The following is a 57671-nucleotide window of genomic DNA, read 5'->3' as shown; positions in this document are numbered from 1 at the left end:
CGCTTTTTCTGATCAATTCTACGCCTGTTCCGGGTGTGGAGGATGTAAGCTGGAATATTCCCAGCTGGTCCATCAGCGCAGAGATGATGGCTTACCTCGTTTTCGGCTCATTGGTTTTATGGATACATACAGCCAATCAGGTGAAAGTGCGCAATGTGTATTATGTTTTGGTCGCCGGCATTTCGCTCGCCGGTTTGTGGCTCGTCTCGCGCAGTTTTCAGATCAATTACAGCTTTGACTACGGTTTTCTGCGTGGTATTCTCGGGTTTTTCACCGGAGTTTTGTGTTTTAATTTATTCAACAAAACGCATACACAAGTGAGAACCTGGCCGCCAGCTCTATTTAGCGCCGCCGAACTCGTCACATTACTGCTTATCGTTTTATGTATTTACAATGGCGAAGTCATGAAACCCTGGGGAGCCATTTTTGAAATTCTGTTTTTCCTCTGCATTTACACATTTTCGTTTGAAAAAGGCGTCATATCCCATGGACTCAAAAGTGTAAGACTTTTGTACAAACTCGGTCAGTACTCTTACTCGATCTACATGACCCACGCGCTGATTATCAGTGTTTTCAATGTACTTTTTATACGCATTCTCAAATTTCCGCCCAGCGCGTACTCGTACCTTTTCATTCTCAATTTCATTGTAATCTATTTTGTTTCCGTGTGGACTTACAAAAACATTGAAATGCGGTTTCAGTATAAGTCCGCCACCCGACCGGCGATCAAGGAGAAAATTTCATAAACCGCTCTACCTCATTAATGTGAACTGACATGATCATTAGCAAAATTTCGCATGGCCTCGGCAACCAGTTGTTTCAGTATGCCATTGCACGCAAGCTTTCCATACAAGCCAAAACCTCACTTTATTTCGACTTACGTTATTACAATCACCATTACGCCACAGACACGTTCAGAAGTTTCAGGCTGAATAATTTTAAAATTGATTACCAGCTTCTGGACACTTCGCCTGTACTGATCTATCTGTCCAAAGCCACAAAACTGTTTCCACAGCGTAGCTTACCTCCATTATTCGAGCTGGTCCGGGAAGGGAATGACGGTTTCAATGCCAGGGCTTTAACTGCAAAATCCATGTTTGTGTACCTGAGCGGATTCTGGCAGACCGAACAATATTTTAAAGACATTCAGGATGTTCTGCAGAAGGAAATCACATTAAAAATCGCTGCTACTCCTCAATTTCAGAAGTTTGAAGCATTAATTAAGAAAGAAGAAAATCCCATTTCGTTGCATATCCGCCGGGGCGATTATGTCAACAACAGCCAGTTCAGTAATCAGTTTGGCTTCATTGGCCTCGACTATTACAAACGTGCGACGGACATGTTCCAAGAAAAAATGCCTTCTTGCAAATTCTTTGTCTTCTCTGATGATTTTCAGTGGGTTAAGGAAAATTTCCCGCAAGATTCAAATACCGTTTATGTCGAAAGTGCGGGAGACAATAGTGATCTGGAAGATCTGATGCTCATGCGGACGTGCAAACACCACATTATTGCAAACAGCTCGTTCAGCTGGTGGGGCGCCTGGCTGAATTCTTACCCGGGCAAAATGGTAGTGGCACCGCAGAAGTGGTACAACAACATGCCGGACCTGAACACAAATGACCTCATTCCGGCAGACTGGCTGCGAATGTGACGGCCAATTACATTTCTTTTATTTAGGAAAAAGCGTGAGCCAATACGTCTGCACCAGCTGGCGGATTTGAAAATAACCTTCTTTATAAATATCCACAAACCTGAAATGATAGTACCGGTTCAGTGCCCATTTGGATATCCCGATGCCAATCACGATGGGAACAACACCACCAACCGCGACGCCATAGATATTGCCGGTGATATAGATCCCGGCGAATGAAGCCATGACACTCCCCGCCAGCATAATGAGTACTTTCACGAAGTTGATCTGCGGCTGATGGATCACATCCAGCGTTAATGCGAAAAAGCGGTCTAGCGGATAAAGAAGCGCAAAAATCATTAAGATTCGCATGATATTGGCTGCTTCGCTGTGAACGTATTTCGGGCCACCGATAATCCCGATAGCGACATCGGAGAGTACAACCGCCGAGAGACAAACCGGAAGCAATGCGAGGGTGATCATTCCCACGTATTTTTTCAATGTAAATATCACATGCTGCTTGTCTTCCGCATTATACGCCGCTGAAAGTTCGGGCATACCCGTTGCCGCAAAACTGCGTAAAGGGATTTCGATAATTTCCATTAAACGCTGGCCGAGACTATAAACAGCTAGCGCCGCCGGCCCGAGCATGAAGTTGATTATCATGGTATTGGAAGTCCCGAAAAGGTTGGAACTGAGCGTCGTGAGCACGGTGAACTTTCCAAAATGAAACAGTTCTTTCACACAAGCGGTGCTTCTGCTTTTAATAGAAGAAATCCTGGACCAGCCCATTGCCATCGTGAAAATGCTGGTAATCGCAGCGCCCGCGAGGTAGGCGTAAATAATGTTGCTCAAACTGGCCGTATTGGTGACCACCATCCCGAATACCAGCAAAATAAATATCCCCTGATTCCAGAAACGAATGTAAAGCAACTGGTCGAACCGCTGCTCGGCCTGGACTACGCACGTCGCAATGAACGTAGGCAATGAAGCTACATAAATGATCCCAAACCATTCGACGAAGAATGCCAGCGAAGGGTTTTTAATGTAAGATAAAAACAGGTATGCCGGAACATTGAGGATGAGCAGGATACCCGTAATAATGGCGGCCAGAAACCAGGCAGAACCGAGCACCTCGGCACTCCGTTCCTTCCCCGCGCCAGCGTAAAATTTAATAAATGCAGTCGTTAAGAAACCCGAACGGAAGGTGTCAACCAGAAGCAGAATGGAAAGAAAGAAAACCCACATTCCAATGTCCGTCACAGAAAGTGCGCGATACAGGATGATCATGTTGAGCATCCCTAAAACAGACATAACGCCGTTGCCGGCAAAGGAGAGAAAATGCTTATTTTGAAGTTTTTGTAAAAGTTTGTAATTCATGCAAGATCAAAATTGACGTTTCCATTTCCTGCTGACAAGCCGCCCCGGAGTAATGCAAATATGTTTCTTTTTAAGAAATATTTACCACAAGGAATCAAAAAAATGATCCGCAAACTTCGAAATAATTCTATAAATTCCTTATGTTTAATCGCTGGATTTGTTTCTCTTTTTGAATAAAGATATATGAGTATATTTGGTTTACCTGCCTGGATTAAACCCCACCTATTTCCAAAAAAACAATTCAGGGATCTTTCAGAAGAAGATCTTGCTCGTTTGAAAACCAGCATCAGTCATTTCAATCCCGAGAACCCCGACATTTCGGTGGTGATCCCCGCGTGGAATGAAGAAAACAACATTTACCGGACCCTTTCCTCACTCTCGGCCAGCCGCACAAAGTATAAGGTGGAGATCGTCGTCATTAATAATAATTCGACAGACGGTACGCAGCATGTGCTGGACAGCCTGGGTGTGCGGAACTTCCTTCAACCCGTTCAGGGAACTCCGTTTGCGCGTCAAATGGGACTTGATCTCGCTCGCGGTAAATACCACCTTTGCGCCGATTCCGATACGTTTTACCCACCCGACTGGATTGACCTCATGGTGGCCCCCATGGTGAAAGATCCGGGAATTACGGGTGTATATGGAAACTATGCGTTCATACCGCCTGAAAATCAGGGCCGTTTCGGACTCTGGCTTTACGAGAAGTCGGCCGGCGTGATGATCCGCATCCGGAAAAAGAACCGGGAGTATCTCAATGTGTATGGGTTCAATATGGGTTTCATTACAGAAGTAGGTCGTACCACGGGCGGATTCAAAGTAAGCGGCTCGCGGGTATATGCCAATATTGTCGGAAGTGATTATGCAAACGAGGCGGAAGATGGAAGAATGGCGCTGAACCTTAAAAAAGCGGGAAGGTTAAAAATGGTTACCGATTCCAAAGCAACGGTATTTACCTCTCCGAGACGCCTGCTCGACGATGGCAGCATCACCAAAGCTTTCGTGAACCGCGCAAAGCGACAATTGAACGGAATGCGTGATTTCCTGTCTTTCTTTTAACCAAATGATGCAGCATTTTTTCCCCGACACAACCTTACTCATTACACATTATAACCGAAGCGAATCTCTCGAGCGCCTGCTCACTTCATTTCAGGAGCTGCATTGCCGGTTTGCGGGTATTGTTGTGTCCGATGATGGCAGCCGGCCGGAACATCTTGAGAAAGTAAAAGACCTCAGAAACCGGTTTACGTTTGATCTGATAACCACACCTGTGAATCGCGGGCTTGGCAATAATATCAACAAAGGACAGGATGCTGTGAAAACGGCTTATACGCTTTATGTGCAGGAAGATTTTCAACCCTCAGCGATTTTCCCCACGCATTTCGAAGATGCACTGACGTTCATGCGGGAAGATAAAAACCTGGATATTGTTCGTTTTTACGCGTATTTCGCCTACCCTACTTTGAAACCCTTCAAAAAAGGATTTTCCGAAATGATCTATTCGTTCTGGGATATGAACCATTTGAAATTTTACTATTACAGTGACCATCCGCATTTGAGGAGAAGTGATTTTTTCACAAAATTCGGAAGATACCCCGAGGGCATTAAAGGTGATCTGACTGAATATAAAATGGCAGTCAGCTTTTTACAGAAAAAAGGCAAAGGATTGTTTTTCAATAACTTCACCGCTTTATTTTATCAAAAAAACTCTTCTGACGAACCAAGTACCATGGTGCGCGCAGACTGGCGTCTCAGCGAAAATCCATTGATCAAATTATCCCGCCTCATTTATCTTCGTTACCGCTGGCTAAAAAACACGCTGGACCTCGTGTTCATGAAGTAACCCGGCTGATTATCGTACTATGACAAACGACTACTTTTTTAAGGATGTAACGCTTCTGATTACGCATTACAACCGCAGCCAATCCCTTGAACAGCTTTTGCAATCTTTTCAGCAGCTGCATTGCCGGTTCGGGGACGTTGTCGTTTCGGATGACGGCAGCAAGCCGGAGCACATTTCCTATCTGCGCAAATTGCAGGAGAACTTTGACTTCCGGCTCATTACTACACCGCAAAACCGCGGGCTCGGAAACAACATCAACAAAGGCCAGGATGCCGTACAAACTCCATTGACTTTGTATGTGCAGGAAGACTTTACACCCACAGCCATTTTCCCGGACAGCTTTTCAAATGCACTCGCGATCATGCAGAAAAAGCCCGGAATCGATGTCGTGCGTTTCTATGCCTATTTTGAATATCCTTATTTGAAAAACCCGGAAAATGGATTTTACGAAATGGATTTTAGAGTCTGGAAGCCGGGATATCAGAAATTTTACGCGTACAGCGACCATCCGCATTTACGACGCAGTAACTTTTTCGAAAAGTTCGGAAGGTATGTGGAAGGTAAAAAAGGCGATGTGACGGAATATAGCATGATGATGTCATTCCTTAAAAAGAATGGAAAAGCTTTTTTCTATAAAGATTTTCAGGGTTTATTTATTCAAAAAAATTCAGAAGCTGAGCCCAGCACCATGAAACGCAACATGTGGCGCGAGAGTAATAACTTTCTGCTCGAACAATTGAGACACTTCTACCGTCACCTGAAATTTAACTTCGACTATCTGTCTTAACTGCGGCCCTGATCTGTTATCTTAACAAAATTGAATACACGACTTAATACTACATCGCCGAGTTTATGCCGACCACCCAAATCAATAAATCCTTCGGATGGTTTTATGTAAGCATTTACCTGGGGCTCGGATTGATTTTCGGCTCTCAGTATTTCACCTATAAGAATGTACGTAATCTTTCTCTGAACAATAACCGGCTGAACACCACCATCGGAGTTCTGAACCAGGCCGCGAATTTCGGGCTGGTTACCAAGGATTTCCAGTCAAACATGCGCGGTTACCTGATCACAAACAACGAGGAGCTGCTGACCAACAATTATAATATAAAAGTTAAGCTGGTCGGAATTACCGACACACTCTTCAATCTGGTGAAAACCGACAGCATTCAGAAAGATCGGGTAAAGGAACTACTGGCCATTTCGGGAAGTATCGTGGCTTACTCACAGGGAATTATCGATCTGTATCGCACCAGTGGCCGGGATTCCGCATTCAACAAATTGAAAAAAGGCCAGGGAATCACATTAAATAATCAGCTGAACTGGAAGATCAGAGAAATTGAGGACTACGAAAACCGCCATCTGAACCTCCGCCGCGAACAAGTTGCCTCTACGCAAAGAAGCTCCATTTTTTTTATCATCATCACCAGCACCGTGGGTTTCGTACTGACGATCCTGTCATTCATTTTTTTAAATCGTGACAAGAGAAAACAGCGCCAGCTCCAGAATGAAATCCTGGCTAAGGAACGGATTGTAACCCAGTACCTTGAAGCGATTCCGGACGGTGTTATGGTTGTAAATCAACAGCAGGAAATCGTTTTGCTCAATCAGTCGGGCCGGGAAATCCTGGGGCTGAAAGGTGGGAAACTGGACACACTTACTGATCAAACGAACCAGCTGAAACTGCTGGATCCGATGCGCTATCACGTGCGTTTTACGGCGGATCTGCTACCGGTTGCCCGTGCTCTTCAGGGAGAAAAGTTGATCGCAAACAAAATCGACCTGATCAAAAACGATAAGATCTATCATCTGGAAACAAATGTGCAGCCCGTAATCGGCCTGGACGGTGAAATCACCAGCGCAATTACGGTTTTCAGGGACATTACCGAACGCGCTAATTATGAAGCAACGCTGGAAAAAGCGCGGACACTTGCCGAAAAGTCCGTTCGGGTGAAAGATATTTTTCTTTCCAATGTGAGTCACGAGATCCGGACGCCGCTAAATGCGATCATTGGATTTACGAACTTACTCGTCGGTGAAGTAAAGGATCCGAAAAGCGTTGAATATGTTGGATACATTCAATATGCAAGCAAAAATCTGCTTGAACTGATCAATGACATTCTCGATTTTTCCAAGATTGAGGCAGGCCAGATACATCTCGAGAATACGGATATTTCCATGAAGGAACTGGTGGATTCCATATCCGCCATTATAAATCAGCGCGCAACTGAAAAAGGCATCGGATACCGGTCGTACCTGCAGGAAGGAGTTCCGGGATTTGTGGAAAGTGATAAGCTGCGTTTGACGCAGATCTTGCTGAATGTGTGTGGTAATGCAGTCAAATTCACCGAAAAAGGCGAGGTTACCCTCAGTGTTACCCCCGTTTCAGAAGTTGTAAACGGAATTCAGCTCATACGGTTTGAGGTGCGGGATACCGGGATCGGAATTCCGAAAGAAAAGATCACCGATGTTTTTGATCGTTTCGTGCAGGCGACAGAAAGTACAACCCGGATCTTTGGCGGCACCGGACTTGGGCTCAGCATTGTCAAGTCGCTCGTACAGCTGTTCGACGGGACACTACAACTTGAAAGTGAGATCGGCAAGGGAAGTATTTTTACAATAGATCTTCCATTAAAGGTCGTAGAACATATAGTACCGGAGGAAGATTTGGAAAAACCAATCGATCTGATTGCCTCTGTTCAATCCCTGCGGGTGCTGGCTGCCGAAGACAATCTGTTAAACCAGAAACTTCTGCAGGCTATATTTGAACGATTTAACGTATCTCTCAAAATCGTCAATAATGGCCAGGAAGCAATCAATGAGCTGAAAAGCGGCACTTACGATCTGATCTTAATGGATATACAAATGCCGATTATGGATGGGTATACGGCGATCAGGGAAATCCGGAGCTCAGTTTCGAAAACGATCCCCATTATCACCATGACGGCGCACGCGATGGTGGGGGAAAAGGAAGAATGCCTCAGTATCGGGGCCAATAGTTACATTTCAAAACCATTTAAGGAAAGTGAATTGCTTTATACCATCGCACATCTTGGAAATAATAAAGAACTTGACCTGCCATCACCTCAACCAACCAATCCACAACCTCCAAACAGCATGAACGAGTCCATTTTGAATCTAAGTTACCTCACAGAAATCACAGGCGGCGATATAGAACTTCGCGACGAGCTGATCGCTTTATTTGAAAGCGATAGTCAGATCCAGCTTAAAACGATCGAAGACTCGTCTGCCTCCGGGGACCTGGATAAGCTGTGTCAGGCAATTCATAAATTCAGATCATCGCTGTTTTCCGTGGGATTATTAGCTACCGCCAGCCAATATAAAGAGCTGGAAACGACCTTGAAGCAAGGAAACTGGACGAATACACTGAATGAAAAACTCGTTCAGTTAAAAGCTGAGTCGGAAATGGGTATTTCGGAGCTAAAACAATTACAGAAAGATCAGCCTTTATAACGGCACACCCGCCGCGCGAACCGCATTGTAAATTGCCTCCACACTGTTTTCCCAGGTATGGGCACTGGCAAATTGCCTGCGGGCCGCGATTTTTGTCTGAGTATTTTCGGCCAATGCGCGTTCAATCAGGGAAACATAATCCTCCTTTGTTTTACCCAGATACACGTGATCTGCAAAAACACTCATCGCATCGGTTTGCGTAGCGACCGTGGGTTTGCCCACAGCCAGGTATTCATCGATCTTGCGCGGGTAATTGCCAATCGTCACTTCATTTAAAAGCTGGGGGTTCAGGCACACGTCGAACGAGTTGATGTATGCGGGGAGTTGGTCCACGTTTCTGGATCCGGTAAAGATCACGTTCGGTAATGCATGCAAACTGCTCTGCAAAAATTCATTATCCTCCGGGCCGACCAGCACCAGGCTCCATTCCGGACGGTTTTGCGCGATGTAATGCAGCAATTCCATATCAAGACGCAGACTTTGCAATGCACCCACATACCCGATCCTCGGCCTCCCGATTTCTTTCATATCTACCGGTTCCGCCGAATGGATACCATCCATGAAAATGTCAAGGTCGCAACCCTGGCCCACATAATGCGAATGCTTGTTGTACCGCTTGCAGTAATCCGCCAGATACGTGGAATTGGCGACACATAAGTCACTTTTTGCGATCAGTTGAGGTTCCAGCGATGCACCGTGCTTTTTCCAATAATCGACGGCCAGCATGTAATCTCTTGAATAATAAATGGAGAGGCGCGGTTTGAGAATGTCTTTCAGATAAAAGCTCCGGAACATATCATTGTCATTGAAATGAATGTACGGCCCGAAACCGAGGTTCTTAACCGCATTACCGATGCTTTTGGCAAAAATCCGGTTGTTCCTTTTATTTAAAACATTAAAAATAGCCTGCGACGGGATCCAGTTAATGGATTCGATCATCCGGTCGGGATAGAGTACCCAAAGATTTTCTTTGATCTCCTCAATCCCGCTTTGCTTCTTCCTGATCACTTCCCGACGCTTCATAACCTTCGGATCGTCGCCGTTTTTGAGCGCGCTAATGCGGTCGAGAGGCGAATTCACATATAACACGCGGTGCTTTCTACTGAATTCCAGCGCGATGTTTTTACAATTACTACCAATTTCCACATCCCACGCCTGCTGTCCGGTAATGACAATGTCCATAGTCGAGTCCGCTAATAAATGTTATAATGTTTCGTCAAGCAGATCCATTACTTCTGGTTCTTTTGACATATCGAATTTTCGGGCAAAAAGGGCCCCGGAAGCAAGCATCCGATCCAGGTCTGCCTTGGTTAATGTCTTTGGACTGGCTTGTCCGGCAGACCAGTCGGTGTATCGCAAGTTGTTGTTTACCAGTGTATTTCTAAATTCCGAGTTGTATAAAATAGTCTGGAAAATGATCTCGTCCGGCGCCCATGTGAACTTGAAGAAACGGATCACTTCCCGGTGGCTGTCGAGGTAATGTAAGATGTAGCGGACAGCGTCCGGTGTAATCGTCATCCATTGCGACCGGCCCACAGGTACCAGGTTATCGGGCATTTTGCGTTTCGGCATCCACTTTTTAGCCAGATTTTGAAGTACATATTTACCCGGAAAATTATAATTGGTAAAATGGTATTCTGTTAAACGGCCAATGGCTTCCTCCCATTCTCCATATACCAACTGATACTGCATAAAATTCCTTCCCCCGCTGGCTTCCAGAAAAGAGTGAATGGCATCTGTACTTTTTAACGGATAATCAGAACCGCTGAGCAAATTCACATAGTCGATTTTCAGCCCGGATGAGGCGATATCCTGGAATCCGTTTATCGTAGCCTGCACAATGCTGTAAGCTCCCCAGCTCACCTTCACGCGGTCACGGACTAAGAAGCAGTTTGGTTTTCCATAAAGAAACCGGAACGGTCCCGAGTCGCATTTGTCGTCGAGATGGATGAAAAAGAATGCGTCCGGATGATCGAGCCTGCCAATTAGCCTCTCCAACTGGAGTGGCTGCGAATGGGCTAATATCAGGTGGGCGATTTTCATATAAGCGCCTTTTCATTTAAAGCCAACTCACGGTTGTCTATCCTCTTGGTTACATTAATCAGCGCAATGGCGAGATAAAAATAAATGTTCGAGGGGAGCTGGACCAATGCCTCTTGCGGATAATTACCTATGTTATAAGCAAATACAATCAGCAACATGGCCAGACAATAGGTTTTCAATTCGGGATTGCGAATGGTGAAGTAATTGTTGATTCCTTCGCGCAAAATAAAAAACATCAGGAAGCAAAAAATGAGCAGCCCCACCCACCCCAGTTCCACGGCAGTCCGGACATAGCCGCTATCCGGCGGAAAGCTGGCCAGGTAAGATTGTGGGGCAAAACGCTGGCCCCAGGCACCGGTCGCCCCGAGCCCCCCGCCAATCGGATGCGTCCATATATAAGGTTGGATCCGCTTTTGGTTCGCACTTCTGAGCTTGTAAGAGTCGTCGTCTGACGGTGTAAAAGCCGTCTGGAACCGGACAATGTTAGGATTGGAAGTCGGGACAAAAATTAAGAATAAAATAAAAACACCTGCAATCGCCGAGCCGACCAGCACGCTTTTATTAAACCGGAGTATCACAAACAATACCATCGCCGCAGGAAGCAGCACATATGCGCCACGGGTCCCCGAAAACAGCATGGCGGAAAAGAATAGCGCAACGAGCAATGCCAGGACAACTTTTTGCCAGTACTTGCGGACGTAAGTCAGCAGCGCAATGCACAGAATGGAGCTTACCACCATATTGTAAGAAAAGGCCACCGGGTCGGAAAAGATCGAGAATTTTCGCCACCGCCCGGCGATAAACAGGAGATCTGCCACAGTTGGATCTGAGTACAGCCAGGCCTCCTCCGCTGCTGAAAAACCAATATATTCCTGCTTATATGCGTACAAGGCCGCAAAAACGGAAAGTGCAAGCCAAATTTTCAGGAATAGCCGAATGGTATTTACAGTTTTTATCTGATACATAAAAACAAAGTACATCAGCATCACCACCGCCACCGACCGGATCGTATAAACCCACGCAAGCCGCGATGCAGCCGCCGGATTTGCCACCTGCAGGATATTATAAGTGATCCAGATCAGGATCATAATACTGATCGGACCTTTAAAAACCGACCAGTCAGGATGCTTTTTCTGATAAACAAAGAAGCCTAAAATCAGCAGTGCCTCAATGCCGTCCATCAGGGTGCCCATCGGGAAATTGATCCCGAAACGCATGATGTAAAACAGCAGATAAGCCATAATCATCAGGACTGCAATGCCAAATGTCGGGTGAGCGACGATGCCGTACACAACGGGCGGAACGAATAAAATCACCAGTACAAGTGCTGCACCCAGCATTCCGTAGCTTGCAATCACAACTCCAAATACCAGCGAAACGCAAAGCAGAATGGATAGTCCAACCGTATTGCTAAGTCTCTCAATCCAAAATACCTGTTTAACACGATCCCAAAAGCTTTCGCCGGAGCCGCCCTGATCATGCCCGAAAATTTGCAAGTCGTTGATCACTTTAAAAAAACAGGATTTTGAAAAAAAATATAAAAACCGAGACTAAAACCAGCAACACCGCAATCTGACGCATCTTTTTTTGAAGAGGTGTCAAATGATCAAAGCGGGACTGTTTTTTCGCGGAGACTTTTGCCGGATAGATTTTCATAAAACGGCTATCATTGAGTTTGATCTATTTGCCCGTGACGCGTAGCAACCGAAATCTTGTTCGCCTTTCTTGCATTCATAAGAGCCAGTAACTGGAGTGATATGAATTTGGGAATATTTACCAGCGACCGGTATATCCGTGGGTCTGTCCTTGACGATTTCAGTGAAATGTAAAAGCCTGTCACAAAAACACATAATGCCAGAAACCATACACCCGCCAGCTGTATCGACACAAACAAATTGATGAAAAGGAACAGCAACGAGAGCAGGAGAAAAATGAACAAAGGCGGCCTCAAAAGGACCAGCCCAAACAAAAACTGATTGATATTCAGGTTAATAACTCCTTTCCGGAAGATTCCGAAACCCAATGAGAAATACTTAAACCAGGTGTTGATCCAGCGCGCCCGTTGCTTCACCAACTGATCGGAGCCCGTTGTTTTTTCGTCATAAACAATTGCCTTTTCCGCAAAAGCAATCCGGTGTTTTCTGCTCACGATCTCATTTTGAAGTACCTTATCGAACCCCGCGCCCGTGACATCCAAATGCCCCAGACATTCCTTGTAGAGCGAAGTCGTAAAAGCCATTCCCGAGCCGGCAAGCGTTGCCGACGAACCGGCTCCAAAAAGCATTTTCCCATCGTAGAAATGATAGTAAATGTCCCTCGCTGCATCCAGGCATGCATAAGTTGTATCAAGATTCTTAGCTTCCCGCACGCCCTGAACCGCCTGAAAACCCGCATTGAAATATACATTCAGCTGCGTGAGATAATCCGGTTCCGTCAGATTATCGCTGTCAATGATGGTGAGGTGAGAATGTGGGCGTATAAAATGATTTATGGCATAAAAGTGTGATCTGGTATTGCTGCCCAGAACCTGCTCCGGTCTCAGAAGTGACACGTTTCGAGAGGGAAAATGCAAGTTGGAGATATCACATTTGTCTGCCACAACATAAATATGATACTGCGCATAATCCAGTTTTAGCAGTGAGCTTACTACCGCCGGCAGCTGGGATGTTTGTTCGTAGGCTGTTACGATAATCCCATAATCGGGCAATTGAAACAAGCCAGATGCAGTAGTTGGAACATCGGTTTTCCCACGCAATGATTTGATTAACAATAACAAAAGCGGAAATAACAGGTTGAATCCAATCACAATCTGAATCAACCACCAGGCCCATTCGATGATTTTCATACTTCTACCGGTTTTCCGATTTTCCCCGCCTGCTCGGGAATGTCATCCGTGTTGGTCAGTACCCAGCCCGAGAACTTGTCTTCCAGATGGTTCAGGTACTGAATTTTAGACTGATCTTCCTCCGAAATCGATCGGCCCGCCGAGAAAACCGCAACGACCCGGTCGGCAAAAGTGACCCATTCCTTTGCTTTGTTCATGGCAGTAAGCGAGTCTGTTTCGATCAGGATGATGTCAAATGCGGTTTTTAAAACCTGCAACCTTTCCCTGATCAACTTTTCATCGGCGAGTTCCAGCAATGAAACATCTCCACCCTTGTTTCCGAGAATGCTGATTTGGCCCGGAGCAGCTTCCAGAACATTGCTTTTAGTAATATAACTTTCCAAAAGCTCCGATCCCGGGTTTAGTGCAGTAATATCCGACTGCCCAAAATTACCGTCAATAATGAGCACGGTTTTGTTGATCTTGGAAAATGCCCAGGCCAGCGCGACTACAAACGATGTTTTCTCGGCCGCATGCGTCAAGCTGGTAATTGCAATGATCTTGGGATCATCCAGCTCATTATCAAGCTCATACCGGATCGACCTGACCAAATTCTTATAAAGTCGGATGGATTTATCATTCGAACTGTTCATCCCCGACAAGCTCATTCCCGATTGTTTATCGACTGCATTAAGGTAGCCCAAAACCGGCCGCTCGGTAGCATTTGCAAGCTGCAATGGATAGCGGATGGACTTGTCCAGATAAAAGAGCACGAAAAATATCAGCAGGCAGAATGTAAAACTGATTACGCCCGAAAGGATCACCAAAACCATTTTTTTGGATGCCTGTACTTCGCCCGGCATCGCGCGTTCGATCAGCCGCAGGTATACCGGAAAGCTGAATTCAAGACTGGCTTCATTATAGCGTTGCAATGCCTCGATGTACTCTTTGCTCGCAATATCGATACCCGTTTCATACTCCTGAATTTTTGCCTCGTTTGGAACCAGACCATCAAATTTCCGATTTAACCGGTTCAATTCCCCCTGAATGGACGCAACGCTGTTTTTCGCCAGTTCCAATGAAATTTCCATTGTCATTTTCTGAGTTACCAGATCTTGCTTCACGGCCATCGGGCTATATATGTAGCGGTCGGAAGCGTCGTCGATCTGTTCGGTAAGCTTATTTTTGAGTGAATCCAGGCTGAATTTCAATCTTGGATTGAAGTTGCTGAGGATGTAGCGTTCGTTGAGATTACGAAGATCACGTTTGCTCGAGATGATGCTCTGGTTAATTTCGGTTAATGCACTTTCAAAATACTTCCGGTCTGCGGGATTAAATTTGTTGTCAATGTTGTGAATGGCTGCCCCGAATGCGATAATGTCTTTCTGGGCCATTTCTCTTTTGGTCTCATAATCAGCCATTTGTCCATAAATACTTTTTGCCTGCTCGTTGAGGTTCAAAACCCGGTTCTGGATCTTGTAATTTTTGAGCGTATTCATCCTTTCATTGAGCGCCTGCATTTTCGAAAGCATGAAATTCTGAAGAAAGTCAATCGTCTTCTTGTTGTTTCCTACGATTCTCGACGAATTGTCCGCGATGAATTCCTGGCTCAGCGTATTGATTACATATGCAGCCAGATCAGGGTCTTCGGCCTCGAACTGAATGTCGATGTAATCACTCCCACCGGTACGATAAATGGCCAGCTTTTCCCGGAGCGACTCTGAGCCATAGCCCATATCCTTGATAATCTTGTTCCATTTTGCCTCCTCCGGTTTCCACAGCGATAGCTCCTCTCTGGCTTTATGTTTCCTGGTAATCAGCGCGATACCTTTATTCTTTTCGGCTGCGCTCAGGCTTTGCAATTCTTTTGAAGGTTCTCGCCAGGAAGAATCTTTGACCGCTTTCAAATCGTTCAGGATCAGGCGATAGGAAATCTGGTCCAGGGTACGTTTCAGCAACATGCGCTGGATAAGACTTTCGAACTTGCGGGCAATCTGCCCATCCTGCTCATCCTTCGCCCGGGTCACAACCTGGTCCGTCTTGTCAACGAGGCCGGTCGCAATTCGCGCACGCGACTCATAGGTATCCGGCAATCTTTTAACCAGGAAATAGCTGAATATCACTGTAATGAGCGGCACCAGGATTAAAGTAATCTTGTTCCGTCTGAGCAGTCTAAGAAATTGTAAAAATTCGGTCATTTTATATCTTCAAGTTTCTGTCCTATCAATTCTTCCAGGTTGCTTTTAGCCATCAAAACTTCACTTTCGGCATTTACAATGTTCTGAGAATGATCGGATTGCATTAGTAATGCTTTGTTGTAGTTTTCCAGCGATTCTTCGCCGCGCTCAAACCGATGTTTGACGGTGCTGAGCATACTTTCCACATCGAGCAAGGCGCCGGACCGGAGTCTCAGGATAACGATCTTCTGGATGTAGCTGAAATACCGTTTCTTGACTTCCGACTCCATGTTCAGATCGAATGCATCTTTGTCGTACCTGGCCGCATCCACTTCCCATTTGGCTTGTTTTACCGTGTTTGGCTTCTGTAAGATCGATCCGATGTTGGCAAAAAAACCGAATTGATAACCGCCAAAAGTCGGAGAAATGGTGTTTACGTTATTATTGGGGCTGAACAGATACGAGAATGAGAAGATGTCGAAATAAGAGAGTTTTGCTTTTTTAAGACCATTCTCGGCCACATGCACCCGGGCCTCGTACATTTTAACCCGTGGATAATTGGCTTTACAAACTGCGACCAATTTGTCCAGATACTCGTAAGAAATGTCTTTACTTAAAGATTCCTGGGCTTGTGTGGTATGTATAATGAAAAATAAGGGAATCAAAAACACTGCGTGTCTCATTTGCATTCTTTGAAATAAATTTTTAAAAACCATTTTTTTGCTTGATTTTGTAGCGATACAAAATACATTTGACTAAAATTATTACTACAAAACTCCCTAGTCCCTCCCAGAATGGCTGTAGCTGATCAAATCCGTTCTAATCCACGATTGAAGAAATTTTTCCACTGGCTTCTTATTCCTACCAATCAGGCCCGACCAAGATTATGGGTGAGAATTGGCTTGAACCGGTTATATCATAAACGCGGTAAAGGTGTGATTATCAGGCATTGGGTAAGAATGGACGTTGTTCCTTTCAATCAGTTCTCAATCGGAAACGATTCGATGATTGAAGATTTTACGACAATTAATAATGGTGTGGGGGATGTAATAATCGGAGAAAACTCGCTGATCGGGTTGGGTAACGTCATTATAGGGCCTGTTAAAATCGGCAACAATGTGATCCTTGCCCAAAATATTGTTGCGAGCGGCCTCAACCACAATTACGACGACATTACGCAACCAATTCACAAACAGGGGGTTAAAATGGCACAGATCACGATTGAAGATGACTGTTGGATCGGTGCGAACACCGTTATCACTGCTGGGGTTACCATCGGAAAGCACTCTGTGGTGGCTGCCGGGGCTGTCGTCACCAAGGATATTCCTCCCTACACGGTTGCTGTGGGAAACCCGTCCCGCGTGATCAAGAAATTTGACGAAACACTGAAAGAATGGATCAAAGTTTCTTAGCATGTTGTAAAGTATTGTCGATATCTCAAATGATTTAAGAGCTGAGGATCAGCGTGCATCAGACATTTTCGGATTGCAGCAGTGCTGGGAATGTTTTCAGAATAATCTGCATATCCATTTTGAATGAAAATTCCTTTGCGTAGGTGATATCAAGCTGCGTCCTTTCTTCTTCTGACATATCCGCCTTTCCCTTTCCGCGTTTGGTGACCTGCCACAAACCGGTCAAGCCAGCCGGACCCGCGAATCTGAAAATTTTGTCATCTGTGGTCATTTTTTCGGCCTCATAAAGAGGTAATGGCCTGTTGCCCACCAGCGACATATCGCCTTTGAGAATGTTGATCAATTGAGGAAGTTCGTCCAGGCTTGAATTTCTGAGGAACTGACCGAACCGGGTAATGCGGGGATCGTTCTGAAACTTCATGAATGCCGCCTTTTGATCCTTCTGGAAGTGATAGAGCTTCTCGCAAATCTCTTTTCCATCGTGGAAAAGCAAGCTTTTGCATTTGTTACCGGCCTGGCATTCTGCACACAAGCCATTGTTTTCGATTTGCTGAACCGGCTCCGTCGTTTTATTATACATGCTCAGCGCCGCCATTTTACGGATCAGCTGGTCGGCATCCGTGCGCATCGTACGGAATTTATACAAATCAAAAATCTTATAGCCGCTCCCTACCCTTCTCGATCTGTAAAAAACAGGTCCTTTTGAGTCAAGGCGAATGAGCAGCGCAACAAGAAGAAAAACCGGGAGCAACAAAAGCACCGCCGTACCGGTGGTAACGACATCTATTGTTCTTTTCCAAAGTGGCGTGCGGTTGGCCTGCGCACCTATTTTCTGAGAAGCTTTATTGGCCACATACCATTGCCTTTTTTTGAAATACTTGATCCTGGTAAGCAGATCGCCTTCATCAAATGTCACCGAAAAAACATCGTCTGCATGCTTTGCACGCGCAGTCTCAACGGATTCACGGGTAAGACGGTCCACCATCAGCACAAAAGGAATGTTCCCGAAACCCGCGGTGCTGCGGATCATATCCAGCAGCTCCAAACCTCCGCTTCCCGCATGGGCGACGATCACGTCGGCGGGGTAATTTTCTTCCAGAGCTTCCAGCACTCCTTCTTTAGATCCAAAGTATTCCACCTGAAGTGAATCCGCGAACTTTTGGGAAAATTGAAGGTAATGGTCAAGATCCTTGTTCAGATAAATGACCCGGAATTGGGCAGCATAGCTTTTTGTCTCAACGGTCGTCGCGGGAGGCGTCATTGTCAGTTCCATTTCGTCGGCTGATTAGGAATATCTTCTGCTTCGGCGCAGGATCGCATTGATCTTTGCGTGAACTTCCATCGGATTAAACGGCTTGACCATAAAATCATCTGCGCCAAGGTTGAGGCACTGAATGCGTTCTGAGCTTTCGTCGGATCCGGAAAGAATGATAATTGGGATTTCAGAATAGAGATTGCTGGCTTTTGCAACCTTCAAAAAGTCTTTTCCGCTAAGATTGGGCATGTGCAAATCCGCAATAATGAGATCTGCCTGGTTTCCTTCTTCCAGCCACAGCATTCCCTCTGAGCCGTCACTCTTTATGATTACATTAAAATCTTTCTTGAGGAAATGTTCCAGGATCTTGGTGATACTGGGCTCATCGTCTATAATCAATAGACTTCTTTTACTATCCATGGGAAGCGTATAAAATATTCAAATATGAGATTTAGGATAAAATCTGCTGGTTGCCTGGTATTGAAGTCTTTCCGATCCGCCCGCAATCCAGTTTAAGCTTAGCAAATTAATTGTAGATTTAGTAATAATACTTACTATAACAAAATCAGCGCTTTAAAAATAAAATTACTGGTCAGAATCAAATGAAACGTCGATCTAAACTTAGTTTCATACCATAAAGTACACATTTAACCCCAAACTAGTAAAAGAAATGGTAATAATGCACAAGTAACCAGTGATAGTAAAATTAAATACTGGAAACTACATCACAAAAAATCCAGAACTTAAATTAGTGATTTTTAGAAATTAATTCTACAAGAAGTAAGTAATGTCTTGATAACAGACTAGTTAGTTCGGAGAACGGAACTCGATTTGGACTTTTACGGGAGCAGTAGCGGGTGCGCCATTACGGAACACAGGTTTCCAGCCGGGACCTTTTTTTACAATTTCAATTGCCTGATCCAGAAGCACTTTCTCCCCATGACCCGTAAATCCGGACAAAGAGCTGTCCGAATTCACGACAAATGAAACGGTCACGTTTCCTTTTGAGAACGAAGATTGCGTGTTTCGGTTGAGGTAGGAACGATAGGATCGCCATCCTATTTGCGGGACGGGCATGGTTCCCCCGGCAGTATCTTTAGAAGCAGCGGGCGCCGCTGCTGCCGTAGGAATGGAAGTACTGTCATTGAGCTTTCTGGCCCTGCTAACGGACTGCTTATCAGCCGCCAGCGGTTCAGAAAAAGCGGCTTGCGGGGCAGAAATAGCAGGCGGCGCTGCCTGAAACGCGGACTGACCCGGTTCGGCGACTGCAAGTGCTTCTTCTACCTCGTCAGCCTCGGCAAGTCTGCTAAAACTCTTACTTTCAGGCAGTTCTTTTACAGGTGCCGCCGCCGGAAAGCTTTTCTTTCCGGGAACATTTGCAGCTATTTGATCCGCATGAATAGAAGGAGCTGGTTTTGCAAGAGGTTGCGTTTCTTCCCCCTTTTCTTCGGCCGGGCGAATTGTCGGAGACTCAGCTTGAATCGCTGCGCTTATTTCTCTGTTATCGATATTTGTATTATCGGTTTTCAAAATCATCCAGGAAACGCCCAGGCCAACGATTACAGATGCCGCTGCGGCGTACGTCCAAAGTGGGATTATCCTTTTGCGCGAGGATGCGACTTTTGCATTTAAACCGATTTTCAATTCTGTACGGATTCTTTCGGCATCCGTAGCGCCCATCGCCAGGAACCCCTCGTACGCTTCCGCCGCCATCGGATCGGCCAGCAGTCGCTTTTCCAGGTCATATTGCTCCCGGAGTGACATTTCTCCTCGCGCATAGCGCCTAAACTCCTCGAAGCCAATAGGTTGATCTGAATCAGTGGTTGCCATTTTTATCCATGCAAATTTTCAAATTCCGCTTTCCGTTCTGGATATAGCTTTTTACTTTGTTAATGTCGAATCCTGTTTCTCCGGAAATCTCTTTATAGCATTTTTCCTGTTTGTAAAACAGCTCAATGGAAATCCGCTGCTCACTTGCCAGCGATTCCATGCATTTCGATAGTGACGTCAACTGCGTATCTAGCACCGTTGCGTCTTCAAATTCCGTGTCGGCAGCTGCCGGCGATTCGCCGTTTTCAATGAATTCACTTACGTCAACGAAAACGTGCCGCGTGCGGATCTGCATCAGGCAATGGTTTCGTACCACGCTGTGCAGCCAGCTTTTGAAGTTTTCAACCTGATGGCTTTTTAAATCCCCAATCAGTTTCTCGAAGATCTGCATCACCGCATCTTTACTTTCATCCTCCTCTTTCAGATACTTCAGACTGATCATGTAAACCATTTCCATGTAAGGTTCATATAAGCTGCCAAGGATCGCCACATCGCCAGTGCGTCGGTATTCCGCCAACCTCTCACCTTCCGAAACGGGTTCCTTTTTCTTATCCTGAAAAACTTTTAAAAACTTCACAAGCGAGCTCTTACAGACGAAATCGCACAACTAACTACCTATTAGATGTGATCCGATCAAAATTCCACAAAAAATCCGGAAAAGTTTATGGAATTTTTGCTGTGTTTGAATCCAGTCAATAAACTAAAACTTTATTGACCATGAAAGGAAAGCTTCTAATACTACTCGCGCTGTTTTTGAGCGCATTTGCCCTCGTCCCAAACCGCACAGTCAAAGGGATTGTTGAAGATATCAATCACGCTCCTTTGGCAAATGTGGTGGTGTCGGTTAAAGGAAGCACAGCCACGACACGAACCGATTTAGCAGGTAAATTCTCGATCCAGGTTCCCGCCTACTCGAAAACCCTGGTTTTCACGCACCCGTCTTACAAAAAGAATGAAATGGAGTTTGGGTCATTAACATTCGTTTATGCAGTGCTCTCGCCATCCGATCGGCCGGAGCCGCTTGTTTTGCAGGAAGAATCTGAGCGCCTGAAGGATTTCGCCCCGGCAAGAAGTGAATCAATGTCTTCATTCGCAAAAGCGACCACTGCACCATTCACAGGCCAGCCAATGACCCTGAGAAGGCCGCAGGCAAATACTGAAAATTACAGCACTATCAAGGAAAACAGTTTCCAGTTTGTTGGGTCTGATCCGGTTACTACCTTTTCGGTTGATGTCGACCGCGCCGCTTACAGCAATGTCAGACGTTTTTTGAATAACGGTCAATTACCTCCCATTGACGCCGTTCGCATTGAAGAAATGATCAATTATTTTGATTATAATTATCCGCAACCAACTGGAAACCAACCTATATCCATCACCAGCGAATACACGGATTCTCCCTGGAACCCCGGACTGAAACTGTTTCACATTGGTTTGCAGGCCAAAACCGTTTCCACCAAAAACCTGCCCGCGTCCAATCTTGTGTTTCTGGTAGACGTTTCGGGTTCGATGATGGAGCAAAATAAGCTTCCACTTTTGAAACAGGCATTTAAGCTGCTTGCGGATCAACTCAGGCCTGAAGATAGAATCTCCATTGTGACTTATGCCGGTGCGGCCGGGCTTATCCTGCCTCCTACCCCTGGAAATGAGAAAATGAAGATCAAGGAAGCATTGGATAACCTGGAAGCTGGCGGCTCGACAGCCGGCGGAGAGGGAATTGAACTGGCTTATGATACGGCTAAGGAAAACTTTCTGCCCAAAGGAAATAACCGGGTGATCCTCGCAACGGACGGCGATTTCAATGTAGGGATTTCAAGTGAAAGTGAGTTACAGCATCTGATAGAAGAAAAACGAAAAGGCGGCATTTTCCTGAGTGTAATGGGTTTTGGAATGGGGAATTATAAAGACAGCCAGATTGAAACATTGGCCGACAAAGGAAATGGCAACTATGCATATATTGACAACATGCAGGAAGCCAGGAAGGTATTTGTGCAGGAATTTGGCGGAACATTGTTCACCATTGCAAAAGATGTGAAAATCCAGATCGAGTTTAACCCTGAACATGTACAAGCTTATCGCTTAATTGGTTATGAAAACCGTGCATTAAGCAATGAGGAATTTAATGACGATAAAAAAGACGCAGGTGATATGGGTTCCGGCCACACTGTGACCGCGCTTTATGAGATCGTGCCCAAGGGAGTAAACAGCAGTTATCTGCGGCAAGCCGACGCATTGAAATATCAAAAAAACACGGCATCCCATTCCGGGAATTCCGATGAAATGCTTACTGTAAAAGTGCGCTACAAAAATCCCGGTAGTGAAAAAAGTGTACTTTTCGATCTGCCTGTCAAAAACTCCTCAGTCGCATTATCTGCCTGCTCCGAAAACCTTCGTTTCGCCTCGGCTGTGGCGGAGTTTGGACTATTGTTGCGGAATTCTGAGTTCAAAGGAAATGCTTCTTACCCAAATTCAGTTGCGAGGGCAAAAGGCGCGTTCGGAAAAGACGAAGAGGGATACCGTTCCGAATTTGTAAGATTAATAAAAACCGCGCAGTCGCTGGATGGTACCAGGCATACGGCGCGGAAGGAATAATTTAAACGAGTGGCCAATCCAAAATAGATTTTGGCCACTCGTTTTATTTCAAAACCTTAAATCTCAAAGCAATACTGGTCATCCTCGGATAATCGTAGGCAGTGCTTTTTGTTTTCATTGTAAATGAATCTTTCAGCACATCTTTTGGATCAATGGTCCAGTCAGTTGGTTTTGGGCCGCTATCTGCGGATCCTACGGTGATGTTCTTTTCATTTGCTACCCATTTCAGGACGAAAGGTTTGGTTTCACCTTTGAAAATACCTGAGAAAGTACCGTCGCTTCTAAGCTCGACTGTCTCCATATACCGCTCGAAATTAACACCACCAAACTGCTGGGTCATCTTACCATCCTTGAATGTGACTGCGTCATTGACAACAATCTCATCGATCTGCCATTTCGAAGCAGCGGTGAGCAATCCCGCTGCTTCCTTAGGGTCACCTGCGGACTGTGTACAGGAATATCCGAGCAGCGCCAGAAAAATCAGCGCAAACGTGTTCATTATTATTCTGGACATGATGAATTGCCTTGATACCATGCAAATATAATGCTTCTGATGAAAGCATAATTCCACTAATCCCGGTTGTACATCATCGTCAAATCTGCCAGAAACGTTTCATGATCTTTCGTAATCTGGCCTGGCAATAACCTCCATGCCCAGTTGTTTTCATTAGAACCCGGCATATTCATTTTCGCAGATTCATCCAGATTAAGCACATCCTGCATCGGCATCATCGCCACCTTAGCTACCGAACCATAAATCAGCCGGGCCATTTCTATATGTGCATTCTCTTCGGTGATTTCCCTGCCGGTATATCTCTCCAATTGTGCCGCTGCACCATCCTGCGCCACCTGCCGGAACCACCCTCTCACGGTATTGTTATCGTGGGTGCCCGTGTAGGCAATGAAATTCGCTGTGTAGTTATGTGGGATGTGATCCGATTGCGGCATGTTTTCATCAAATGCAAATTGCAACACCTTCATTCCGGGCAATCCGAACTTATCTCTCAGCTTATAGACTTCCGGGCTAATTTCTCCCAGATCTTCGGCAATAAAAGGCAGATCGCCCAGAGCGGCCTTGATCTTGTTAAAAAAGTCTTCGTCCGGACCAATCCTCCATTCTCCATTTACCGCAGTTTCTTCCCCGCCAGGGACTTCCCAATAATCTGCAAATGCGCGGAAATGGTCTAGCCTCACCAAATCGAACAACTCGATATTTTTGGCAAGACGGTCGATCCACCATTGATATTCCTGTTGCTTCAGAACCTCCCAGTTAAACACCGGCATTCCCCATAATTGTCCGTCGTCAGAAAACGCATCCGGGGGAACTCCGGCGATACCCGAAATTTTTCCATCCTCATCCACGCAGAACAGTTCTTTGTTTGCCCAAACATCAGCAGAATCGTAGCTTACATAGAAAGGAATGTCCCCCAAAAGCTTGATATCCCGGTTGTTGCAATGCGATTTCAAGCTTTTCCATTGTTTGTCAAAAACAAACTGTTGCCATTTCACGAACTCTACCTGTCCTCCTTCAGAATCCCGGATTTGATGTAATGCATCCGAATCACGTAACCTATATGTTTCCGGCCATTCGTACCAGGGACTGCCGTCGTGTTTTTTCTTCAAAATAATATAGAGTGAAAAGTCGTCGAGCCATTCTGCATTCTTTGTACAAAATGCCTCGAAAGCTTCACGTTCCTCCGCATTCTCCGACTCCTGAAACTGTTGAAATGCTTTTTCAAGAAGTTCCGACTTGGTCTTGTCCGCCAGGTCATAATCCGTTTTATCCGACGCATCCTTCAGATATTCTGCTATGGTTTCGTTTGAAAGCAATCCATCTTCCACCAGCACTTCCGGGCTGATCAGCAATGGGTTCCCCGCCCGGCTCGACAGTGCGCTATATGGAGAATTAGCCTGCGACGGTTCAGTGGGATTGAGCGGTAATATCTGCCAGATGCGTTGATTGCTTTTTTGCAAGAAATCCGCGAATGCAAATGCTTCCGGGCCCATATCGCCGATCCCAAATGGTGAAGCCAGTGACGAAATATGAAGAAGCAAACCCGCTTTTCGTTCGTTGTCCGGCTTTGAACCTTTAAGGATTGCGATTGGAAGACCTTTGAAAATATCCTTAGGCAAAAGCTTGCCAACGTGTTCCTCGGTTTTTCCGGTCAGTACAAATTCCCATTCAGGCGAAAGGTTTTCGGGCAACACCACAGACGTATCATGCCAGTCCAGCTCGAAAAAATCCTTGTTCTGGTCGCGGCACATTTGCGCAGTGTGGAGCGGGACTACAACGATGCAGAATGTCCGCTTTTGTCGTCTTGCAAAAGCCAGCAAATGATCTTTGTATTGTCCCCGAATCTTCAACGGAATGTAATCGCCCTCGGTGAATAACAGCGGATTATCTTTTCGTAAATGGAAGAACTGGTATGTAAGCCATAATTTGATTTGCGCATTTGAGCGCGCCTCCCACAGTTTTTCCAGCAAACGTTCAGGCTCATAGCTCTCAAATTCGGTTAGCCACTGCTCTCTTTTCGCAAAATCGACAGGTCGGCGGTTATCCGGATCCACGAGGCTGAAATCCCACAGCTCACATCCCTGATAGACGTCGGGTACGCCCGGACATGTGAATTTCAACGCGAGTTGCGAGAGTGAATTAATAATCCCAAACTCCGAAATTTCCGCATGAAACTCTTTAAAACTCGACCAGAATGGCGTTTCTGGTTTTAGAAGTTCGGTTGCAAATTCCTTAACCGCCGTTTCGTATGTCTCGTTCGGCTCTGCCCAGGTCGTATTAGTTTTGGCTTCGCGAAGTGCTTTTTGCAAATATTCTTTGAGCCTGGCAGCAAAATTATCTTCATCCTCGCCGGGCATCGGGTATGCACCCGCTATGGTCTGATAGATCAGGTATTCGTCGTTTTTGGTCAGAATGCTATTCTCCGAATGTACACTGGCATTTAGTTCCTGCCACTCTTTTACTTTTTCAATCCAGGCGTCACCCAGGTCTGTCAGTACATTTAACCTGGCACGGACATCTTCGCCTCGCTTGGTATCATGAGTAGACGTCGTACTTAATGCGAATGGCCATTCTTTTTGCCTTTTCCGCATGTAATCGTGAAATGACTTTCCTGTCACGCCGAAACGATCCGGAAAATCTCCCACATCATTGTGGCCGATGAAGCGGTTATTGGTATACATTAAAGTATCCTCCCCACCCTTTGCCATGAGCGGCCCGGAAAACTGCATGCATCGCTGATAAAATTCCAGAACGCGACCGTTATATTCTTCATCGCTTTCCAGCGTTTTCACGAGAAAACAGCTTTCCAGCAGACTGGCTGCATCCGAAAGGTCGGGGTGATAGCTGCGTACTTCTTCAAAAATAGCTGTAATTTCCTCTGACTCGGTTTCCGAAAGCGGCATGCTGTTACCATAATATCGATAAACCGGACAATGGATCAGAAACTCACCGATCGCAGTTTTAAGAGCTTCTTTCCCGAACTGGTTGATTTCGTCCTGCTCTGCAAGCCTGAGCTCCACAAAAAGCTGGTACAGATTCTCCTGCTCACCGCCCATATGTCCATTCAGGATCTCCGATTTTTTGCTTAGCAACTGGTCGTGAATGGATTTATCCTCGCCGGTCAGCTCGTTGTAAAATGCCGTAAACGCAGGTTCGGCAGACTTATTGGTAAAAATATTGTTGACGATAGCCAGAAATTCGTAACCCGTAGCTCCCTGGATCGGCCAGTTTACGGGCATGTCTTCATTCTTTTCAAGAATTTTTTCAGCAACAATATAAGTGTCTCCGCCAACCAGGTTCCGAAGTTTTTCAACATAAGCCTGAGGATCAAAAAGCCCGTCGATGTGATCAATTCTCAGCCCGGTAACAACACCTTCCGCTGTGAATTCCTTCACCAGCTCATGATAGGTATCAAATACCAGATCGTTCTGCATATTGAGGCAGATAAGACCATTGACCGTAAAAAAACGGCGGAAATTGATCTGATCTTCGGTTTTTTGCCAGTGACATAGCACATAACTCTGCTCGTCGGCAACTTGCCTCAACAAGGCGGGATCACTATTGAAATGAGCGAGTATCTGATCCAGATATGCCTTTATCTGGTCGTTTTTGGCCAATGAAGCCAGCTGCATCAGAAATTCGCTCCATTGCTGCGAGAACACGTTCGGATCTTCCACCTCATGGATCTCATGCAGTTGTGAAATCAACTGATCAACCGATTGCGGCTGGCCTTCCGGATCGTGCGTGAGCAAAGTCAGGTACGATCTGAGATTTAATGGAAAAACCGAACCTTCGTACTCCATTATGAACCGGTTGTCGGAGTAACCGAGCTGTAAATGCCCCTCCTGGATCGCTTCATCCAGATCGCTCGTAAGAAACGGTACCATGATCCTGCCTTTGAAAAGCCGGCTATTCCAGGCGATATCGAAAAACGAAGCATATTGCGACTGAGTACCTTTTTCGAGCACATCCATCAACCAGGGATTTTCAGAATGAAATGCCATGTGATTGGGGACAATGTCCTGCAACCAGCCAATTTGCATCTTCTGTAATTCCCCCGTTATGCTTTTGAATTCCTCTATTGTTCCCAGCTCAGGGTCAATGCGACCGGGATTCACCCCATCGTACCCATGCGTGCTGCCGGGTGTGGATTCCAAAATCGGTGAGGCGTATATCGTCCCTACCCCCAATTTTTGGAAGTATGGCATCCATTTCCGGAAGTCTTTGAACGAAAATTCTTGATTGAACTGCAGGCGGTATGTTGTAACAGGATTATTCATATTCGAGTATAAGTGATTTAATTTTCTGCACTCTAAATACTATGCCAGCCCGCAGCTATGAAGTCTATCAATCTTTTTCTAAAAGTGTCCTGAGTACGGGAATGTCGAGAGGTTTGGATAAAAGGGTGACGATATGCGGATTGGCAGCAGCTTCCGCAATATCCCAAGGGTCGACGGTGGAAGAGATCATGAAGATCCTGATCCTGCTCCTGACTTGTTCCGGGATCCGTGCAAACTGTTCCATAAACTGAAAACCATTGAGTTCCGGCATCTGGATGTCGAGTAAGACAATCGTTTCAGGCATTGTTTCGTGTTGAGCAAATAAATAGTCCAGTGCCTCCTGGGGCGCACCGAAACTAATCACTTTGGAAGCCAGCCCACTCTTCGAAAGCAGCTTTTCCTGTGTGAATAGATCAAATACGCTATCATCAACGATTATAAATTCCATAGACCCTGGAACGATCTGAGTTGTTAGTAAGCTAATGGACGAACGCATTGTAATTTTAATATAAAAAAATAGTTTTTTTTTATACATTTAAAACACATCCGTAGAACTACTTGGATATTGATGAGCTAATGTCTGATTATTATTTCCAAAATAAGAAAATGATGCCTAATACTTTATTCAGATACTGCACAAAATGAAAGTATCTTTATTATCCGGTCTGTTCCTATTCCTTTCTCTTTTAAATTCTCGGGCCCAGGAAATACACCGTCCATTTCGCCACCTCACTACCAACCAGGGACTTTCGCAAAACAACGTATCCAGCATCGTGATGGACCGCCGAGGCTTCATGTGGTTCGGGACCCGCGATGGCCTCAATCGTTACGATGGATATAATTTTACCGTTTACCGAAACGACCCGCAAAATCCGCACAGCATTGCGCACAGCGTCATTAATACGCTTTTTGAAGATCGGAAAGGGAGGCTCTGGATCGGAACGGAAGATGGCGGCCTGAGCTTATACGACCGTCAGAAAGACCGGTTCACCAACTTTCAGCACGACAAGCAAAACCCGTCCAGTATCAGCGACAACAAGATCATGTCGATTGCGGAAGACGGTAATGGGAATCTGTGGATCGCCACAGGCAGCGGGTTGAACTTTTTTGATCTATCCAAAAAAACCTTTAAACGCTACATGCATGATGCCGGTAATGCGGAAAGTTTGAGCGACGATTTCGTCAAAACCGTGCTGGTCGATCGCTCAGGCACCGTTTGGGCCGGGACTCAAACCGGTGGCATCAATAAATTGGACGGCTCACGCGGGACATTCCGCCAGTATCTGCACAATCCGGGCGACCCAAATTCACTAAGCAAAAATGAAGTCAACCGGATTTACGAAGATATGCCTGGAAATCTCTGGGTCGCCACCGAGAATGGAGGTTTGAACCGGATGGACCGTGCCGCAGGAACATTTACTACTTACCGTTACCAGTCATCGAACCCGGATGGGATTTCGCATAACGACATCATTTCGTTCGCGGAAGACAAAAAGGGAAAGTTATGGATCGGCACGCGGAATGGCGGCATTAATATTCTCGAAAAGGATGGCCGCTTTACCAAATATCTTTTTGACAGGAATAATAAGGATGGTCTCAACAATGGTTCGATTTACGCGCTTTTTTGTGATAAAACGGGTAACATGTGGGTAGGTACTTTCAGCGGCGGAGTGAATGTGATGGCTCACGAGCCACTGAAATTTGAAAAATACCAAAGTATCCCTGGCAGGTCGGAAGGCATAAGTAATGACAACATCCTGTCCATTGCCGAAGGTCCGAACGGGAAAATGTGGCTTGGAACAGACGGCGGAGGCATTAACGTCTGGGACCGAAAAACCGGTAAGTTTGAGATTTTCGCTCATCAACCCGATCAGCCTCAGAGTTTACCGAGTAACTACATTACAGCTCTCGTCCGGGACATTGATGGAAAAATGTGGATCGGAAATTACAAAGGCGGCCTGAGCATGTTCGATCCGAAAACAAAAAGTTTTCACAACCTCAGTAAGCTCTACCCCGGGGAAGCCACAATCCGGGATAACATTTACAGCATTGCCGATGATCGCCGCGGATCGCTGTGGATCGGCGGCTCGGGAGGGTTGCTGCGATTTGACAAGGCCGCCAATACTTTCACGCGCTTTAAACATGATCCTGCTGACCCAAAAAGCATTAGCAGCGACATTATCGTTTCGGCTTTTGTGGATAAAAGCGGTACGATATGGGCAGGAAGTGAAGGTGACGGCATTAATAGGTTTAACCCAAACGAAAAATCATTTCTCCATTTCGTCCACGATCAGCATAATGAAAAGACGATCAGCAACAACCTGGTCAACTGTTTCTTTGAAGATTCAAAAGGGAATTTCTGGGTGGGTACCAGCGGCGGGCTGAATCTGCTAGACCGGGCGACCAGTACATTTACGCGTTACCGGCAGAAAGACGGGCTTCCCAACGATGTGATCTGGGGAATGAGTGAGGATTCCAAGGGTACCCTGTGGATCAGCACCAACAATGGGTTATGCAATTTTGATCCTATCGCAAACACCTTTCATAATTTCGATATAGACGACGGTTTACAAGGGACGTCGTTCAACAAATTTTCGGCCTATAAAAATAAGGCTGGTGAAATGTTCTTCGGCGGACAAACCGGCCTGAATGTGTTTCATCCCGACAGCATTCATTACAATCACGCCGTCCCGCCCGTTTACATCACCGATTTTCAGATTTTCAATAAATCCATGCATGTGCACGATAAAGGTTCGCCTTTGACCAAACACATTACGGAGACCAGGGAAATCACCGTTTCGTACAAAGATCTGATGCTGTCTTTCGAGTTTACGGCGCTCAATTACACAATTTCCCACAAAAATAAATATGCGTACAAGCTGGAAGGTTTCGACAGTGACTGGATTTATTCAAACAATGTAAGAAAAGCCACCTATACCAATCTAGATCCGGGGAACTACACATTCCGGGTGAAAGCTTCTAACAACGACGGCATCTGGAATGAGGTGGGTACGTCCATTTTGCTGCATGTGGTGCCGCCGTTCTGGCAAACCTGGTGGTTTCGAATTTTGCTGTTCCTAACCGTCGTTGGGATCATATATCTGATTTATCAGGCACGTGTGAGAGAAATTAAGCGGCAAAAGGAGGTTTTACAAAATCAGGTTTTTGAAAGGACTAAAGAGGTAGTGGAAAAAACCCATGCACTAGAATCACAGGCTTCGCATTTGCATCAGCTGAATGACGAGCTGCAAAGAAAGCACATTGAAGAGCAGCAGGCACGTCACGAAGCCGAAAAAGCGAATCAGGCAAAAAGTGTGTTCCTGGCGACGATGAGCCACGAAATCCGTACACCGATGAATGGCATCCTGGGTATGGCAATGCTACTTTCACAAACTGATATGACGGAAGATCAGGCGGAATATACCGAGACGATCATTGGCTGCGGAGACGGGCTGCTCACCGTGATCAACGATATTCTGGACTTCTCCAAGATTGAGTCCGGGAATATGGAACTGGAACGAAAGCCGTTTGACCTGCACGAATGCATTGAGGAAGTTTTGGGAATATTTTCAAATAAAGCGGCTGACCTGGGGCTGGACCTGGTTTATCAGATCGATCCCGAAATACCTTCCCGGATCATCGGCGATAATCTCCGGCTCCGCCAGATCCTGATCAATCTGGTCAACAATGCGGTGAAGTTTACCCATGAAGGTGAAATACTGGTGAGTGTGGAATGCAACCACAGAGATAATGAAGGTGAAATCGAGCTGACCTTTCAGGTACAGGATACCGGCATCGGTATTGCCCGCGACAAGCTTGATCTGCTCTTTAAAGCATTTTCCCAGGTCGATTCTTCACATACACGAAAATACGGCGGCACGGGTCTTGGCCTGGTTATCAGTCAGCGCCTGGTGGAGCTAATGGGCGGAAGGATTTACGCGGAAAGTGAGGAAGGAAAAGGGACGAGTTTCTACTTCACGGTTATCTCGAAAGCCAGCGATGACACCACGGGAAACTCCACAAAACTTAACGGTACCGAATTCGAAGGGAAAACGGTACTTGTTGTCGACGACAATAAAACCAACCTCCGGATCATCGAAACCCAGCTGAAATACTGGAAGCTGGTACCAATGCTTGCAACCTCGGGCACCCAAGCGCTTGAACTCCTGAAAAAGAAACCGGCTATCGACCTGATGCTGACAGATCTGAACATGCCTGAAATGAATGGGGTCGAGCTGGCCAGACAGGTTAAATCAATATTGCCGGACCTTTCCATTGTTCTGCTGAGCTCCGTGGGCGATGAAGCCCGAAAAGCCAATCCAGGCCTTTTTTGTTCGGTGCTAACCAAACCTGTTAAACATCAAAAGCTCGGTGATGTGATCAGAAAAGAACTTTCCAGGCATACAGTAACGGTAGAACCCAAAGCTGTCAGTGGAAAAAATTTATTATCCACGTATTTTGCGGAAGAGTTTCCATTAAATATTCTCATCGCCGAAGACAACCTGATCAATGAAAAACTGCTGGTTTCACTTCTGGCGAAACTCGGATATTCGGCACGCGTAGCTCACAATGGCAGAGAGGCGGTTGCGCTGGCCGGTCAGGAAATGTTTGACATTATATTCATGGATGTTCAGATGCCCGTGATGGATGGCCTGGAAGCCACCGGGTTAATCCGAAAATTTCCGGGACGACAACCTTTCATTATTGCCGTCACCGCCAATGCAATGCCAGAAGACCGTGACATCTGCCTGAGGGCTGGAATGGATGATTATGTTTCAAAACCGATTCGTTATGAGGATATCAAAACTGCTCTCAGCAGTGCTTTCGCCTTGAAACAGGCTGTTTCGGCAGTAAATCTTCAAAGCTTGCTTTAAATTTACAATTGGCAGTACTTCAATTCATTAACCTTCAAACCTGGCTATGCGTTTATTCATTAAAACGCCCGTTATCCTGACTAAACCAATCGTTCCGGCATGATTTTGATTGTATAGATCCATTCAACAAATGGAAACTAAACAATAGGGTCGATGAGTGTTACGGATGGCAGAAAACGTGTGGTTATTACCAACGTTACCCCACAAGTTGAAGCAGGAAGGTTCCCTGCAAGACGTGCAATCGGCGAAAGTGTGCATTTTTCAGCCGATATCTTTGGAGACGGTCACGACGTTGTCGCAGCTGCGGTTGTTTACAAGCACAAATCGGATACGCTTTGGGAGGAAATCCCGATGCACCTGGTGATCAACGACCGGTGGGAAGCTATGTGGCGGCCCGGGAAAATGGGTTTTTACGAATACCGCTTTACCGGCTGGATCGACCATTTTACAACCTGGAAAAACGGGCTGGTCAAGAAATTGAATGCGAATCAGGATATATCCGTTGAAATCCTCATCGGCGTAGAAATACTCGAAGAAGCATCCGCATTAGCGAATGCAGAAGCCGATTTCAGCTCCTGGATCGGACAATTTAAAACATCTCAAAATCCCGAAAATGCTGTGAACCTCGCCATTAGTGACGAGCTCGCCGAGGCTATGTCCAAAATACGGTATACCGACAGGATTACTGTTTACGACCAGACATTCAATTTGGAGATTGAGCGCAAAAAAGCAGGTTTTAGTGCCTGGTACGAGCTTTTCCCAAGATCAGCATCTGCTTTTCCTGACAGCCACGGTACATTCAGAGACGTGATCAACCTGTTGCCCAATGTGGCTAAAATGGGTTTTGATACATTATATTTCCCCCCGGTCCATCCCATTGGTGAATTAAAAAGAAAAGGAAAAAACAATTCCCTGACTCCCTCAGAAACCGATCCGGGATCTCCCTGGGCAATCGGTAACCGGCTGGGCGGGCACAAAGCAGTCCATCCCGAACTGGGTACTATCGAAGATTTCAGTGAGCTGGTGAGCGAGGCGAAAAAGCTGGATATCGAAATCGCAATGGATATAGCGTACCAATGCGCACCGGACCATCCTTATGTGAAGGACCATCCGCAATGGTTTAAATGGCGGCCTGATGGGACTGTCCAGTATGCGGAGAACCCGCCGAAGAGGTATGAGGATATTTTACCCTTTGATTTTGAAACACATGACTGGCAAAATCTTTGGAACGAGCTGAAAAGTGTTCTCGAATTCTGGATTGATAAAGGAGTCCGTGTTTTCCGGATCGATAATCCGCACACTAAAGCATTTGGTTTTTGGGAATGGGTGATTGCTGAGATCAGAAAGAAAAATCCTGAAACCATTTTCCTGGCTGAGGCATTTACCCGGCCGCGTGTGATGGAGCGTTTGGCAAAAGTCGGTTTTAATCAATCCTACACCTATTTTACCTGGCGCACCAGCAAATGGGAGATCGAGAAATATTTGCGTGAACTCACTGAAACCGACCAGCAATACTATTTCCGCCCGAATTTCTGGCCCAACACGCCTGACATTCTACCCCACCATTTAGCAGAAGGCGGAGAAAATGCGCATATCGCCCGCTTCATTCTCGCAGCAACGCTTTCCTCGAATTATGGCTTGTATGGTCCGGTTTACGAATATGGCGTCAACACGCCGCATCCGGGGAAAGAAGAATATACCGATAATGAGAAATATGAAATCAAGCAATGGGACTGGCAACGATATAGCAGGACCCGGGAGATCATTACGCGGGTAAACCGCATTCGCAAAGAAAACACTGCCTTGCAAACGACCTGGAACGTTGATTTCACAGAAACCAACAATGACATGGTTATCTGCTATACCAAGACGGATGAGGAGACGGGTAATGCATTGATCATCGCTGTGAACCTGGACAACTGGAATACCCAGGGGGCGCACATCAAGGTCCCGATCCATAAGTTCGGAATTTACAGTAATCAGACTTATGTGGTCCGTGATATGCTCAGTGGAGAAAAATACTACTGGCAAGGCGAGTACAACTATGTCCAGATGAACCCATACGAAATGCCTGCACACATTTTAAAAATTGAAACACTCAACTGAAATTAGTTATGGAATTTAGAAAAGGATCTGTTGAAAAAAATCTGCATTGGTATAAGGATGCAATCATTTACGAACTTCATATTAAGGCATTTAAGGACGGAAACTGTGACGGGATCGGCGATTTCAAAGGTTTAATGGAGCAGCTGGACTATCTGCAGGATCTGGGTGTGACGGCGATCTGGCTTTTGCCGTTTTACCCCTCTCCCCTGCGTGACGATGGTTACGATATTGCGGACTACTACTCCATTAATCCGTCCTATGGGGATTTAAATGAGTTTAAACAATTCCTTAAAGAAGCGCACAAACGCGGATTGAAAGTAATTACTGAGCTGGTCATCAACCATACCTCCGATCAGCATCCCTGGTTTCAGCGTGCACGGAAAGCACCGAAAGGGTCCGACCATCGGAACTTCTATGTTTGGACCGACGATCCAAAGCAGTTCAAAGACGCGCGCATCATTTTTCAGGATTACGAGAAATCAAACTGGACCTGGGATAGTGAGGCCGACCAGTATTACTGGCACCGGTTTTTTCACCACCAGCCCGATCTGAATTATGATAGTCCGCTGGTTCAGGAGGAAATTTTGAAAATCCTGAATTTCTGGTGCAAAATGGGTGTAGACGGTTTCCGGCTTGATGCTGTACCGTACTTGTTCGAACGCGACGGCACCAACTGCGAAAATCTTCCTGAAACACACGCCTACCTGAAAAAATTGCGGAAGTACGTCGATGAGCGGTATCCGGGAACTCTGCTACTGGCGGAGGCCAATATGTGGCCGGAAGATTCCGCTGCCTACTTTGGCGATGGCGACGAATGTCAGATGAACTACCATTTCCCGATCATGCCGCGGATGTTTATGTCTTTGCAAATGGAAGACAGATATCCACTCACCGACATTTTTGACCAGACTCCCGCGATCCCGGAGAATTGTCAGTGGGGTATTTTCCTGCGTAACCACGACGAGCTGACGCTCGAAATGGTGACAGACGAGGAGCGGGACTATATGTACAAAGTATATGTAAAAGATCCGAAGGCGAGGATCAATCTGGGTATCAGGCACCGGCTCGCCCCACTGCTTGAAAACAACAGAAAAAAAATAGAATTGCTCAATTCGCTGCTATTCACTTTTCCGGGAACGCCTATTATTTATTACGGAGACGAGATCGGAATGGGTGATAATTTCTACCTCGGCGACCGCGACGGGGTGAGAACTCCCATGCAATGGAGCCCGGACCGTAATGCTGGATTTTCTCAAAGCAACCCGCAGCGTCTCTACCTACCATTGATCCTCGATCCGCAGTATCATTACGAATCCATTAACGTCGAATTGCAATCGCGGAATTCGTCGTCCCTTTTATGGTGGATGAAAAAGGCTATCAGCACCCGCAAAAAATACAAAGCTTTTGGTCGCGGCGACATTCATTTCCTGAACTCGGAAAATTCGAAAGTTCTATCATTTACAAGAACTTATGAAGACGAAACAATGCTGGTAATTGCGAACTTATCTCGTTTTCCCCAGCCTTTGGAACTTGATCTGGATCAATATAAAGGATTCCAGCCGGTCGAGATTTATAGCAAAAACAAATTTCCATCCATCAAGGATAGCACCCCCTACTTTTTCACGCTTGAAGCGTATGCGTGTCAATGTTTTGTGTTACAAAAAACCCATCCCGAAATTGGCGAAACCGCTGAGCTTCCATTGATAACCCTGGATAAATGGCCCGACCTGCTTCAACCGGAAATATTGGAGCAGCTGGAAAACGACTTTCTGCCAAATTACCTGATGAAAATGCGCTGGTTTGGTGGAAAAGGGAAAGGTTTAGATAGTATCAAGATCATTTCCCATGCATCGATTCCATTAGGTAATAACCCACCATGCTACCTTTTGCTGCTGGAAGCATTCTATCAGAACGATCTTCCCGAGATGTACCAGCTCCCGGTTGCATTCGGAAAGGAACCGTTTTCATACAAAGTAAAAGAGAACTGCCCACAGGCTGTGATCGCCCGTATTCAGGTTGAGGGAGAGGAAGAAGGTGTATTGTTTGACGCCATTTACGGTCTCGAATTGCAGCAGGCGCTTATTGAAAACATTGCGCAAAATGCGAAGGTGCCCGCAAAAGACAGCGAGATCCAGTTCTCAGGTAATGCAGATGTGCAGGCACATGTCCGTGAAACCGAGAAGATCAAGCCGCGCGTACTTTCGGGTGAACAGAGCAACACTTCCATTACCTACGACGGTAAGTATTTTTTCAAGCTTTACCGGAAGGTGGACCGGGCAATTAACCCGGATATGGAAATTACGCATTTCCTTACCCATAATGCTAAGTTCCCCAACATTCCCGCATTTGTAGGGGCTGTGGAATGGAAGTATAAAAACGACTCCATGGTGCTGGGTATGATGCAGGAAATGGTCAATAACAGTACCGATGCCTGGGCAAATATGCTGGACCGCCTCGACAGCTTCAATGAGAAAATCCTTCTGAGTTCGGACATAGAACTTCCGCAGGAGCTACACGGGACTTTAACAGAACCTGTTGGTTATGAAGACATTCCGGACGTACTGAAAGATCTTTTGGATGTACCGGTTGCTGAACAAGTTGCATTGTTGGGCGTCAGAACTGCCGAAATGCACCTGGCATTGGCATCGGGAACCGATACGCCGGATTTCAAACCGGAAGAATTTTCGCTGCACTATCAAAGGTCGGTTTACTCATCACTGCAGTCACTTGTTCGCGTTGCTTTCCAAAGCCTGAACCGGAATATTAAAAAGTTGACCCCGGAAATCAAGACAGAGGCGGATGAAGTGTTGGCGATGAAAGATGAAATTCTGACTGAACTTAAAAAGATTTACAGCCATAAAATTGACACTTCCAAAATCCGTATCCATGGTGATTACCATTTGGGTCAGGTTTTATTTACGGGTAAAGATTTTGTCATTCTGGATTTTGAGGGCGAGCCGGCCAGAAGTTATAGCGAGCGACGTCTGAAGCGTTCCGCACTGCGCGACGTGGCTGGTATGCTGCGGTCTTTCCATTATGCAGCCTATGGCAGCCTTTATCTCGACAACCAGATCCGGAAGGAAGATATCGGCAAACTGCTTCCATATGTAGAACAATGGTATCATTACATGAGTGGTTTCTTCATGAAAGCATATCTTGAAACCATCAAGGATAATCCGATCATTCCGCAGAAAAAAGAAGACCTGAATATTTTGCTGCAGACATTCCTTTTGCAGAAAGCGGTGTACGAGCTAAACTACGAAGTCAATAACAGACCGTCGTGGGTGACTGTACCGCTGCGAGGCATTAAGTCTATCCTGAAAAAAAATGAAACTGTTAACGTATAAAAACCGATTATGACAGAGGTCCAAAACAATGCCGTATCGCTGCTTACTGAGTTTGACGTTAACCTTTTCAGGTCCGGCACACACCATCATGTATATAATAAACTTGGTTCTCACATTACCGAACTGAACGGCCAAAAGGGGACTTCGTTCGCAGTTTGGGCCCCAAATGCAAATGAGGTTTCTGTGGTTGGGAATTTTAATGGCTGGGATAGAAGCGCTAACCCAATGCAGCCTAGAGCCGACCATTCCGGAATATGGGAAGGATTTGTCCCCGCCATTGGTAACGGAGAATATTACAAATATTTTGTTAAAACAGGTAGTGGCTATGAGGTTGAGAAAGGAGATCCCTATGCATTTCATTGGGAAACTCCACCGCACACTGCTACGGTTGTCTGGGACCTGAATTATGAATGGAATGATGCCGAGTGGCTCGAATCGAGGAAGAAATCACCTCCATTAAGCAAGCCAATTTCGATTTATGAAATGCATATCGGCTCCTGGCGCAGGAAGCACGAGGAGGAAGATCGATTCCTGACCTATCGGGAGCTTGCTTTGGAGTTACCGGAATATTGCAAATACATGGGCTTCACCCATATTGAGTTTATGCCTGTCATGGAACATCCGTTCTACGGTTCGTGGGGCTATCAGCTGACGGGTTATTTTGCGCCTTCAAGCCGTTTTGGTACGCCACAGGACTTTATGTTTCTGATTGATGCTCTACATCAGGCGGGCATCGGGGTTATATTGGATTGGGTACCGTCTCATTTCCCTACCGACGAACATGGGTTGGGTTATTTTGATGGAACACATTTGTATGAACACGCAGATCCCAGACAGGGTTTTCACCCGGACTGGAAAAGCTTCATCTTTAATTTTGGAAGAAATGAGGTTAAATCGTTTTTGATTTCTAATGCGATTTACTGGCTGGACAAATTCCACATTGATGCATTGCGCGTGGATGGAGTGGCATCTATGCTTTATCTGGACTATTCCCGAAATGAGGGTGAATGGATTCCAAACCAATACGGAGGCAGGGAAAATCTGGAAGCGGTTGCCTTTTTAAAGGAATTCAACAGCACAGTACACCTTTATTTTCCCGACGTGTTTACCGTGGCCGAAGAATCCACGGCCTGGCCGGGTGTAACGCAGCCCATCGCTAATGGCGGTCTAGGTTTTGATATGAAATGGATGATGGGCTGGATGCACGACACACTTTCGTATTTCCAGAAAGAACCGGTTTACCGTTCGTATCATCAGGGGCAGCTAGCATTTAGCATGCATTATGCCTATTCAGAAAAATTCACACTGCCACTTTCTCACGATGAGGTGGTGTATGGTAAGAATTCACTGATCAATAAAATGCCTGGGGATAGCTGGCAGCAGTTTGCCAATCTTCGCTTGCTTTATGGGTACATGTACGGGCATCCGGGAGCCAAGTTGCTTTTTATGGGAGCCGATTTTGCTCAAAGACACGAGTGGCGCCACGATTTCAGTCTGGACTGGGACGAAAACCTAAATCCCGCTCACCGGGGAATTCAGAACATATTGAGGGATTTAAATGTACTATATCAAAGCGAGCCGGCACTTTATGAGAGAAATTTCTCGCCGGAAGGTTTCCAGTGGATTGATAATCAAGATGCAATAAACAGCGTTTTTAGCTGGATACGAAAAGGGAATCGTGAGGAAGACCATCTGATTTTCATAGGAAATTTCACGGAAGTTGTAAGAAACAACTATCGGATAGGTGTCCCGAAACCAGGGTATTACAAGGAGATTTTCAATACTGACAATTTGAAATACGGTGGCTCCGATCTGGTTTCTCGGGATACTATGGAAAGCTACCCTATTCCGAAGCATGGTTTGGGCCATTCAATTCCGATGACGTTGCCGCCGCTGGGGTTGATCGTTTTGAAGTTTGAGTCGGGATTCGATTGGTTGTGACATTTGATCGTTGCGGCACGGTAGTTAAGCTGTAAACGGCGTTTATTGATGGGGGGCTAATGTAGGAGAATGCTTTACGATCGAAGGATACCGACAAGAACCAGACAGATCATCAATAGTATCAATATTAGTTTTCTCATTTTCGTGAGGAGTGATTGTTAACGGGAATAAATACTTACTCAGCAACAATGCCGAACAACTGACTATTTAATATAGTCTGGCTGTTCGGCATTTCTCGTGTCTGATAACTAGTTGGTAGACAGACTAGTTAATGCGGTATTGTTCTGACTTTTTATTTCACCTCCCGAATTCGACAAAACTGTGGTTGTCAAATTTTGAGTAAGCCCAGCTCCGGCAACCGCCTTTCGCTTGACATTGAAACCAATGGTAGCTTTCCCATTTGCAGCAATCGGTGCATTCGATGTCGCAGTTATGAATTGTGCCGTCTCGGTAAAGGTCCAATTCCCATTTTCGTTCTGCTTATCCCCGAAAACTTTGGATATACCATGATGATTTGAATACGTAATGGTAAAGCCGTTAATCTTTGTTATCCGGAAGCTGATACTCTGATTGGTTTTCCCATTATTAATCTCGTATATGTTCACGAGAAAATCTCTATCCTTTTCCGGGCCAAAGTTTAAACCCTCGATAACCATGTTTGGTGACAAATCGGGACAACGGCTGATAGCAGCATCGTCAATATCGAGGTTGACAAATCCACCCGAACTCCCAGTACCTGAAAAGGTAAGTTTTGCCGAAGTCGCTGTTGGCGTGAATTTGAGGTACTTCGTAATCCATTTGCTGGTATTCTCATTGGGCACAAATGTAGTTGTTTCACTCTCCGTTGCGCCCGCTGATAATTGCAAAGTGGCCGTTTCGCCATATTCTTTTCCTCCGGAATACTCCGTTCTGGATGCCATCACACTGTATTTCAAGTAAAACGTCTGCCCCGGTGTTAAGCCCGTTATCGTGGTACTCGAAGTGTTGGTAACGTTAACAGAATTATAGGAACTGAGAAATGTGTTGTAGCCGGAAGGCGGGGTTCCCTGTAAAGCGGGAACCCACGGCGCATCTGACTCTCCTCCCCAGTGATTGCTATTGGATATACTCGGGAACAAATTAGATGCGCTCCCATCCATGGACCAGCCGATCGGCAGGCAATACTTACAAACCGCGCCGGACGTCCTGCTTACGCTTTGCGCACTCGCCTGTTGAAGGCAAAAACCGGCTATTACTAGTATATATAGTGTTTTCAACATACGTTACTGAGAAGTAAAATAACTGTCTGATTTCACTGCACCTGACAAACTGAAAATTAGGTACGTCATTTGCCAATGACAATCTTATGATCACTTTCTGATCCATTCTTTTGGACAATGCGAACGGTATAAACTCCGCCTCTCAGCTTATTGATATCGATGGTAGATTCCAGTTTCTCACCCGATTTATACACCGATTTTCCGTTTGAATCTGTCAGATCAATGGAGACAATCTTCTCCCATTCAGCAGTTTTAATTTTAATCTGGTTAGACGCGGGATTAGGATAAACGACGACCGGCTCGATCTCAAAATTGACGTTACGGATGCTACTATACGTACTACTGCCGTCTCTGTCGATCATGTGCAAACGATAAAGGTTTTCTCCATTCAGTGGATCTTTGTCTGTTGCGGAATACAGATTAAGCTCTTTACTATCGCCATGTGAGGCAACCGTCTCGAATGTTTTCCAATTTTTACCATCTGAACTTCTTTGGACATCGAAATGATCGCTGTTCGTCTCTTCGGTAGTCGACCAGTTCAAAAGCGCAGTCTTTCCCTCAGCAACGGCATTAAAGGCTTTAAGGGTTACTGGTAAATTCAGCATGACCGTAATGACTGCCGTCCCATTATCATTTCCTATATTGTTTCCTTCAGTCTGTGGCCCCTCAAAACCCAATGTAGCTGTTGTGGTTCCGCCTCCCTCTGTACTATTACCTCTTATTTGTATATGAAAAATAAAGCACTCCCCATTGGGTATCGGATTAACGTTTATTAGGCGAATGTTATGATTGTCTGGATCATTCGTCATGACCATAATCGCGAAATTGGTAAGTGGACTACCATCCTCATTTACAGCACCCAAAATGTCAAGATTGTCCGGAAAACTGACCAAAGGCGTCAATCTGTTTGCATCTGCTGGAATGTTCTCCGTATCCTCGTTGCAAATGGCCACTTCGAGAACGCTGTTTGTGTGATTCAAGGGACTTCCGGGTATTGGAAAAATGTTAATACTTACATCCTGGGCAACTGTGAACTGCGGCATCGCAGAGGCTGCCAGGAAGAATAAGCCAAGTAGAGTTTTATTCGCTTTCATATGTGTTTTGTTTATTAGTTAATAATTGAGAGTTAATGTTCACTCATCGGCCGATGAGTGAACATTTTTGGTCGGCAGGCTGATTAATTATCAATTCGCTGATACACTTGTTGCTATGGAGTTGTTCTTCGAGTTCTGTTCACCTCCCGCACCTGAGAGAATAGTCGATGTCAAACTTTGCGTTAGGCCTTTTTGGGCCGTCGGCTTACGTTTAACATTAAAACCAATTACCGCTTTGCCTTTTGCGGGAATGGGAACGGTGGAGCTGGCGGTGATGAATATTCCGTTTTCAACAAATGTCCAATTGGAATTCTCATTTTGCTTGCCTCCGCTAACCATTGACGTACCACTGATTGTAGGATAGCTAATCGTAAATCCACTCGGTTTGGTAATTCTGAAGGAAACGTTCCCATTTGTTGGGCTTCCGTTATTCTCAAACAAGTTCACCACAAAATCTCTTGTAGTTGCTCCTCCAAAATTTAATCCATCGATGCCAATTGTTGGCGTAATGTCCGCGCAGGGCTTATAAGTCACATCAATCTTCGCAGTCGAATATTTGGTATTATAACAATTGTTGGCTTCATCGTAATAAAATGCGTAATACGTTCCTGGACCAACTTCTGTAGCAGTAAGTGGTAAAGTCGTGCGATCCGGAGTTGTAAAGTATTTCAAAGAAACGCCTGAAGGTATAAGTCCTCCGAAGGTTTCCAATACAAGATTGGCCGTAGTCGCAGGACACAAAATCTCCACATTTGACTTACTGAGAGGTACTTGGGTTACTCCGGCATTGCATTGCTCAATTGCATTGACATTTAAGTCGAGTCCTACAAAGCCGGGTTTCAACCCGCCGAGATCCTCAAAAGTGACGTAAACTGTTGATCCAACAGGAGTGAACTCAAATGCACTTGTTTTCCAAATACCCTCTTCTGTTATTTTATCAAAATTTATGATATGTGTGGTAAGATTTTGACCGACCTTTCCATGTCTAATCGTAAAGTTTACCGTACTCGAAAAATAAGCAGAATGATCCTCACCATTTACATTATAATCGGTTTTGGCAGAAATCACCGAGTAGTTAAACTTGTATTTTTTTCCCGGCACTAAACCAGCAACCACGGCCCCAACACTTCCACCATGAAGACTTATAAATGTATTTGCACCGGAAGGAAGTGGTGGAAGCATCGGCGTAAACGCTATCGACTGGTTCAAAGTATTTGCACCATAGTAAGTGCGGTTTGATGTGTAACTTCCACTACCTACCCCATACTCCCATCCCTGAGGCAGGCAATTGCAATTAGTTGGCCCTGCTGTGGAAGGTATATTTTGCGCATTCACAAATTTCAATCCGAAAGTTGTAATTGCAATTAAAATAAATAGTAATTTTTTCATCTTGGTAAACATTTAAAGTGTGAAATTTTCATGTTTGAGAAGGGTAATTTTTCATACATGGATTTCTGAATAGTGTGTAAATAAATTGCTGAATTCTGGTGTTTTTCCATACAGTTTAATTTTGTGTGATAGTGAAACATTTCATTTAGTAATTAGTGCTAATCCGAATAATTACATCACAAATATGGAATTCAATTATTCGTTAAAAAGAATATGTTTAATTTTCGGTAATAAGAATGATTGAACGGATTTAAAGGCATTTTACCTAATATTTTTAGCCCGAAATATTCCATTAGAAGTCTCAAACTAGTATGATTGAAATGCACATTAATTATTGCAAGCTATCGACTTATTAATCGGGTGTAAATTCAGAATTGAAATCGCATTAAGAAGCCTGCTAATTCCATGCAGGTCACGTTAAATGCACAAAGCACTTAGTAGAATGCGCCTTGTACTAACTACTATACGCCGTTAAATAAGTTATCCAACGGTAAAGGCTGAGATCTTTTAACTTAGTTACATTCAGGTAATACCACGACCTTACTCATGCGTTCCAAAGCTCTATTATGCTTCCTGCTATTCCTATGCGCTGTTTTTCCCGCATCAGGGCAATTTATTTTTCAAAACTTCAATCAGGAAGACGGGCTCAGCGCAAACCATGTCCGGAGCTTATACAAGGATCCTGAGGGATTTTTGTGGGTCGGGACTATCAATGGGCTCGATCGTTTCGACGGCCATCTCATCCAACGCTACCAGAGCAGCAACGGAGAACGTAATCTGTATGTCAATGCCATCACGCCCATTGATGATGATCAGGTTTTGCTCATAGGAACGCCTTATGGAATCAGGACATTTAATAAGCGAAAGGCTACATATTACAGCGATAAACGCTTTACGGAATTAGCTAAAAAGGTAATTCTCGCCATCCATTCAGACAATCAGGACCGCCTCTGGATTGTCTCTTATTTTGATATTTATATATATGATCATGGTAAGATATTTCGGTTAAATGAGGTAATTAAGGGCGCCGAAAAACTGAAAGAAAACAATTTTACAAATAGCGCATTTTCGGCATTCTGTTGGGATTCGAAAAGGCAAGGATTCTGGGTCGGCGGATCTAATGCTTTTTTTATCGATTGTAAAAATACTACTATCTATAATCGTGAGTATAATCCACGCAGATATCCTCTTCTGGAACATAAGAACATTACCGCCATTACAATTGACAAGCAATTTAATTTGTGGTATGGAGACGATTCATCGCTTTATTTTTGGGATTGGCGAACTAACAAGACGACCGGTTTTAATACATTAGATAGTGATGACTCGGCCGATAGCTGCAACAATTTGTTTATCGACAGTAAAAACCGTCTCTGGATTTCTACTTTCCTCCATTCGGCGTATCTGAAAGAACCGAATGGACCGATCAAAAAGATACCTTACGACCAGGATGAGCCTAATTCCATCGGATATAGCCACTTCCGGGCGGCAATGGAAGATCGCGAAGGTAACGTTTGGCTGGGGACGTTAAATGGTGTAAGTAAAAATCGAAATAAGGAACCTGTCAGCGCTATTTACCACCTGCCAAGCTTTCCATTCTTCCATAAGGTCAAGTTCGCTCAAAATAATTCGATCGTCATTTCCGACAGCATCATTATGACGGCCAAGGAGGACGGCATTGTCGCTTATAACATGAACGACCGGTCGTCGGTGCGTTATGCAGCAACGTATAATAAAGATGAATACATCAAAAACCGGTTCTACAAATCGGTAAAAGGCCGGGACAGGTGGTGGTTTGCGGGCGAAGACGGCATCTATTTCCTAAAAATGGGTGCCGCTAAAATTGAAAGGCTCAACCAGGTCACGTTCAAAACTAAAAATACGCGGGCAAATTTCATCCTCGAAGATGGCACGGGTAAGATCTGGTTTCACATAGATGACGACGCGTTGTACCGGTATGATCCGTCATCCGATCGGGCGGACCGTTTTGATAGTACGAACCCTGATTGGAATTACCCCAAGCATCGGAACTGTACGAGCGCATTGAAATTGCGGGACGGGAATCTGTTGTTTGCTTATTACGGCTCCGGATTTATAGAGTATAACCTGAAAAATGATACGTTCAAGGTGATTCCGATCAGGGATTATCGCACCTACATGGCCACGCGAATGGCGGAAGACGCCGATGGTAACATTTGGTCGTGCGCCTGGGGCCGTGGTTTGATCAAATTGAATCGTAATGGTGTGTTTCTGGACAGTCTTAATACGACCGATGGCTTACTCTCCGATTACATTCTTGGTCTGGGAATCGATGTTCGGGGGACGATCTGGGCAGCCAGCAATGAGGGTCTGATGTATGTAAATGGCGAAACCAGGTCTGTCACCGAGGTGCATGTACATTTAGGCAAAAACTTTCAGAACTATTGGATCGATGTAAACATCAATAAAGGTCTGGTCTACGCGACGATGATGGATCAGGTGGTCGTGCTCAATCCTGTCAACTTTGCGAGCATTCCAGTCCAAAAGCCACCTCATATTACTTCAATCCGCGTTTTTGGAGAAGATTCCAAACAGACGACCGATCTGACCGACCTGACCGGAACCACAGAACTGGTGCTAAATCCGGATCAGGATTTCCTCACATTTCGGTTTGCCTCCCTGAATCATCATGACATTCCAGGTCTTCGATATAGCTACAAACTTCTCGGCATCGATCCTGAATGGGTTGTGAGCGGCCGGGCTACTACGGTTTCATATAACAATCTGACGCCTGGTTTCTACACCTTTCTTGTACGCAGCACCGACCAAAACGGCAACTGGATGAAATCCGCTACTACCTTGAAAATCAGGATTCTTCCCAACTGGTGGCAAACCTGGTGGTTCATTGGGATACTTGCCATTTTGTTTGGTTTCACCGGACACCTGATTCACTGGAGTTATATCAAATATAAGGAGAAGCAAGACTTCGATAAGGCCATCGACTACTTCGCCAACTCGGTATATGGAGAGAATTCCGCGAGTGAAATATGTTGGGACATCACACGGAACTGCATTTCCCAGCTGCATTTCGAAGATTGCTCGGTCTATATGTGGGACGAAAGCAAAAAGAAGCTGGTTTTGAGGGCGACTTATGGAACGCGAGAAGGTGTTGAATATGACTTCTTTGATGCGATTGAACTCGAACTCGGCGAGCGAGTGGCGGGAACAGTTGCATTCACAAAGACCGCAATCCTCATTCCGGACGGCAGCAAAGAAAAACGACATAAACTCCGGGACGAAAACATCATGTCTGAGCTTTGTGTACCGATTTTCCACGAGGGCGAGGTGATCGGCGTGATTGACTCAGAACATGGAAGCAAGAAATTTTTCACCCAGCAACATGTCCGGACGCTTTCGACGATTGCCTCGATATCCGCCAACAAAATTGCAGAAGCGAAAGCCCAGGAAGATGCGCAGGAAAAAGAAATTTTGCTTCTTGAGATTAATAAAATGTTGGCAGAAAGCCAGTTAATGGCTTTGCGTGCGCAGATGAACCCTCATTTTGTTTTCAATTGCCTGAATAGCATTCAGGAATGCATTGTGACGGAAAAGTATATGGAAGCCAGCAGGTACCTGAATAAATTTTCAAAGCTTTTCCGCACGGTCCTCAATAATTCGGACAAAAATCTGGTGACCATTGAAGAGGAAATCGATGTACTGGAACTGTATCTCGAGCTGGAACAAATGCGGTTTGAACATTTCAGGTACATTATCGAGGTGGACGAAGATCTGGATATCGAGGAAATTTCACTCCCATCTATGTTGCTGCAACCTTATGTAGAAAATGCCTTATGGCATGGATTAATGCATAAAAAAGACGACCGTGAGCTTTTGATCACATTTAAACGGGTCTCGGACGACATATTTCAATGCACCGTCGAGGATAATGGTATCGGAAGAAAAAAGTCTTATGAGATAAAAGACAAGAACAGTAAAGCTAAAAGACACAAATCCAAAGGGTTACAAATTGCTCGCGACCGCCTTGCCCTGCTAAAAAGACAAGATCAGCATGCCGAAGTAAACATAATAGACAAATATAATCCCGAGGGCTTGCCCGGAGGTACTCTCGTTGTAATCGAACTTTCTACTCTTTTAAATGATGAATTATGATTAAAGCCCTGATTATCGATGACGAACAAAAAGCCAGGAATGTGCTCAGCCATTACCTGAAAAATTCTGTATCACAGGATATAGAAGCCCGACACGCGGATTCTGTTGCAGAGGGATTGGAAGTACTCAAAACGTTCACGCCGGAGATTGTTTTTCTGGATGTGGAAATGCCGCATCAAAATGGTTTTGACTTCCTGATCGCGCGGAAAAATCCTTCATACGACATTGTATTCACAACTGCCTACAATCAATATGCGATCCAGGCCATCCGGTTCAGCGCGCTGGATTACCTGCTCAAACCAGTAGATCCGGATGAATTGCAGGCAGCCATTGACAGGCATCTGGAAGGCATAGCGCAAAAAAATACGCTGACCAAACAGGAACTGTATGAAAACCTTGTCCAGAACATCGAAAAGAAAGAAATCAAGGATTTCCGACTGGCTGTACCTTCCAACCAGGGTGTATTTTTCTTTAATCTGGATGACGTGCTGCGGCTGGAAGCTGATAAAAATTACACTTCCATTCACCTCGTGGGAAAGCGGCCATTTTTATCCAGTAAAACACTGAAACACTTCGACGAAATGCTGAGTGAATTCAACTTTATACGGACGCATAAGTCACATCTGGTCAACCCGAAACACATTAAGCAGGTGAGCCACAACAACCAGTACCTGCTGCTCTCCGACGGGTCCCGTATTGAGATTTCGCGGAGAAAAAAGGAAGTTGTCCAGCAGTTTCTGAATTTGAGATAACCGATAATTAGCCGACCTGCTGGTCGAAAAGCGCTAGAATTTTTTGAGCTGGGTCGCTGCAAAAACCAGAATGTACTTTGGACGATTGCACCACTGTACTTCTGGTGGCTGTGAGCCAGCGGAACCGGGAAGACAATGGCAGCGCACCAATGGCCCCGCCTTCTTTCCTACCCTTGCAGATCCGTTCAAAAGACCTCAGATATTCACGAATTTCGTCAGGATCAGTTTGGGACGCAAACATACCCAGCCTTTCCTCATTTAATTCCGATAAAACCTGCAAAAAATTCTGTCCGGCGCAGTACAAGATCACACCTACGTTCATAAATTCCTCCCGTTCTACCCTGGGTACAACGCGGATGACGGCATACTCAAATAAGTGCTTTTCTTGCATCGGTCACGCCTTTTACAAATAACTCAGACACAGAAAGCCTTGTCAACAAAAATTGGGAATACGCATTCCGGTGTTCTTCAACAGAAGTGAATGGGGAGTCGGTCACAAGCCATTCATCCGGTATGAGACCGACAATAGCCCGGATCAACTCTTCATTGATAACTTCCTGAAAACCAGAATTTACCAATTCCATATCATTGGCCTGCCAAAGCAAAACATGGTCTTTAATCTGGGCGAATGGACGCTTTGCCTGCTCCTGCCAATTTTCCCAGGCATGATGAAAGTATAACGATGCACCGTGATCGATCAACCACAATTCTTTATGCCAGATCAGCATATTTGTGTTCCTGGCCGTACGGTCCACATTGGTTAAAAAACTATCCAACCAAACGATTTGAGAAGCTAGTTTTGAATCGATCCGGCTTACCAGGGGATCAAAAGTGATGGAACCCGACAGGTAATGCATTCCCAGATTGAGCCCGACGCTTGCCTTTAACAAGTCCTGGATTTCCTCGTCCGGCTCGGTTCTACCAAATGCTTCGTCCAGATTAGCGAATACGATCTCCGGCACTTTCAAGCCGACATACCTGGCAAGCTCGCCGCCAATGAGCTCAGCAATCAGCGCTTTCGCCCCCTGCCCGGCACCACGAAATTTTAATACATACAAAAAATCATCATCGGCTTCAACAATCGCCGGTAATGATCCTCCCTCCCGCAAAGGTGTCAGGTATCGGGTAACGTCGACGGTCCGGAGTTCACTTTTTATCATAATCGGTCCAAAATATCCGGCTGTAATTTAGAGAGAAAACAAGCAGATCCCGTCCGAAAGCCAGGGTCTGCTTGTTTTTATTGATTTGTGAGAACGATTTTTCCAAACTGTTTACCCAAATGCATGTGATCGAATGCTTCTTGCGCATCGGCCAGCGCCGGGTAAACGTTATCGATAATCGGTTTGATCTTGTGTTTTTCGGTAAATGCAAGCATATCGTCAAAATCCTGCAACGTTCCCATGGTCGTTCCTAAAATGGAAATATTTCTCCAAAACACTTTATTAGGTACAATATTGCCGATCGCGCCATCGGTCCCGCCAAAAAAGACAATCCGCCCGCCGGGTTTGGCAACGTCGATCAGATTTCCAAATCCATTTCCCGACGCACTATCTACGATTACGTCAAAGCCACCGGTAGCCTCTTTTGCCGCATTTGGCCAGTTTTGTGCTTTGTAATTAAAACCGGCGACTGCTCCTAATCCGATTGCTTTATCGATTTTCTCCTGAGAACCCGAGGTAACATACACGGTCGCACCAGCTGCAAGTGCATATTGGAGCGCCAGTAATGCAGTTCCAGCGCCAATTCCGGTCACCAAAACTTTTTCTCCTGATTTCAAAGCAGCTCTTGTGAAAAGTGCACGGTAAGTAGTTACGCCGGCAAGTGGCAATCCCGCAGCCTCAATGCCGGTCATATGCGCCGGCTTCGCGTGTACATATTTTTGATCAACAGAAATAAACTCGGCAAACGTGCCTGGCTCCGGGTTTCCCAGGATCTTAAAATCAGCACCAAAAGCGGCCGGATTGTCGCCCCAATCGTGACTGGGGTTGATGATAACCTCTTTTCCAATCCAGGAAGAATCTACGTCGGCACCAACTTCGGTTACCGTCCCAAAACCGTCTGACCCTAAGATCAGCCCTGATTTCGGGCCTGCATACTTCCCTTTTTGTATCCAGACATCCCGGTGGTTTAATGCAGAATATGCAAGTTTGATTAAAATCTGATTTGCGGAAGCCGCAGGTGTTGCTACTTCCTTAATGACGAGCGGCTCGTTCGTATTGGTTAAGAATACTGCTTTCATAATTTTCAGGTTGTATTAAACCCCAAGATACCGATGCTCCTGACTCATTTCAATGAAATTTACATCAAATCTATTGTTTGCTTGGCAACTAGCCCGGCCGGTTTGTCAAGATTCGGTCGTCTGGAATAATATTTGTTGATTTTTTTTAAAGTAAAAACAGAACTGGTCCGTCATAACTAACTAAAACCAAAAGCTCATGAAAGCGCTTTCATTCATTATAGTCATCGTATTACTCTCTGCCTCAAACTCATTTTCGCAAAAAACGAGGTATACAGAACGCACGCACGAAACCAGGACCTCATTAAAAAAGGTCAGAAAAGACTCGTCAGACGTCACAGCGATCCTGAAAGATTCCGCAAATGCCGAAACGGGACCCATCCTGAATGACAACGGCTCGGTCAGTACTACCGGTACGATCGACGGGAGAAGCAGCACGGGACGTCCGGATGCGGAACCGACACAGACAGATACTACTACAACCTATACCGTAAAGAAAACCATTCGCACGCTGAATCCCGGCGAGACAGTCAAGCCGGATAGCAGTAAAAAACGTAAAAAGCCCTGATAAACCCACATGTACCCTCTTCTACTCTTTTCACATTCCATCGTCCGCTGGTTCGTTGTACTGACCTTATTTCTAGCTATTTATCGGGGTGTCAGAGGCTGGCAGGGTTCAAAACGTTTTACGCAAACGGATGATTCGATCCGTCACATTACGGCAACATTTTCGCACATTCAGCTCACGCTAGGCTACTTACTGTATTTTAACAGTCCATTCATCGCCTATTTCCGCTCGCATTTCAAAGAAGCGATCGGTCAGTTTGAATTCATGTTTTTTGGGATCATCCACATTGCGCTGATGACCATTGCGGTCATCATACTTACAATCGGTAGTTCGACGGCCAAGAGGCAGGAAAGTGATCTTGCCAAATTCAGGACCATGACCATTTTCTTCATAATCGCAGCATTAATCATTTTTATCGCCATTCCGTGGCCATTTTCTCCGTTATCGGCCAGACCTTATTTCAGGGCATTATGGTAACTGTTTAGAAAATTTCAGAGTCTCTTTCGTGAAATCTCCCCAACCCGTCCACACTTCCTGCAAAGCAAGACTCTTTCCATCATACCGGCTGACGACATAGTATAAGTTTCTTGGCGGGCATTCTTTATTGACATTCACGCGCCTTTTGTCTTTCACTAAAAAAGATTTTTCGTCCAGCCAGTGAACTAGCATCGTGTCTGGCTCCGAACACGTGATCTCGTTACGCCAGATAATTTCTTTATCACTGAAAAATTCAAAACCTGCACAGGTGGCACCATCGAGAACAAATCTGCCGCGAATTTTTGATGAACCGTGTCTCTCCATGACTGTCTCAGCATAGAATGTTTTTATTCCAGCCATTGCAAGCATCGCAAACAATACAATCTTCATTTCTGGCCCGATTACTAAACAAAAATTACTTCTACCATTTACTGGAACCGCCAGCCGAATGCCCCTTTTCTTAGGTTAATCCCGTATTCGAGATAGGCTTTCAGGCAGGCCAGAAAATTCGCCCAACCTTCTGTGTTGCCTTTTACCCAGGCAATCCCTGCCTCGTCGTTATCCATTTCTTTTTCACTGACTTTCACAACGGTTGCATCCTGAAACGTTTCCAGCACGATTTCAACCAGCAACTCCTTCCCATCTTCGCCCCAATAAAAGGAAACCAGCTTGTCTGTTTCGACCTTTCCCACTTTTACAGGCACATCTGTATCCATTTCCGGAAAGTGCCAGATCAGGTTCTTACCCTCCTCCATTCGGCCGTTACTATTGGCAATGAAGTAGTTAGACATTCCTTCCGGATCAACGATCGCTTCAAATACTTCGTGCCGCGTCTTCGAAATCTGAATCGCCGCATTGCATTGTAATTTCTGATTTTCCATGTTTGTTATGTCTTACTTTTCCGTTAAAGTAAATGCTAATCCTGCCTTCTCCAATGCATTTTTAAGTACCGGCATAGATGCTGGCCCCATTCCGTGAAATTTCAAAACCTCCTTTTCCGTGAGCCTTGACAATTGATTCAAGGTCGAGACTCCATTGTTTTCCAATGCCCGCCTTGCGGGATTGGCTAGTAAAGACAAAAATCCGGTCTCCGGTTTATGCTCTGCCTCACAAACCGGGCAGGTCGGGCAATCGGTACTTTTGTAGTATTTATGTCCATTAAGACAGATCTTCAAAGTTCCTTTTTGTTTTACCATATTATTCCTCTCTGATTTCAGCAGATAAAAATAGGCATTGATGCTTTTTTACAGGAGGTGGAAACGGGACTTTTTGAATGGGGTTTCAGGACGATCAAACAAAAAAATCCCTGACGCAGTAGCGCCAGGGATTAACCGAATTATAACGTTGAGTAATGAATATCTTGCCGGCAAAACTACCGTACAGTTTTAAACTACTCTCTACAATTTCAAAGAGGCTATTTTGAAGAGAGTTATTTTTTCTGCTGTGACAAAAAGGTAACCAGCGAAGCAAATTCTTCATAAGACAATTCATTCGCCAGCCCGGGAGGCATCATCGAATTTTCCATTTCCTTCCGCGTCACAATGTCGGCCGTTTTGAAAGTATATACGGCACCGGTAATGTCCCGCAAAACCAGTTTCTCCGCAGATTCCTCGGACACAAAGCCCATATAGCTCATTTTATCCTTGGTTGTAATCAATACGGAGGCAAAACCTTGTGAAATGGATGCATTTGGTTTCAGAATGGATTCAGCGATCTGTTCCCGGTTCATAATCGAGCCAATCTGGCCCATATAAGGTCCTTTCAACGGCCCGTTTTTACTAATACTGTGGCACGCGACGCAGCCTTGTTTCGTAAATAACAGTTTTCCCTTTGCTGGATCCCCCTCGATTTTAGCAATGGCAAGCATCACGTCTTCAATCGAATTTTCGCCGATCTGTCCCTTTTTATTACTGATTTTACTGAGATCGATTTTCAATTCCTGCTTTTCCACCACAATGTCTTCACCGCCGAACTCATCAATTCCCATTCGCTGGCGGCCATTCAGCTCAGCAAAGAATTTTTTCCCTTCTTCATCTTCCTTCGTCCATTGCTGCATTAAAAAGCTCTTGATCGCATCAGAAGATTCCCAAGTAACGGCTTTGTAATAAGGTCCGTGCGTATCCGGGCGGGTACTCCACCACCACGAACCATCGTACGGCGCCTCTACTTTATACAATCTGCCCAGCGTTGTTAAAATCTGATCCTTCAATCCTTCATCTTTTGCTTTTTCAAACGCTGCGATCAGCCCGGAAACCGCTTTGGGATCATGCATATAGCGTAATGCCCATAATGCGATGGTCGAATTTTCGGTACCGATTGCATTCACACATGCATCAACGGCATGGATTGCCACCAACGATCTCACTGCGATATGTGCCGGAATTATGGCGGAATTTGGTGTGGCGTGCGGACCTTCTGTTCCTTTTGCCGGAGAAACAAACGACGAAGGTACCTTTACTTCCAGCAACGGTTGCGCTGCCTCAATGCGTCCAAGCCGGCCCAGACCAACCGTAGCCGCAATCTGTACCCGGGGAGAAGCATCTTTGATCCCTTTCAGAAATGGCTCAATCGGCACTTTTTCCAGATTCGGTTTTCGGTCCGCCAGTGCCCGTAATGCAAATTCACGAACAGTGCTGTCATCAGTCAACCTCACAAGGTTCGCGATCCCATTCTTACCCGCTGCCTGTGCATAGGTAAATATCCCCGCGACGCGAATGTACAATGGAAGATTTTTGTCAGCAGCAATTTTCCAGGAAGCATCCGCAGCCTCTTTCGGAAAACGCATTAACAATTCCTGCTGCCCCGCCAGCCGCTGAACCGCACTTTCTGACTTTAATAATGCCGCTAACTCTTTTGCGGATGATTTTTTAACATCTTTAAATGGCTTATACTGCCACGTTCTGGGAACGGCGCGTACCACAAATCCTTTATTTGGATTACCCGAATATCCGGCTCCATCCCAGGCTGCCAGATAAACACGGCCCGACGCATCAATATCCAGATCGGTCACCTGCGCCAGTTTCACAAATTCCTCTTCTTGTTGCGTAAAGCTCGCACCATCGGCTGTAACGCGATGAACGTAAACCTGGCTCCTGCCCCAATCTGCCATCATTGGCACACGGTTGTATTTTGCAGGCCAGTTGGGATCGTCCATAAATAAGGATCCTGTTCCGGATCCGCCGCCAAGGTCGATCAATGCAGGAATGATTTCTTCGGTAAAATTCTTGAACAAAACCGGATAGCCATATTCGCCCGATTGGATCTGGTTACTGAAACGGATGTTCCAGCCGCCACCGTCGTTGGTGTTATCGCGGGTGAAAACGTTCATATAAGGATCGATCGCTACGTCATATATGTTCCGCATTCCGTGGGTATAAACCTCCATTTCGGTACCATCCGGCCGAACGCGTACGATCCCGCCACCAAGCTGCGTCATTTTTTTGCCTGAACGGTCAATCGCATCCGTAAATCCAAAATCACCAACGGCAATGTAAATCCAGCCATCGATCCCCATCCGTATTCCATTGGTGGCGTGGTCGGTACCGCGACTTTGCAGAAACTTTGGCGAGCAAATATTTTGGATTAAAGGTTTGGAAGGACCATCCGCCAAACCGTCATGGTTTTTATCTTCAAATACTACGAGGTCCATGCCGGACGCTTTTTTCGTCTCTTCAGAAAAAGTGGTATGTAAAACAAAAAGCTGGTCACCCAGCGAGATAATGCCTCTCGGGTCATCGACTTTTGAAAATGTGGTGTGCTTGTCCACTTTACCATCGTTGTTGGTATCCACCAGTCTGACGATACTCCCCTTTCCCGGATCCTTGCCGAGTGAGCCGATCATATCTACACCCACGTACACTTCGCCGGTTGGTGCCACGGCAAGACACGCCGGGCTTGGAGTCAGATCCGGGCCGGCGAACGGAGTTACCGATAATTCGGATGGCCATGCCGACGCATTCGGAAGCGAATCGGCTTTTATGAAAACCTCAGAATGAGACTGTTCAGAATGCTGCGTACCTAGTCCATTCCAATATAGGATCAGAAATGCGGATAGCAGACTTAATGTAATTTTTAGCATGATAAAAAAATAAAAATTTGCCCGCTAAATAAACTCATCAACTCCTGATAACTACTCTAAATTGAAATGCAGCTCTCCACTTTTTAAAAAACAGTCAAGCCGGATTCGTAACTGCATTGCAACCGTGTCCGCACACAAATGCAATTGTCCGCATTCGAACAATGCATCCAACGTAAATCCACCTCAAAACTCCAAAAAGGAGGATTTCAAATGTGGCAAGGGATTTGTTATACATTTAGGGAAGTAATCCGGTAGACCTCGAAAAAACATGAAAGGAACCTATCTTGGCGAGTTTGAAGAAATTGTTTTGCTGGCTGTCGCGATCCTGGCTGGGGATGCGTATGGCGCGGCGATTACGAATGAAATTGAGCAGCAAATGGGCCGGTCCGTCAATCTGGGCGCGGTGCATGCCTCACTGCACCGGCTGGAAGAAAAAGGCCTGCTTTCTTCACGAATGGGTGGCGCTACTGCCGAGCGTGGCGGGCGCAGCAAACGGCTTTTTACCGTAACAATGGCCGGTACCAGGGCATTGGATACGATTCGTGAGATTCGGAACAGGATGTGGGACAATATTCCAAAACCGGCCTGACAATGGAACCAAACTCTGCTCCCAATCCTCCTCAATGGGCCACCTGGCTGCTGCATTTACTTTGTGCCGATCATTTAATGGAAGAAATGGACGGTGATCTGGAAGAACTTTTTCGTCAGCGTGTCAAATCCGTCGGTATTCAAAAAGCACGTTTCCGATACATGATTGATGCATTTAGCCTGCTCAGACCATTTGCGTTTAAAAGAAAGAAAAATTCATATCCCCAGCCTGCCTACCATCAACCAGCCATGCTAAAAAACAATTTTAAGATCGCATTTCGAAATCTTTGGAAACATAAAACATTCACATTCATTAATGTAATGGGGCTGTCCGTGGGTATGTCGGCCTGCTTTTTGATTGCATTATATGTACATTTTGAGTTGAGTTACGACAGTTTTAACAAAAAAGCGGATCGTATTTACAGACTGTCGACGGATCTGAAAACCACTTCCGAGACTTTGAATTACAGCATCAGTTCCTGGGCATTTGCACCGAATCTGAAAAATGAATTTGAGGAAGTTGAAGCATTTACCCGCGTCACTACCCGAAATTTTCTGGTCCGAAACGGTGACCTTAAATTCAAGGAAGAAAAAACCGTTTTTGCCGACAGTTCACTTTTCAATGTTTTTGATTTTGAGTTGATTAAAGGAGATCCGAAAACAGCATTGAGAGATCCGATGAGTGTTGTTTTCACCGAAAAAACAGCTAAAAAGTATTTCGGCGATTCAGATCCGATGGGTCGGACTTTGCTTCTCGGCGATGATGGTGTACCCGCCACGGTTACCGGCCTTATGAAGGAAGCTCCTGCAAATTCGCAGATTAAGGGTGACCTATTTGTTTCGATGAGCTCCTACACCGAGCGGTTTAATAAAGGTATCGACAAGGATTGGGGAGCGTTTGGTACTACTTCTTATTTGCTTCTAAAGCCCGGCATAAACATTGAAAAATTCGCCGCAAATTTCCCGCCGTTTATAGAAAAACATGCGGGACAGATGATGCGCGAGAACAAAATGGCGATATCGTTTGTATTAGAGCCGCTTCTCGACATTTATCTACATTCGAAACGCGAAGCCGAGGAATCGGGCAGCCTGAATAATGTGTACATTTTCTCGGTAGTCGCGATTTTTATCCTGCTTATTGCCTGCATTAATTTCATAAATCTGACCACCGCGCGTTCTGCTGAGCGTGCCCGGGAAGTTGGCGTTCGGAAAGCCGTCGGTGCTGCACGTTCGCTTTTGACGCGGCAGTTTATCAGTGAATCCGTTCTGCTATGCATCATTGCATTCGCTTTTTCGGTTTTGCTATCGGCCGTTTCGATTCCATTTTTCAATGATCTTTCAGGAAAAAGCATCAGTACCGGTATTCTTAACAACTGGCAATTCGTAGCCGGCTTATTCAGTGCTGCGCTCCTGATTGGGTGCATTGCAGGTATTTATCCTGCATTTGTCCTGTCTTCTTTCGATCCGGTCGTAGTGTTAAAAGGCAGGTTTACAACGAGCGTGAAAGGAATTTTACTTCGAAAAGGTCTGGTAACAGCTCAGTTTGCCGTTTCGATTGC

At 45.4% G+C, this 57671-nt stretch carries 42 protein-coding genes (2 of these 42 running past the window's edge); 18 read left to right on the top strand and 24 right to left on the bottom strand.

All coding sequences use genetic code 11. The features are described from left to right. A protein-coding gene (locus tag LZG72_RS01005) for an acyltransferase (protein ID WP_233866434.1) crosses the window boundary here: on the top strand, positions 1-746 show its 3' portion. It extends 367 nt beyond the left edge of the window; 746 of the gene's 1113 nt are visible here — the last part of the coding sequence; the start codon falls outside the window, past its left edge; its stop codon occupies positions 744-746. Positions 747-775: 29 nt separating this feature from the next. Continuing rightward, entirely contained in the window at positions 776-1651 is an 876-nt protein-coding gene (locus LZG72_RS01000; RefSeq protein ID WP_233866432.1) for an alpha-1,2-fucosyltransferase, read from the top strand. 18 nt (positions 1652-1669) lie between these two features. Here the strand turns inward: LZG72_RS01000 and LZG72_RS00995 are convergent, their stop codons facing one another. Continuing rightward, on the bottom strand, positions 1670-3010 hold the full coding sequence (locus LZG72_RS00995) for a lipopolysaccharide biosynthesis protein (protein WP_233866430.1): 1341 nt from the start codon (positions 3008-3010) through the stop codon (positions 1670-1672). Positions 3011-3193: 183 nt separating this feature from the next. Between LZG72_RS00995 and LZG72_RS00990 the strand changes: the two genes are divergently transcribed. The 4 genes from LZG72_RS00990 (at position 3194) to LZG72_RS00975 (ending at position 8327) form a co-directional block, all read left to right on the top strand. Then, positions 3194-4066, top strand: coding sequence for a glycosyltransferase family 2 protein (locus tag LZG72_RS00990; protein WP_233866428.1), 873 nt, complete (start codon positions 3194-3196; stop codon positions 4064-4066). A gap of 7 nt (positions 4067-4073) precedes the next feature. Continuing rightward, on the top strand, positions 4074-4850 hold the full coding sequence (locus LZG72_RS00985; RefSeq protein ID WP_233867484.1) for a glycosyltransferase: 777 nt from the start codon (positions 4074-4076) through the stop codon (positions 4848-4850). A gap of 19 nt (positions 4851-4869) precedes the next feature. Then, positions 4870-5637, top strand: a complete 768-nt coding sequence (locus LZG72_RS00980; RefSeq protein ID WP_233866427.1) for a glycosyltransferase — start codon at positions 4870-4872, stop codon at positions 5635-5637. Between the two features lie 65 nt (positions 5638-5702). After that, a complete protein-coding gene (locus LZG72_RS00975; RefSeq protein WP_233866426.1) occupies positions 5703-8327 on the top strand; it encodes an ATP-binding protein in 2625 nt (874 codons plus the stop codon). On the opposite strand, the gene LZG72_RS00970 is transcribed toward LZG72_RS00975, so the two are convergent. From LZG72_RS00970 to LZG72_RS00945, 6 genes are all read right to left on the bottom strand, one after another. Next, positions 8322-9509 (bottom strand): glycosyltransferase, encoded by a 1188-nt coding sequence (locus LZG72_RS00970; protein WP_233866425.1) that lies wholly within the window; start codon positions 9507-9509, stop codon positions 8322-8324. The genes LZG72_RS00975 and LZG72_RS00970 overlap by 6 nt on opposite strands. Positions 9510-9530: 21 nt before the next feature. Continuing rightward, entirely contained in the window at positions 9531-10370 is an 840-nt protein-coding gene (locus LZG72_RS00965) for a beta-1,6-N-acetylglucosaminyltransferase (RefSeq protein ID WP_233866423.1), read from the bottom strand. Further along, positions 10367-11878 carry an O-antigen ligase gene (locus tag LZG72_RS00960; RefSeq protein WP_233866421.1) on the bottom strand — a complete coding sequence of 504 codons (1512 nt, stop codon included), beginning with the start codon at positions 11876-11878 and terminating at the stop codon, positions 10367-10369. Before LZG72_RS00960 ends, LZG72_RS00965 begins: the two co-directional genes overlap by 4 nt. Positions 11879-12036: 158 nt before the next feature. Further along, the gene (locus LZG72_RS00955; protein ID WP_233866419.1) at positions 12037-13215 is read right to left on the bottom strand and encodes a glycosyltransferase; all 1179 of its coding nucleotides are present in this window, start codon (positions 13213-13215) and stop codon (positions 12037-12039) included. Beyond that, a complete protein-coding gene (locus tag LZG72_RS00950; protein ID WP_233866416.1) occupies positions 13212-15392 on the bottom strand; it encodes an exopolysaccharide transport family protein in 2181 nt (726 codons plus the stop codon). Before LZG72_RS00950 ends, LZG72_RS00955 begins: the two co-directional genes overlap by 4 nt. Further along, a complete protein-coding gene (locus LZG72_RS00945; protein WP_233866413.1) occupies positions 15389-16054 on the bottom strand; it encodes a TolC family protein in 666 nt (221 codons plus the stop codon). Before LZG72_RS00945 ends, LZG72_RS00950 begins: the two co-directional genes overlap by 4 nt. A gap of 147 nt (positions 16055-16201) precedes the next feature. Here LZG72_RS00945 and LZG72_RS00940 point away from each other — a divergent pair, with 147 nt between their 5' ends. Further along, entirely contained in the window at positions 16202-16783 is a 582-nt protein-coding gene (locus LZG72_RS00940) for a DapH/DapD/GlmU-related protein (protein WP_233866410.1), read from the top strand. A gap of 58 nt (positions 16784-16841) precedes the next feature. Here the strand turns inward: LZG72_RS00940 and LZG72_RS00935 are convergent, their stop codons facing one another. From LZG72_RS00935 to LZG72_RS00920, 4 genes are all read right to left on the bottom strand, one after another. After that, a complete protein-coding gene (locus LZG72_RS00935; protein WP_304488632.1) occupies positions 16842-18056 on the bottom strand; it encodes a sugar transferase in 1215 nt (404 codons plus the stop codon). Positions 18057-18068: 12 nt separating this feature from the next. After that, positions 18069-18458, bottom strand: coding sequence for a response regulator transcription factor (locus tag LZG72_RS00930; RefSeq protein ID WP_233866407.1), 390 nt, complete (start codon positions 18456-18458; stop codon positions 18069-18071). Between the two features lie 387 nt (positions 18459-18845). Then, complete coding sequence (locus LZG72_RS00925; RefSeq protein WP_233866404.1) at positions 18846-19868, bottom strand: hypothetical protein; 1023 nt, start codon at positions 19866-19868, stop codon at positions 18846-18848. Beyond that, on the bottom strand, positions 19855-20445 hold the full coding sequence (locus LZG72_RS00920) for an RNA polymerase sigma factor (protein ID WP_233866401.1): 591 nt from the start codon (positions 20443-20445) through the stop codon (positions 19855-19857). Before LZG72_RS00920 ends, LZG72_RS00925 begins: the two co-directional genes overlap by 14 nt. A gap of 140 nt (positions 20446-20585) precedes the next feature. Between LZG72_RS00920 and LZG72_RS00915 the strand changes: the two genes are divergently transcribed. Then, positions 20586-22460, top strand: a complete 1875-nt coding sequence (locus LZG72_RS00915; RefSeq protein ID WP_233866398.1) for a VWA domain-containing protein — start codon at positions 20586-20588, stop codon at positions 22458-22460. Between the two features lie 43 nt (positions 22461-22503). Here the strand turns inward: LZG72_RS00915 and LZG72_RS00910 are convergent, their stop codons facing one another. The 3 genes from LZG72_RS00910 to LZG72_RS00900 form a co-directional block, all read right to left on the bottom strand. Continuing rightward, positions 22504-22974 (bottom strand): hypothetical protein, encoded by a 471-nt coding sequence (locus tag LZG72_RS00910; RefSeq protein WP_233866395.1) that lies wholly within the window; start codon positions 22972-22974, stop codon positions 22504-22506. A 56-nt stretch (positions 22975-23030) separates the two neighbouring features. Continuing rightward, complete coding sequence (treY, locus tag LZG72_RS00905) at positions 23031-27254, bottom strand: malto-oligosyltrehalose synthase (RefSeq protein ID WP_233866392.1); 4224 nt, start codon at positions 27252-27254, stop codon at positions 23031-23033. A gap of 67 nt (positions 27255-27321) precedes the next feature. Then, positions 27322-27702: a response regulator gene (locus tag LZG72_RS00900; protein WP_233866389.1), complete on the bottom strand. Its 381-nt coding sequence runs from the start codon at positions 27700-27702 to the stop codon at positions 27322-27324. A 193-nt stretch (positions 27703-27895) separates the two neighbouring features. Between LZG72_RS00900 and LZG72_RS00895 the strand changes: the two genes are divergently transcribed. From LZG72_RS00895 to glgB, 4 genes are all read left to right on the top strand, one after another. Continuing rightward, positions 27896-32128, top strand: a complete 4233-nt coding sequence (locus LZG72_RS00895) for a hybrid sensor histidine kinase/response regulator (protein ID WP_233866387.1) — start codon at positions 27896-27898, stop codon at positions 32126-32128. A 153-nt stretch (positions 32129-32281) separates the two neighbouring features. Beyond that, positions 32282-34234 (top strand): alpha-1,4-glucan--maltose-1-phosphate maltosyltransferase, encoded by a 1953-nt coding sequence (locus LZG72_RS00890; protein WP_233866385.1) that lies wholly within the window; start codon positions 32282-32284, stop codon positions 34232-34234. 8 nt (positions 34235-34242) lie between these two features. Next, on the top strand, positions 34243-37581 hold the full coding sequence (treS, locus tag LZG72_RS00885) for a maltose alpha-D-glucosyltransferase (protein WP_233866383.1): 3339 nt from the start codon (positions 34243-34245) through the stop codon (positions 37579-37581). 9 nt (positions 37582-37590) lie between these two features. Next, entirely contained in the window at positions 37591-39522 is a 1932-nt protein-coding gene (gene glgB, locus LZG72_RS00880) for a 1,4-alpha-glucan branching protein GlgB (protein ID WP_233866381.1), read from the top strand. A 248-nt stretch (positions 39523-39770) separates the two neighbouring features. Here the strand turns inward: glgB and LZG72_RS00875 are convergent, their stop codons facing one another. From LZG72_RS00875 to LZG72_RS00865, 3 genes are all read right to left on the bottom strand, one after another. Further along, entirely contained in the window at positions 39771-40781 is a 1011-nt protein-coding gene (locus LZG72_RS00875; protein WP_233866378.1) for a hypothetical protein, read from the bottom strand. Positions 40782-40846: 65 nt separating this feature from the next. Then, complete coding sequence (locus tag LZG72_RS00870; protein WP_233866375.1) at positions 40847-41875, bottom strand: T9SS type A sorting domain-containing protein; 1029 nt, start codon at positions 41873-41875, stop codon at positions 40847-40849. 90 nt (positions 41876-41965) lie between these two features. Continuing rightward, positions 41966-43264, bottom strand: coding sequence for a hypothetical protein (locus tag LZG72_RS00865; RefSeq protein WP_233866373.1), 1299 nt, complete (start codon positions 43262-43264; stop codon positions 41966-41968). 546 nt (positions 43265-43810) lie between these two features. Here LZG72_RS00865 and LZG72_RS00860 point away from each other — a divergent pair. Both LZG72_RS00860 and LZG72_RS00855 read left to right on the top strand, forming a co-directional pair. Continuing rightward, complete coding sequence (locus LZG72_RS00860; protein WP_233866370.1) at positions 43811-47413, top strand: histidine kinase; 3603 nt, start codon at positions 43811-43813, stop codon at positions 47411-47413. Beyond that, positions 47410-48165 carry a LytTR family DNA-binding domain-containing protein gene (locus LZG72_RS00855; RefSeq protein WP_233866367.1) on the top strand — a complete coding sequence of 252 codons (756 nt, stop codon included), beginning with the start codon at positions 47410-47412 and terminating at the stop codon, positions 48163-48165. The genes LZG72_RS00860 and LZG72_RS00855 overlap by 4 nt, the downstream gene beginning before the upstream one ends. Positions 48166-48172: 7 nt before the next feature. Here LZG72_RS00855 and LZG72_RS00850 read toward each other — a convergent pair whose 3' ends face one another. The 3 genes from LZG72_RS00850 to LZG72_RS00840 form a co-directional block, all read right to left on the bottom strand. Beyond that, the gene (locus tag LZG72_RS00850; protein ID WP_233866364.1) at positions 48173-48556 is read right to left on the bottom strand and encodes a DUF3037 domain-containing protein; all 384 of its coding nucleotides are present in this window, start codon (positions 48554-48556) and stop codon (positions 48173-48175) included. After that, a complete protein-coding gene (locus LZG72_RS00845; RefSeq protein WP_233866361.1) occupies positions 48534-49325 on the bottom strand; it encodes a HipA family kinase in 792 nt (263 codons plus the stop codon). The genes LZG72_RS00850 and LZG72_RS00845 overlap by 23 nt, the downstream gene beginning before the upstream one ends. A 77-nt stretch (positions 49326-49402) precedes the next feature. After that, positions 49403-50404, bottom strand: coding sequence for a zinc-binding dehydrogenase (locus LZG72_RS00840; protein ID WP_233866358.1), 1002 nt, complete (start codon positions 50402-50404; stop codon positions 49403-49405). Between the two features lie 196 nt (positions 50405-50600). Here LZG72_RS00840 and LZG72_RS00835 point away from each other — a divergent pair, with 196 nt between their 5' ends. Both LZG72_RS00835 and LZG72_RS00830 read left to right on the top strand, forming a co-directional pair. Beyond that, positions 50601-50969: a hypothetical protein gene (locus LZG72_RS00835; RefSeq protein WP_233866356.1), complete on the top strand. Its 369-nt coding sequence runs from the start codon at positions 50601-50603 to the stop codon at positions 50967-50969. Between the two features lie 9 nt (positions 50970-50978). After that, entirely contained in the window at positions 50979-51446 is a 468-nt protein-coding gene (locus tag LZG72_RS00830) for a hypothetical protein (protein ID WP_233866354.1), read from the top strand. Here the strand turns inward: LZG72_RS00830 and LZG72_RS00825 are convergent. The 4 genes from LZG72_RS00825 to LZG72_RS00810 form a co-directional block, all read right to left on the bottom strand. Continuing rightward, positions 51438-51836, bottom strand: a complete 399-nt coding sequence (locus LZG72_RS00825) for a hypothetical protein (protein WP_233866352.1) — start codon at positions 51834-51836, stop codon at positions 51438-51440. The genes LZG72_RS00830 and LZG72_RS00825 overlap by 9 nt on opposite strands. Before the next feature lie 38 nt (positions 51837-51874). Next, complete coding sequence (locus LZG72_RS00820) at positions 51875-52327, bottom strand: SRPBCC domain-containing protein (protein WP_233866350.1); 453 nt, start codon at positions 52325-52327, stop codon at positions 51875-51877. 12 nt (positions 52328-52339) lie between these two features. After that, complete coding sequence (locus tag LZG72_RS00815) at positions 52340-52642, bottom strand: RNA polymerase alpha subunit C-terminal domain-containing protein (RefSeq protein ID WP_233866348.1); 303 nt, start codon at positions 52640-52642, stop codon at positions 52340-52342. A gap of 233 nt (positions 52643-52875) precedes the next feature. Next, positions 52876-55524 (bottom strand): c-type cytochrome, encoded by a 2649-nt coding sequence (locus tag LZG72_RS00810; RefSeq protein WP_233866346.1) that lies wholly within the window; start codon positions 55522-55524, stop codon positions 52876-52878. A gap of 268 nt (positions 55525-55792) precedes the next feature. Here LZG72_RS00810 and LZG72_RS00805 point away from each other — a divergent pair, with 268 nt between their 5' ends. After that, on the top strand, positions 55793-56113 hold the full coding sequence (locus tag LZG72_RS00805) for a PadR family transcriptional regulator (RefSeq protein WP_233866344.1): 321 nt from the start codon (positions 55793-55795) through the stop codon (positions 56111-56113). 2 nt (positions 56114-56115) lie between these two features. After that, positions 56116-57671, top strand: partial view of an ABC transporter permease gene (locus LZG72_RS00800; RefSeq protein ID WP_233866341.1) — the 5' portion only. 1075 nt of this gene lie beyond the right edge of the window; 1556 of the gene's 2631 nt are visible here — the first part of the coding sequence; its start codon is at positions 56116-56118; its stop codon lies beyond the right edge, outside the window.

It is taken from the genome of Dyadobacter sp. CY323 (assembly GCF_021390245.1).
Lineage (GTDB): Bacteria > Bacteroidota > Bacteroidia > Cytophagales > Spirosomataceae > Dyadobacter.
This window is presented reverse-complemented; position numbering and strand designations above follow the sequence as displayed.

What these genes read in the sequence shown, in the direction of transcription:
- glgB (WP_233866381.1), top strand. Translation starts at nt 37,591, where the DNA reads ATGACAGAGGTCCAAAACAATGCCGTATCGCTGCTTACTGAGTTTGAC.
- LZG72_RS00860 (WP_233866370.1), top strand. Translation starts at nt 43,811, where the DNA reads ATGCGTTCCAAAGCTCTATTATGCTTCCTGCTATTCCTATGCGCTGTT.
- treS (WP_233866383.1), top strand. Translation starts at nt 34,243, where the DNA reads ATGGAATTTAGAAAAGGATCTGTTGAAAAAAATCTGCATTGGTATAAG.
- LZG72_RS00870 (WP_233866375.1), bottom strand. Translation starts at nt 41,875, where the DNA reads ATGAAAGCGAATAAAACTCTACTTGGCTTATTCTTCCTGGCAGCCTCT.
- LZG72_RS00815 (WP_233866348.1), bottom strand. Translation starts at nt 52,642, where the DNA reads ATGGTAAAACAAAAAGGAACTTTGAAGATCTGTCTTAATGGACATAAA.
- LZG72_RS00825 (WP_233866352.1), bottom strand. Translation starts at nt 51,836, where the DNA reads ATGAAGATTGTATTGTTTGCGATGCTTGCAATGGCTGGAATAAAAACA.
- LZG72_RS00820 (WP_233866350.1), bottom strand. Translation starts at nt 52,327, where the DNA reads ATGGAAAATCAGAAATTACAATGCAATGCGGCGATTCAGATTTCGAAG.
- LZG72_RS00980 (WP_233866427.1), top strand. Translation starts at nt 4,870, where the DNA reads ATGACAAACGACTACTTTTTTAAGGATGTAACGCTTCTGATTACGCAT.
- LZG72_RS00810 (WP_233866346.1), bottom strand. Translation starts at nt 55,524, where the DNA reads ATGCTAAAAATTACATTAAGTCTGCTATCCGCATTTCTGATCCTATAT.
- LZG72_RS00845 (WP_233866361.1), bottom strand. Translation starts at nt 49,325, where the DNA reads ATGATAAAAAGTGAACTCCGGACCGTCGACGTTACCCGATACCTGACA.
- LZG72_RS00990 (WP_233866428.1), top strand. Translation starts at nt 3,194, where the DNA reads ATGAGTATATTTGGTTTACCTGCCTGGATTAAACCCCACCTATTTCCA.
- LZG72_RS00875 (WP_233866378.1), bottom strand. Translation starts at nt 40,781, where the DNA reads ATGTTGAAAACACTATATATACTAGTAATAGCCGGTTTTTGCCTTCAA.
- LZG72_RS00915 (WP_233866398.1), top strand. Translation starts at nt 20,586, where the DNA reads ATGAAAGGAAAGCTTCTAATACTACTCGCGCTGTTTTTGAGCGCATTT.
- LZG72_RS00995 (WP_233866430.1), bottom strand. Translation starts at nt 3,010, where the DNA reads ATGAATTACAAACTTTTACAAAAACTTCAAAATAAGCATTTTCTCTCC.
- LZG72_RS00935 (WP_304488632.1), bottom strand. Translation starts at nt 18,056, where the DNA reads ATGGAACTGACAATGACGCCTCCCGCGACGACCGTTGAGACAAAAAGC.
- LZG72_RS00930 (WP_233866407.1), bottom strand. Translation starts at nt 18,458, where the DNA reads ATGGATAGTAAAAGAAGTCTATTGATTATAGACGATGAGCCCAGTATC.
- LZG72_RS00890 (WP_233866385.1), top strand. Translation starts at nt 32,282, where the DNA reads ATGAGTGTTACGGATGGCAGAAAACGTGTGGTTATTACCAACGTTACC.
- LZG72_RS00985 (WP_233867484.1), top strand. Translation starts at nt 4,074, where the DNA reads ATGCAGCATTTTTTCCCCGACACAACCTTACTCATTACACATTATAAC.
- LZG72_RS00900 (WP_233866389.1), bottom strand. Translation starts at nt 27,702, where the DNA reads ATGGAATTTATAATCGTTGATGATAGCGTATTTGATCTATTCACACAG.
- LZG72_RS00970 (WP_233866425.1), bottom strand. Translation starts at nt 9,509, where the DNA reads ATGGACATTGTCATTACCGGACAGCAGGCGTGGGATGTGGAAATTGGT.
- LZG72_RS00910 (WP_233866395.1), bottom strand. Translation starts at nt 22,974, where the DNA reads ATGTCCAGAATAATAATGAACACGTTTGCGCTGATTTTTCTGGCGCTG.
- LZG72_RS00975 (WP_233866426.1), top strand. Translation starts at nt 5,703, where the DNA reads ATGCCGACCACCCAAATCAATAAATCCTTCGGATGGTTTTATGTAAGC.
- LZG72_RS00805 (WP_233866344.1), top strand. Translation starts at nt 55,793, where the DNA reads ATGAAAGGAACCTATCTTGGCGAGTTTGAAGAAATTGTTTTGCTGGCT.
- LZG72_RS00865 (WP_233866373.1), bottom strand. Translation starts at nt 43,264, where the DNA reads ATGAAAAAATTACTATTTATTTTAATTGCAATTACAACTTTCGGATTG.
- LZG72_RS00945 (WP_233866413.1), bottom strand. Translation starts at nt 16,054, where the DNA reads ATGAGACACGCAGTGTTTTTGATTCCCTTATTTTTCATTATACATACC.
- LZG72_RS00965 (WP_233866423.1), bottom strand. Translation starts at nt 10,370, where the DNA reads ATGAAAATCGCCCACCTGATATTAGCCCATTCGCAGCCACTCCAGTTG.
- LZG72_RS00835 (WP_233866356.1), top strand. Translation starts at nt 50,601, where the DNA reads ATGAAAGCGCTTTCATTCATTATAGTCATCGTATTACTCTCTGCCTCA.
- LZG72_RS00950 (WP_233866416.1), bottom strand. Translation starts at nt 15,392, where the DNA reads ATGACCGAATTTTTACAATTTCTTAGACTGCTCAGACGGAACAAGATT.
- LZG72_RS00855 (WP_233866367.1), top strand. Translation starts at nt 47,410, where the DNA reads ATGATTAAAGCCCTGATTATCGATGACGAACAAAAAGCCAGGAATGTG.
- LZG72_RS01000 (WP_233866432.1), top strand. Translation starts at nt 776, where the DNA reads ATGATCATTAGCAAAATTTCGCATGGCCTCGGCAACCAGTTGTTTCAG.
- LZG72_RS00955 (WP_233866419.1), bottom strand. Translation starts at nt 13,215, where the DNA reads ATGAAAATCATCGAATGGGCCTGGTGGTTGATTCAGATTGTGATTGGA.
- LZG72_RS00925 (WP_233866404.1), bottom strand. Translation starts at nt 19,868, where the DNA reads ATGGCAACCACTGATTCAGATCAACCTATTGGCTTCGAGGAGTTTAGG.
- LZG72_RS00830 (WP_233866354.1), top strand. Translation starts at nt 50,979, where the DNA reads ATGTACCCTCTTCTACTCTTTTCACATTCCATCGTCCGCTGGTTCGTT.
- treY (WP_233866392.1), bottom strand. Translation starts at nt 27,254, where the DNA reads ATGAATAATCCTGTTACAACATACCGCCTGCAGTTCAATCAAGAATTT.
- LZG72_RS00840 (WP_233866358.1), bottom strand. Translation starts at nt 50,404, where the DNA reads ATGAAAGCAGTATTCTTAACCAATACGAACGAGCCGCTCGTCATTAAG.
- LZG72_RS00850 (WP_233866364.1), bottom strand. Translation starts at nt 48,556, where the DNA reads ATGCAAGAAAAGCACTTATTTGAGTATGCCGTCATCCGCGTTGTACCC.
- LZG72_RS00895 (WP_233866387.1), top strand. Translation starts at nt 27,896, where the DNA reads ATGAAAGTATCTTTATTATCCGGTCTGTTCCTATTCCTTTCTCTTTTA.